This window comes from Anabaena azotica SJ-1, assembly GCF_047275885.1.
Lineage (GTDB): Bacteria > Cyanobacteriota > Cyanobacteriia > Cyanobacteriales > Nostocaceae > Trichormus_B > Trichormus_B azotica_A.
This window is the reverse complement of record NZ_CP178454.1, coordinates 1,267,605-1,325,275: the sequence shown is the minus strand read 5'-3', so window position 1 is coordinate 1,325,275 and position 57,671 is coordinate 1,267,605. Positions and strand designations below refer to the sequence as shown.

Here is a 57,671-nt window from a genome sequence, read left to right as displayed (position 1 = left end):
ACGTATTGATTTCCCTGGCTACCTACGTGCCTACGTCGAAGGTTCTGATGATCCTGAAGCCGCATTAGAAGACCAAGAAGTAATTTTACCACCCCTCAAAGTCGGAGATCATCCCACCTGTACAGAACTAGAAGCTGTGGGTCATGAAACTCAACCTCCAGCCAGGTACACCGAAGCTAGTCTAGTTAAAACCTTAGAAAGTGAAGGTATTGGTCGTCCTAGTACCTACGCCAGTATTATTGGCACTATCATCGACAAAGGTTATGCTCAGTTGGTTAGTAATGCCTTGATTCCCACTTTCACAGCCTTCGCTGTCACCGATTTATTAGAGAAACATTTCCCTGATATTGTTGATCCCAGTTTTACCTCCAAAATGGAGCAAACCCTAGATGACATTGCTACAGGTGAAGCTAAATGGCTACCTTACCTGAAGAAATTTTATCTGGGAGAACAAGGTTTAGAAACCCTAGTCAGAGAACGGGAAAGTCAAATTGATGCGACTACAGCCAGAACCGTAGAACTAGAAAATTTAGATGCTAAAGTCCGCATTGGTAAATACGGCCCTTACATTGAAGTAGAAAATGGTGAAGGTGTTGTTACAGCTTCCATTCCCAAAGACCTGACACCCGCAGACCTCAACCCCAAACAGGTAGAAGTTTTACTCAGACAAAAAACCACCGGACCAGACCAGGTGGGAAGGCATCCAGAAACTGGTGAACCAATTTATGTGAAGATTGGCACCTATGGACCTTATGTGCAGTTGGGTGACAAAACTGATGAAAACCCTAAGCCTAAACAAGCATCTCTTCCCAAAGGTGTCACAGCGGAAAATCTCACTTTAGACATGGCTGTAGGGCTTTTGGCACTACCCCGGACATTGGGAGTTCATCCGGCTACAAATGGTAGAATTCAAGCTAGTTTAGGTCGTTTTGGTCCCTATGTTGTCCATGATCAGGGCAAGGAAGGAAAAGATTACCGTTCTCTCAAAGCAGTTGATAATGTATTGACAATTTCCTTAGAACGTGCGTTGGAATTGTTGGCAGAACCGAAAAAGGGACGTGCTTCTAGCACCAGCAAATCTAAAGCAGCTTTACGGGAATTGGGGACACATCCAGAGGACGATTCACCAATTAATATCTATGATGGACCCTATGGCCCTTACATTAAGCACGGCAAAACTAATGTCAGTCTTCCAGAAGGTCAGACAGTAGAAACAGTAACGCTTGCTGCTGCACTAGAATTACTGCAAGCTAAAGCATCTACCAAATCGACAACACGCAAAACTACTAAATCAACGACTTCTAAAACTAAGTCAACGACCAAATCATCAACGAGTAGAGCAAAAAAGAAAGAACCATCAAGTTAGGAACAAGGCTAACGGGAATTATGAAATCTTAAGAATTCATGACTATGGCTTACGCCACGCTGCGCTATCAGAAGCCAGGAGGATAAGAAAGTAATTCCCTATGCCCTGTATCCTCTTATATCAACATTCAACCGAAACAGCATTACTTTTCCTTTTAGCTTGTGATAATCTAATAAGTAAGGAAGAACACAAAACTAAATTTTGTTATTGGTTTATTTCCTCCTCAATACAGAAATGTATCAGCCCTGTTAGAAACCAGAAGTGCGATAATACGCCAGTTTCTGCAACGAAAGTTAAATTAAAATTGAGGTAGTATCTCAGGAGCGTTCAGTTCAATGGACTATATAGAAAAGGTACTGGAAAAGCTGAAAGAGTTAGCACGGAAGCTAGTTGAAGCATTGCTGGGGCCAGAATCTGAACCGGAGCCGGAACTGATTCCGATTCCTGTGAACGAACGTTATCGTCGTCGATAAATACTTAAAGTAATTGGAGTTAACATTGCCATCTTTCAGTATTTTGGTACTGCACGGGCCAAACCTCAATTTACTAGGACAGCGAGAGCCGGGAATTTACGGTTCTCTAACCCTAGCAGATATTAACAGACTGTTGGAAGCAGAAGGACGGAAGTTAGAGACGAAAGTTACTGTTTTACAGTCAAATCATGAAGGAGTCTTGCTGGATGCCATTCATGGTTCATTAGGACAACATCAAGGAATTGTAATTAATGCCGGGGCATATACCCATACTAGTGTAGCTCTTAGAGATGCGATCGCAGCGGTGAATTTACCAACGGTGGAGGTGCATCTGAGTAATATTTATCGGCGAGAAGATTTTCGTCATCATTCTTACATAGCTCCAGTGGTAATTGGTCAAATTAGTGGCTTTGGTGTCCAAAGTTATTTGTTAGGCTTACAAGCATTGATACATCATCTGAGAAAGGACGAAGTTTAACAGTTTGTTGTGGATTTTGGTTTTTGGAGCAAATACACAAAATATTCCAAAATCTAAAATCTAAAATCTAAAGTTTTATGCGTTATTCTCTCGTCAGCCGAGTTAGAGGTATTTTCCTGGGAGCATTTCTAGGGGAGAGTTTGGCTACTCACAATCGTTGTGATTTAGGTGCAATGGCGATTTTGGGTAGCCAGAGTTTAATTGAGTACGGTAGATTAGATGTAGATGATTGGTTAAAGCGTTACCAACAAACTACTGTTGATTTAAATATTACTGATATTGCTTGGGGAAAAATAATTTTAGCCACTTTACCAGTGGTAATTTTTTTTCACGAAGATACTATTAAACTTAAAAAAAATTTGCTGCAAGTATTACAAATTTGGGATACTAACCCAGTAATGACAGATGCAGCTTTAGTAATAGGATATGCGATCGCTCAGTCTTTGACAGAAAAACTTGACCCCATTACCCTCATTCCCCAAACAATTTCTTTTCTAGGAAAAACCACAACTTCCATACCACAAAATTTATTAAAAGTCAATAACTTACTAGCCCAAAATGCCGGATTAGAACAGGTACGGGGTGAATTAACTAAACAAGAGGAACTAAGTAGTAATATTGCTTTAGCCGTTTATTGTTTTTTGAGTACATTGGAAGACTTCCGGCTGACAGTTCTGCGAATTAATAATCATACAAAGAAGCAAGAATACTGGTGTTTAGGCTCACAATCTAGAAGCGCAATCACTGGTGCCTTATCAGGGGCATATAATACTACAGTCGGCATACCTATTAATTGGCAGGCTTTATTCCCAGCTACTAACTCACCAGCATGGGGACTGAAAAATTTTTCTCAGATGTTAGAATTAGCCGATACACTGGTAGAAGTTTGGTCAGGTGTGTATACTGTTACTCCTAACACCCAGGAGTTAACAACAGCAGGAAGTGGCATGAATAGGAATCCACTTTCAATCTATGCTGCACCAAGTGTTATTCGCCCACGCTAAAAAATCAATAATATCCAAAGCAAAAGGCAGAAAATAAGAGGTTTTTGGGCAACTTTACCTTTAATTACATACTTTGGTTTTTTGCACCTTTCTGTTTACACTTTCAAACAAACTATTTGAATATTGTCTAGGAAAACATTACTGTTGTGTGTATGCCTTGACTAAAAACTCTTTGATCTACTGAATTTAGCATTTTGTATCGGAACTACAGCCAGAAGTAATGAAAACGCAGCAATTTTGGCAGTCCTTGACCCAGCAATTGAGGCAATGGCGGCGACAGTACAAAGTGTTATGTCGTCAAGGAAAGAGGCTTGGTTCGGTGAATAATTACCAGAGAGAAACTGGCAACAAAAAAGTTTTCAAGAATATTTTCAAAACTATCATCAAGAATCTACTTTTGTATTTATTACCGAATGCTGATGAAGGTGGACACCGACAAGTAAGAAAAGCGCCTCAATCAACTGCAAAATCTTTTAAAACTCATCATGGCTTTCATACAGTAGTTTTCAGTTGGGTACATGAAAAGCGTTCTGCTGTAATTTTGTTCATGGCTGTGGTATCCATCACTGGTGTAATGGGGCATGAATTATACAATCAACCCCAGATGAAAATTGGCACTATTGCACCACAAACATTTATTGCTCCATATACTGCAAGTATCGAAGATAGGCAACAAACCGAAGCTGATCGCAAAGTAGCAGAAGCAAATACACACGCTATCTTGATGATTAATGCCCAGAAAAATGAGCAGATTAACGAACATTTACGACAAATTCTCGAAGATGGGAATGAACTGCGTGGTGTTGCTGGGTCTTTTCCTTTTTTCGATGTTTCAATTTTGTCTGTTCCTAGTCAGCGATACCTCCGTTCTTGCTTGGAATCGGAATGGCAACGACTAAAAGTAGCTTTAGCAGATTATCAGAAACAAAATAATAAATTGTTGATGCCTAAGTCAAGGACAGCAGATAGACCGCTGTTTTCCAGACCTATACCTAGTCCGTTGTTGCCTTTATCTACACCTGCAATTAAAGAGGAAAGTAATATTAGTAAACCTGCTTTTGATCAAGCCTTAGCAGAATTAGGTGCTTATAGTATCACTGCCCCAAACAAAAATTTTTCTTTACTGATTACCCAAATATCCCAAATCAGACAAGGATATATCCAAGCAACTGCCAAACTTGTACAGATAGAGACTCAAAGAAAACAAGCAGTATATACGGAAACTCTGCTTTTGGATTTGTCAGATGAAGATTGGATCAAAACACAAATGGGAATCCATGAAAGTGCAGAAAGGATTCTTACTCAAGGCATAGCACCAGGACTACCATTTAGTATTTTGCAGGATGCAGTGAGTTTGCAAGTGCAGAAGTCTGTACCCGATGAAGCTGAATCTTTAGCAACTAAAGTTTTATTGGCTGTGCTGCGGCCAAATCTCCAGCCAGATGAAGAAAAAACCAAACAACAGGCAGAAATAGCCGCAGATCAAGTTCCAATTGTGATGCAAAAAGTGCGTCAAGGACAAGTGATTGTTAATAAAGGAGAACGGATTACAGAATGGAAATTTGATGTATTAGAGTATTATCATTTGATTCGTCGAGAACTAAATTGGCTGGCGTTGATAGGGTTAACAGGCTTGGTTAGCGCCGCCCTTGGGGTTTTTGCTTGGGTAGAACGGGGGCTTGGTAATCATTTGCGAGAACGCGATCGCTTGTTGATATTACTGCTAACTCTCAGTATTCCTAGTGTTCTGGCAATGGGTGTACCCTATACTACATGGAGCGCCATCGGGTTATTGTTGGGTAGTTTCTACGGCTCAACTTTGGGTGTAACAGTTGTAGGACTGTTATCATTAATACTACCAGCCAGTATAGACATTAGTAAGATTGTGCTGATAGCTGGTGCTGCGGGCGGAATTTTGAGCAGTTATTTAGCACAGAGGTTCAAATCCCGCGAAGAACTGGCGTTATTAGGTATTGTGATTGCCTTAACTCAAGGGAGTATTTATTTAGTATTAAATATACTTGTTGGTGCAGCATTTGGTTCAGGATGGTATATTGTCCTCCAAGAATCTCTATTGTTTGCTTTATCTGGTTTGGCTTGGAGTATTATTGCTTTGGGCTTAAGTCCTTATTTAGAAAAACTATTTGATCTTGTTACGCCGATCCGCTTGGCAGAATTGGCTAATCCTAACCGCCCTTTGTTAAAACGACTCGCTACTGAAACTCCAGGTACTTTTCAACATACTTTGTTGGTAGCGACTCTAGCGGAAGCAGCGGCGAAAAAACTGCGATGCAATGTTGAATTAGTCAGGGCTGGGACGCTTTACCATGATATTGGTAAAATGCATGACCCGCTGGGATTTATTGAAAATCAAATGGGGGGTCCAAATAAGCACGAGACGGAAATTAAAGACCCTTGGCAGAGTGCGGCAATTATTAAAAAGCACGTGACTGAAGGTTTGGTGATGGCTAAGAAACACAGTTTACCCACAGCGATTAAAGCTTTTATTCCTGAACATCAGGGAACAATGGCGATCGCATATTTTTATCACCAAGCCCAACAAATGGCTAAGGATGATCCTAGTATAATAGTCAACAAAGGCGATTTTTGTTATGATGGACCAATTCCTCAATCTAGGGAAACAGGAATTGTCATGTTAGCTGATTCCTGTGAAGCTGCATTACGAAGTCTCAAAGATGCGACTCCAGAACAAGCATTAAATATGTTGAATAATATTATCCGTGCCAAATGGCAAGATGAGCAATTAATAGATTCAGGATTGACAAAGGAAGAAATGTCAAAAATTGCTCAAATATTTGTAGACGTTTGGCAGCAATTTCATCATAAACGTATTGCCTATCCAAAATTAAAAGCTAGTGGTGAGAAATCAGGTAGTTCATAGGTGACATTGTAGGCAATGTTTTTACATCACTACATCCCTGCCTTTTCATACCACCAATCACGATATAATTATTTCTCTAAATGTCTCCCTGGCCTCCTTACCACAGAGACTAATGATAATGGATTCAATATAATAAATATGGCGCTTATAGTTCAGAAATACGGTGGTTCATCTGTTGGTTCAGTCGAACGCATTCAAGCTGTTGCACAGCGAGTTTACCAAACTGTAAAAGCAGGAAACTCTGTGGTGGTAGTGGTTTCAGCGATGGGAAAAACCACTGACGGACTCGTGAAACTAGCTAATGGAATCTCTAAAAATCCTAACCGTCGAGAAATGGATATGCTGCTTTCCACTGGGGAGCAAGTGACGATCGCTTTATTGAGTATGGCTTTGCAGGAAATTGGACAAGCGGCAATTTCTATGACTGGCGCTCAGGTAGGAATTGTTACCGAAGCTGAACACACCCGCGCTCGGATTTTGCATATTGAAACAGAGCGTTTGATGGGGCAGATTAATTTAGGTAAAGTGGTTGTTGTGGCTGGGTTTCAAGGTATTTCTAGTATCAGAGAGATGGAAATTACTACCTTGGGACGTGGCGGTTCTGACACTTCCGCAGTGGCTTTGGCAGCGGCATTAGGAGCAAATTTCTGTGAAATTTATACAGATGTACCAGGGATTTTGACTACAGATCCACGTCTTGTCCCCGAAGCCCAGTTAATGACAGAAATCACCTGTGATGAAATGCTGGAATTAGCCAGTTTGGGTGCGAAAGTATTACATCCTCGTGCGGTGGAAATTGCGAGAAATTATGGTGTTCCTTTGGTGGTGCGCTCAAGTTGGACGGATCAGCCTGGTACTTGGGTGACAACTTCCAGAACTCAAGAGCGATCGCTCGTCAATTTAGAATTAGCTCGTCCTGTGGATGCGGTAGAATTTGACTCTGACCAAGCTAAGATATCTTTACTCCGTGTACCAGATAAACCAGGTGTTGCAGCGCGGTTATTTGGGGAAATTTCTCGGCAAAATGTTGATGTGGATTTGATTATTCAGTCAATTCATGAAGGTAATACTAATGATATTGCATTTACAGTAAATACACCCATATTAAAACGAGCCGAAGCTGTAGCAGCCGCTATTGCCCCCGCTTTGAGAAATCAACCTAATTCAGATGAAGCCGAAGTGTTAGTAGAAACTAATACAGCCAAGGTTAGTATTTCTGGAGCAGGAATGATTGGCCGACCTGGTGTAGCAGCGAAAATGTTTGCTACCTTAGCGGAGGCTAAAGTCAATATTCAAATGATTTCTACCAGTGAAGTCAAGGTGAGTTGCTTGGTAGATGCGACAGATTGCGATCGCGCTATTTTTGCCCTCTGTAACGCTTTTGAAATTACTGCTTCCCCCAATGTTCCTGCTTCTCCAACTCCCGAATCTCCTGCTGTGCGTGGTGTCGCTTTAGATATGAATCAAGCGCGGTTAGCAATTCGTCAAGTTCCAGATAAACCAGGGATGGCAGCAAAATTGTTTGGATTATTGGCAGAATATAACATCAGCGTGGATATGATTATTCAATCCCAACGCTGTCGGGTGGTTGATGGTGTAGCACGTCGGGATATTGCTTTTACCGTGGCTAGAATGGATGCAGAAAACGCCCAACAAAAATTAACCGAAGTCGCGGATCAGTTAGGATGGGGTGAGGTAGTTTTGGATCAGGCGATCGCTAAAGTCAGTATCGTTGGTTCTGGGATGGTAGGACAACCAGGTATTGCAGCCAAAATGTTTACAGCTTTAGCAGAAAATCAAATTAACATCCAAATGATCGCTACTTCAGAAATTAAAATTAGTTGCGTTGTGGGACAAGATGAAGGTGTCAAAGCTTTACAAGTAATTCATGCAGCTTTTGATTTAGCCGGTAGTGAAAAATTTGTAGTACCAGTGTAAGAATTCAGGAGGCAGGAGTCAGGAGTCAGGAGGCAGGAGGCAGGAGGCAGGAGGCAGGAGTTCAGGAGTATGGCTTACGCCACGCTTCGCTATCAGGAGTTCAGGAGGATAAGAAGAAAATATTTCCCCATCCTCCCCATCACCCTCATCCTCCCCATCACCCTCATCCTCCCCATCACCCTCATCCTCCCCCTCTCCCCATCTACACAGATAACTTTAATGTAAAAGCAGTCTCACCACTAGACGTATCATCTAACTGCAAATCACCATTATGAGCGCGGGCTATTTCCCGTGATAAACTCAATCCTAAGCCAATACCTTCTATTTGACGATTGCGGGACAAATCACCACGATAAAAACGCTCAAATAATTTTTCTTTATCCTGGGGAGAAATGTCTTGAGAACTATTGGTAACAGTTAAATAAACTAAATTATTTTTACGTTGGCAATCAATTTTTAACCATCCAGAAGGAATATTATATTTAATAGCATTGCTAATCAAATTTTGGATAATTTGAATTAGTAAATCTTGATCTGCTTTCACCCATATATCAGCAGCAATATTTGTTTTTACCTGCAAATCAGGCGCAAGAATATCTATATCTTCAACCATATCTGCTAAAATTTGTGATAAATTCACATCAATTTGATATAATCGCATTTGTCCAGCATCAGCTAAAGATAATAACAGCAGTTTTCTGACAATCGAGCTTAAACGTCTGACTTCATCAATTAGGTTACTTAAACTTTGCTGAAGTTGGGAAGCGGGTTCAGCTTTTTGTAAAGCTAATTCTAATTCTCCTTGTAAAATTGCTAATGGTGTTTTTAGTTCATGTGCTGCATCTCCACTAAACCGTGATGCTTGTTGAAAACTACGTTCTAAACGTTCCATCATTTGATTGAAAACAGCAATTAGTTCGACAAACTCAACATCAGTTGTACCCATAGGAATGCGTTGATTTAGTCCTTTGACTGTTACACCGCGAATCGTTGTAGTTACCTTGCGGATGGGTTGTAAAGCTGTTCCTGACAACCACCAAGCGGCGATCGCTACTAAAATCAGTACAACTGGGACTGCAATCAAAAAAACGTTGCGAATAACATTCATTTCCCGGTCAATTTCACTGAAACTAATAGCAATAATCAAACGATGATGAGGGGATGTAATCACACCAATTCGCCAAACTTCCTGATATGTTTGCTTTGTAGCCACTTGAGAAAGTTTCATTGGTGGTGGTAAGGGTGGTAACTGATTTGGAATCAGAAATGGTCGTTGCTGTCTCGGTGGTAATGATGGTGGAAACGGCTGACAATTTAATTCAGAATGTGGTGAACATAGTGTTGTTGAATTTAAATCAGATGGCCAATTATTTGATTGATATAATGTCTCTCCATCTCTATTTATTACTAATAAAGCCGTCGATTTTTGTAACCTATTATCAAGCCTGGGTGGACGAGTGATATTTGCTAACAACTGGCTTTTAATTTCTGCATCAAGCGCGTCAATTTTTGTTTTATAAATCAGCAACCAAGAAGCAAAACCAAATCCTATCAATGCACTACCAGCGAGTGAAGCTGATAGCAAAGCAATGCGAAGACGAAATGAACGAATTTTCAAATTAAAATCCATATATTTTTTGTTCAAAGAAGCATAAGCATCTCTTGCTTTTCTCAAAGATCACCTATTTTTTAGGATTTACGAAATGAATAACCAACACCACGCACGCTATCAATCCAACTATCACCTGCGATTTTTTCAATTTTCTTTCGTAATCTTTGTACGCAAACATCAACTAAATTCGTATTAGGATTAAAATCATAACCCCAAACGTGTTCAAGAATTTGTGTCCGGGTAAATACTCTACCAGGAGAACGCATTAAATATTCTAATAAATTAAATTCACGAGTAGTTAATTCTACTAATTGATGATTACAAGTAACTTCGCGGGTAATCCGATCTAACGTGAGAGAACCAACCCGGAGGATGTTTTGACGTTCTCCAGATATGCGACGAATAACTGCATGAATTCTAGCTATTAATTCTTCAACAAAAAAAGGTTTGGATAAATAATCATCTGCACCTAAATTTAATCCTTCTAGCCGATCATCTAGTTCATTACGAGCAGTTAATAATATTACTGGAAAATTACGTCCAGCGCGACGCAAGCTTTTCAAAATTGCCAGTCCGTCTTTGCCTGGTAACATGATATCTAGTACAATCACATCATATTCGTTTTCCATGGCTCGGTAATAACCTTCATCGCCATTATCAATATAATCGACGACAAAACCTTGTTCTTTTAATCCAGCACAGACGAAGTTGGCAATTCTCGCTTCGTCTTCGATGTACAAAATGTGCATAGAGGAATATTCTCTGTGATCATTTAATCTTCTATTTTAATTGTTTGTTGTTTATACCATAATTACAAATTTGTAATTTAACTGCATATTTATCTGTAATTTTTGGCTGCTGAAATAAGAACATCAAGCAATCGAGGAAAAAGATTATGAATCCACGTCATTTATTGTTGATAGGTGCAGCATCGCTTTTAATCCCTGTTACTAGTGCGATCGCTGTCACTACAACCAAATCAGCACCTATAATTGCTCAAGCACCACAGAATCAACGACCAAATGCTGAAGGAGAACTAGGTGATGGTTTTCCTCCTCCTCCTGCTGGTGGTAGAGGTGAACAAAGAGGTAATGGAGAACCACCTTGGGCTAAAGAAATTAATCTTTCTAGTGAACAAAAAGCAAAAATTAAGCAACTTTATGAACAAGCTAAAAAAGATACTGAGTCCCTACGGTCACAACTGATGGAGGCTGATCAACAAATGCGATCGCTCTTTGCTAGTAACGCTTCCCCAGAAAATTTACGCCAACAACACCAAAAAATCCAAGGGTTGCGTCAAAAACTTGATAATAAGCGTTTTGAAATGATGTTAGCTGAACGACAAGTTTTAACAGCACAACAGCGTACCCAGTTAGGAAAAATAATGCAGCAACGTCAGGGGAAAAAACCGCAATCACAGCCCAGGTAATCATCATGTAAGTATACTGCCTTGGTTTAAGGTGCTACTCACTACCAGTTTTTCGTGGTGTGCGATCGCAATTGCGTTGGTTATAGGTAATCCTAAACCACAACTGCCAGTATTGCCAGAGCGATCGCAATTCACCCACCGAAATCCAGCAAAAACTTGTTGGGCTGTCGCTTAACCCAACCTATATTTTTGCAAAATATTTTCTATTCTACGTTCACCCAAAAATCTGCGGTTTTTATGTTTCCATTGCGGTTAAATTGCATCCACATTTTATATGTTCCTGATTTGGGAAATTTAGTATGAAATTCTATGTTTTCATCACTCTTACTTTTGATAGCGTGAGCGTGGATATAATCTTCTCTTGTCAAAGGAGATGAGCTTTTGATAATTACTAAATGTCCTTTTTCTCCTAAATATGGTTGTATATCTTTGATAACTTGGTTTTTATTATCTTTTAAATCAAAAATTAAGCTGACTTCTTCACCAGCTTTTATTTTGTCTTTAGAAGGTTTCAGACTTACTTTTGTATCTGATAAAGTTTTTGTTTTTTCATATTTAGATAAATCTTTGGGAAGGGGAACTGAACCAGGAATAGAGATATTTGTTAATGATAAAGCTTCTTTTTGTCCGGCTGGTTGATAGTCACTGAAAAGTGTATATTCCCCTGGTGTGGGAAAGTTGGCACTAACTTCAAAGCGACCGTTTTCTTTATAATCTGGGTGAAGATGAGCGAAATGTTCCAAGTCATTGCTCACCACTATTAAATGCATTATTTTCTCTTGGAAAATATCAAATTTATTGACTGGTTTCCCAGCAGAGTCCTGAATATCAATAACTAAATTAATCTGTTGATTAGCAGCTAAGTTTTTAGGTGCTGTTAATTTTGCTTTGGTACTGATTTTTGATTGATCTTCATGATTCATATTTTCCATTGAATGGTTATCATGATTCATTCCTTCCATTGAGTGTCCATCGTGACTGTCACTCATAGATTTTGTTTTCTGTTTTTCCAATTGAGAACTTTTTTCACTATTAGAAACATTTGTTTCACCTGATTTAGTTGATGAACAACCAGGAGAAATTAATAATGTTGTAGCCACAAAAATTCCTACCAAAATACGTTTCATACTTGTTTTATCCTTGGATTAGACTCTAGCGTTTAAATAAAAATCTACCGTTTACTTTTTCACCTTGAATATCAGAAAGTACAACTACCTGATATTCACCTACATCTGCTTCTGGTAAAAGTGCCACATAGTGTTTACCTTCTTTATCATAGATAAAGTTGAGGTTTTTTGCTGTAGGTTTATTTTCAGTTTTTTTACTGCTTCTGGGTTGTTAGTAGATCCTAGTTCGCTGTTATTGCAAGTACCTAAAAATAGAAGTCCATACCGCTAAAAAAAATAAAACTCAACTTGACTAACTTGTAAGCATTCAGCTATTAATCATCACCTGACTATGTTTGCATACAAAAATTAAATCAGAATGAAATTAGCGTGAGTGATGACTTCCAAATTAGAATCAGTGCTGATATATATCACTGCCGTGTAAAATAGTGTAAGTAAGTGAACAAAAAAACCGTAGACGCGGAGTGGCTTCTCGGAAAGTAATAGGTAACGAAAACTAAAATATTCCAAAACCTCTTTTCTGTTAAGAGTTCCCTTGTCATAACGACAATTTTTAACACCCACTTACTTATCACCAAGACTTCATATACTGTACAAGTAATAATAACCACTAAAAAGAGTATAGCATAAATACTCACCCAAGAATGTTAGTTATAGGACTTACGTACAATGTGAGCAAAAACCTGATTATTGCGTAAATCCTAAGTTATATATTAATCTTTTATGTAAAAATATTTCTCTCTTTTATTTACATAGAACTTACGCAAAATTTGACTAAAAACCTTATTCTTGTGTAGAGATAATTCATATAGCTTGATTCCCATCAGGGTATTACCTATACTTTCGTTCTGTTTGGTTAAGTCCTGTTCCAGTATCTTCAACACTCTATACAATCAATATTTTCACTAGTTTAAATTGGAGAAAATGAAAACCAAATTATACTCCTCTTGTATTTATAACATATTTAAAATCATGTAACCAATTAGTCTATTTTTTAACCTAGTTATAATATTGCTTTAGAAACTAATATATTAGATTTTTAATCTATCTTTTGATAGTAGATTTATGCCAACAATCCATTGTTTAAATAACTATCATATTACGGAGATTTTGGATAGATATCTATAGGAAGATGACTATACAAAAGAAGAGAATTAAATTAATTCTGGTGTGTCGAATAACTGCTTTCTATGGAGGTTTAGCGGAGTGCTAAACCTTTTTTATTATCTATAAAATCACCTAGATATATGAAGTTTAAAATTTTGTATTCTTCCTAAAAGCTGATTAATTTTAAAAAAAAATTAGCTAACCTATGCTGCTATATTCTACTTCTATTTAAGACTTGGTGTAACACCAAGTCTTTATTTTTAGGTAAGCATTCAGCCCCTAGCCATCAGCAGTTACCTTTTTCAGGCTAAGGCCAACAATACCTATTTGATTGCTGATCATTAACCAACTTCTTAAACATTCTGACTCCTAACTCCTGAATTATTACGAATACAGCATAAGCTTTTTAGCGATTTAAATATTAGTTAGGCTAATCAATAACAGATGAACTCATATTTGTATACATCCTACAGGTAGATGAATTGAAAGCTAAGTAAGTCTAAATTATTTAGATATGGTAAACACTTGGTATATATCTGGGCTTGGTTATTAGCCAAGCCTTTTTTGTTACTAACAGGACTTAAGCAACTGGCATATTGGTAAGGTGCATCATACTGCCTAAATCTAATCAATAAACAGATTCTTGATATCTGATTCACCCTAAAATAGATTTTTAGTGTGACACGCAGCTTTAGTCCTAACAAATATTCAAACTTACTGGAAAAATAAATTAATCACCTCAAATATTTACCACTCTTATCAAATTAATCTCAACTTATTATGTAAATATTCCTTAGAAACATAAATCGCATCAAATTATTATTCTTTAGATAGTAGAAATATCTCCTGAATGAGAGTAAGATCCCCTGTATTAATACCTGAAAATATTTCTTACCCTGGACTTATTTCAGGGTATTTTTTTATTTTTAATTCAGTAATAAAAATGCTTTTTAAAAGTTTATTGAGTATATTGATAATCAATTTTTTGAACTATGCGTTCATAAAATGTGCATCATTAGCAGCTTTTAAAAAATTTGTACACACCTTATAGGAAGATGAACATCAATTAAATAGGGTTTAAATTAACTATATATGGTAAACACCTGGTATATACCAAGGCTTGGATCTAGTCCAAGCCTTTTTTATGCTTAAGATATTTACTTAATTAAATTTATACAAAAAATCCCAACTTGATTGACGTGATTGGAAGTTTTAACCAAGTAACGCTGTATCAGTTTTTAGAATATTTGGATACATCCTTTAGGAAGATGATCTGTAAGCAGACTAGAACTAAATTAATTTAGTACGTTGTTAAGCACAGCAATTATAGAGGTTTGGTTTACTGCCAAACCTTTTTTTAAAATGTATTTTAATGGTCTATAATGCTACAATTATAAAGATAGAAACCAAGCAGATTTTGTCTGCTGATATAGACCCAAAACCTCAGCAATGAATAATCATAAACAAGACTACAACCCCAGTGGTATAGCTGAAATCAATGGTAATATCCTGGGTTTACCTGATGATTATAACTCAGCAAACTTGATTATTTTTGCCGTACCCTGGGAAGTTACCGTTTCCTACGGTGCAGGAACAGCAAATGGACCACAACGAATTTTAGATGCTTCTTATCAAATAGATTTATTTGATTTAGATCATCCTGACGGTTGGAAGCAGGGAATTTTTCTCGAGGAAATTCCCAAAGATATTTTAGAAAAAAATAATTACTATCGTCAAGAAGCAGCCAAAATTATCCAACGACAAGCGGAAGGTAAAGCACTAATAGAAACACCAGATTTAACTCCTGTACTCACAGCAATTAATCAAGCTGGTGAACAGATAAATCAATGGCTGTTTACCCAGTGTCAAGCCGCGATGAATCAGGGTAAAAAAGTGGCTGTAATTGGAGGTGATCACAGTTCACCTTTGGGTTACTATCAAGCATTAGCTACCAAATACGAAAACTATGGCATTCTGCACATAGACGCACACGCTGATTTACGTGATGCTTATGAGGGATTTGAATTTTCTCATGCTTCTATCATGTTTAACGCCATAAAAATTCCACAAATTTCTAAATTAGTATCGGTAGCTATTAGAGATATCTGTCAAGAAGAAATAGATATAGTTAACGAATCGAATGGTCGTATTACGGCTTATCATGACCAAGCTATTAAACAAAAATTATATTCAGGAATGAGTTGGATTGATATATGTCGAGAAATTATCCATCATTTACCTGAAAATGTTTATATCAGCGTTGATGTGGATGGATTAGATCCTAAACTCTGCCCAAATACTGGTACTCCAGTTCCTGGTGGATTAGAATTAGAGCAAACTTATTGTTTGTTTCGAGAATTAGTTAATAGTGGTAGAAAAATAATTGGCTTTGATGTTTGTGAAGTTGGAGATGCAGAATGGGATGGTAATGTAGGAGCAAGAATAGTTTATAAGTTGGCAAATTTATTAAATTTATCCCATCAAAAATAATTAATCTAAAATAATATTTTAGAACTTACGCAAAACATAACGAAAGTAGGGGTAATTAATTAGGGTTCGCTGATAGCGTAGCGTGCCGTAAGCCATAAAAGTCTTTCCGTTAGGGCTAGGAGTCAGGAGGAAGAATTAGAAGAAGAGAAGAATAGTCTTGAATCAGATCCAGTGATAGATTTTTGGTAGTTTCAAGGCTTATTCCTTGCACCTGATTCACCTTTTTAACCTTCCAACTCTTGATATATCTAAGTTTTAGCTTTATTAACCAAGCCCTAATTAATAAATTGCCCCTACGAAATAATCAGTTTTTTGGTCACATTTTGCGTAAGTCATATATTCGATCAATGGCAATTGAATTGGTGTCACTTATGCAGTTTGTTCTGGTTCATTGCCTACTTTTTGCCCAATTTTGGGTTCAGTACCAGCCAAAATACGCTCAATATTACTATGATGGCGAATAATAACATATAAACCACCAGCAATACTCAACAGAATATATGCTAAAGGTTGGTGGAAAACTACCATGAATATAGAAACAGCAACAGCACCAGAAATAGAACTTAAAGAGACAATTCTGGATATGGTAAATACAACAGCAAATATTCCCAATGTTGCTAACCCAACTTGCAAATTTATTGCTAACAAAATACCCAAACTAGTAGCCACAGATTTACCACCAGTAAAGCCTAAAAAAATAGATTTGCTGTGTCCTAAAATGGCAGCTAATCCAACTAAAGTGACTAACCATGGTTGCCAGAATTGCACATCTACTGTTGTGGGAATAAGATTTTGAATGGGGGCAGAATTGAATATAAAATAAGTGAAAATTATTGCTAAAACTCCCTTTAAGCAATCAATCAATAATACAAAAGCCCCAGGAACTTTCCCCAAAGTTCTGAGTACATTTGTTGCACCAGTAGAACCAGAACCAATTTCCCGAATATCAATACCTTTTAACAGCTTTCCAGCAATATAGCCAGTGGGAAAAGATCCCAAGAGGTAAGCTAATAAAACAACAGCCCCACACAAGGTTAACCAAATAGCCATAATTTAGAAGTTAAGAAGTTCAGGTGTAAAGAAGAAGGAGTCAGGGGTCAGGAGTATGGCTACGCCACGCTATCAGGATTTTGTTAATTTTGAATTGTTACCTATTCCCTGTTCCCTATTGCCTATATTTAATTAAAATTCATCATCAAAATCTCTATCTCGCATCATTTTTGGATCTGGGGCAAAGGCTAACCACAGGGGAAATTGTAGTAATCCTAAACTAATTTGCTCTTCCGAATCATCAATAATAATTAAAGGCATTTGATTGGCTTTAACTGATCTGTCTGCTTTTTGTCCTAAAGCTGTTGCTGATTCAAATAAAACTACCCCTCTGTCTGGTCCAAAGTCTGGGCGGCCAATTCCCAGACAATCTTGTAAACCGCGTCGCCACTCACCCAAGCGTTCTGGGCTATTGGCTAAAATCAGGGTTCGCACGCGATCGCCATACAATTTATTTAAGATCGAAATCGCCGCCGAAGCAATCAAAATATTCTGTAACCTGCTACCCATTGTCCGTAAAGCACCCCGTCCCCCCAAGGTGAAAAACCAATTAGAGACTCTTTCAGCATGAACAGGTTCAAAGGTGCGGCGTAATTGCCATGCAGGACCATAATAATCAGGCTGGTTGCGATATTGGTCAATTAAACGGCGAATTTGTTTTGTCGTATCTTGAAACTGTTGTTGGGCTAATTGCAGGGTCGCTGGCTGTTGTTCAACAGGTTTAGCGTCTTTGACTGCTGGTTTTTCTTTTTCCTTGACAGTTGTTGGTACAAGTTGCAATTGCTCTGCTGCTGCTGCCAAATCCTGTAAGCTACCTGTCAGATAGTCTTTAAAACCCTGTACTCGAATTGCCAAATCTTGAGATGTTCCCGCAAAAGTAGTTCGCATTTCATTCCGAATGCGTTCTTGTCTTCGTTCTAGTTGTTCTACAGAAATTTGCAGGGTTTGCTTCCGTTGTTCTAAAAGTGCTAGGGACTCTTGCACCATTTTCGAGAGTGTAGTTTGCGTTTCACTCACTTGTCCCTGAAGGGTTTTGTAGGTAATTTGCAGCTGGGCTATTTCTGTTTTCAAAGCTGCTTCAGTTTCTTGTAACTCAGTCACTCGTTGGGCTGCTTGTGCATATAGTGAATTAAGTTCTGATTCTGACTCCAACACCCCAGTTTTGACTTCACTGGACTCCTGCGTTGATACTATTTCCTGTTCTTGCGGTTTTTTAACGGTGATAGCTGACTCAACAAGAGTATCTTCTAGTAGTTCATCTAATGGCGTTGGTGCTTCTGTTTTTAGTTCTAAATCAGTAGATAGACCTGTAGAAGGTTGTTCTGGTGTTTCTTCCCACCATTCATCAATTGGTTTTGGAGTTTGAGATTCCTCTGGGTTCATAAAAAATACTGTAATTCCTAATAATGCTAATAGATCAAAGGTAGGGATAGAAGAGTAGGCTGTAGGGGGAGAATAAATATTTACAGCAGATTGCAGATAAATGAGGTACAGAATCTAAATTAAAATCTAGACAGCAAGAAAGTTTTACTCTTGACTCCTGACTTCTAGTGTATCTTTCTTTCGTTTTTTCCCACTGACTACTGACTAAATACGTGGACAACGCTCTTCCAAGCAAGATTTTAAGGTGTTAGGGTCAAATAAAATTGGTAAAAAGTGAATGCTGTTGATTTCTTTGAAATAAAACAGGATGGGAACTCTATTCCAGAAAATTCGCCAGTTTTGCCATTCTTGGTAAGGAAAACGCCGAATTAGTTTTTCGCCCCGATAAAGTTCAAAGTCAGTAGCTGTAAATTGGAATCGCAGTGTTACAGCTTGCAACATCAAAAATAATCCCAGCAGTGCGAAAATTCCTCCTACCCAGGGTTGTACCAATAGCAGTGGAATTGAACCAAGCACCAAGACGACAGGGATATTGTAACTCGGCTTGAGTTCCACTGTTGAAGTGGTGTTAGAGGTAAATGAACTGTTCATATCGTGATTTAGTAAAAAAAGTATTGGGCATGGGGCATTAGGCATGGGGTAGAGTATTTGAATTTTTAATTTTTTCTCCCCTACACCCTTTTTCCTTCACAGCCCTGGAGTTAATCCACCACCGGTTCCCTGAAACATTAACCAAGAAAGAAAAAAGTTGCTGATAAAGATGATTAGCAAGGCTGTAACAACAGCCGTTGTGGTTGATTGTCCCACACCTTTTGCTCCTCCTGTGGTTGTTAAACCCCAACTACAGCCAATGATGGCGATTAAAACGCCAAAGCACCCTGCTTTAATCATGGCGCTGCAAATATCCCAGATGTCGAGAAAGTTACGGGCTGAGTCTAAAAATACTGTGTCTGATAGGTTGTAAATGTGGGTAGCAATTATCAATCCCCCAAACATCCCAGTTAGTAAAGACAGAAGGGTTAATATAGGCAGCATCAATAAACAAGCGATGATGCGGGGAATAACAAGGTAATCAATTGGATCAGTTTTTAACATTAATAGAGCATCAATTTGCTCTGTGACTCGCATTGTGCCAATTTCTGCGGCAAAGGCAGATCCGACCCGTCCTGCTAAAATTACTGCTGTCAACACAGGTGTGAGTTCTCTTGTCAATGCTACTGCCAGTACACCCCCCACCAGGTTTCCTGCACCAAAGTTGATAAACTCCCGCGCTACCTGGATGGTAAATACTGCTCCGACAAAAACGGCCGTCAATAAGGCTATAAACAAGGAGTCTGGCCCTACTGAGGCTAATTGTTCTAAGGTGTTACGTCGATGGATTTTACCTTTCATTAGATGAACTATTACTTGTCCACCTAAAAAAATCGCTGCCAGCAATCGCTGACTCCACGCACCTAAACTGGATTTAGATATAGTCTGGCTCAATGTTCTCTAGTGAACTCGGTAACTGCTTTAAGAATAGCGAAAGTCATTGGTCATTTGTCATATATCATCAGCTTTCTTCATTTTCTGATTACTATGGCGTTTTGAGCAAACGTTAACTTAACTTAAAGAATCTCTCAGAAAATTAAGCTCGCTTTTAAACTCAATATATCGCATTTAAATCCATATTTTTAAAATATAATCCTAATTTATCAAGGGTTTTGGGGTTTAAAAGTGGTTGAAATTGACCCAGCATTTATGGGATCTATTAACCGTTGCTTTTAATGAAAACTTAAGATTTTTGACATATTCACCGTTCAAGAGCGATCGCCAGTATTGTAGAGATGGACGTGCAAATGTTCTGTCATTGTCTACATTACTTCCGGAGCTTGCCCGCTAATGAGCATATTTACTAATTTTCTCCGCTCCCTCCTACTTACTGCTATTTTCAGTTTTATCGCCCCTATCTTCTTCGTAGGCGGTACGCTTATATTTTTGTGCCTTTCCGTTTATGTTCCAGTCTTACAAGGTTTAACTGAGAATATTCCTACTCAGATTTTGCATTTTCTGGCCACCTTTGGTACTGGCAGTCCCATGAATGGGCTATTTGTGATTAGTTTGACTTGTGGTTTTGTGGGCGCTTTATTTGATATTTATGCTTACTACCGATATCAAATTCTCCGCATTGATTCCTAATTACGCATTTACCTTAGCTATTCTTAGGTGACGGATTAATCTACGTCAAAACAAACCGTGTTACCGTGTTGCTGTTTCTAACTCAGATTCCGAGTTGCTATGGCTAATATCTTATGCGCTAAAGAAAAAATTGAGTCATTAGTCACTAGCGACTAAAGACAACGCTCTATACTAAAATTTATGATCTACTAATGCCACAGTCCCAGATTGTGGTGTTTAAATTTTGCTTGCCTGCAATTAGTTTAATCCTGCTCTGGGGGAATATGAGAATTTACAATTCATACTCCTTCATGAAGAAATATAGCAAATAAAACTATATACAAAATCTAAAATTTTCCTTAAGATTATAAAGAATCCATGGTTAAGCACTTTTATTAACAGATTTAACGAGGTCATCTGACCGTTAGGCATTTTATATTAAATTTATTAATAGGTGATTAGATTACTCATGGTTTGGCCATTTAAACCCAAGTTTCGTAAACAAATTGCGCGGATTGAAATTACTGGTGCGATCGCAGGCGCTACCCGCACGCGAGTCTTAGAAGCCCTAAAAACAGTAGAAGAAAAGAAATTTCCCGCTTTGCTGCTACGCATTGATAGTCCTGGCGGTACAGTGGGAGACTCTCAAGAAATCTACAGCGCCCTGAAGCGATTAGGTAAAAAAACTAAAATCGTTGCTAGTTTTGGCAATATATCGGCTTCTGGCGGTGTTTACATCGGTATGGGAGCAGAACACATTATGGCCAACCCAGGTACAATCACAGGCAGCATAGGCGTGATTCTGCGTGGGAATAACTTGGAACGTCTCCTGGAAAAAGTCGGTGTTTCCTTTAAAGTAATTAAGTCTGGCCCTTACAAAGATATTTTGTCTTTTGATAGAGAACTAACAGAAGCAGAAGAGAACATCCTGCAACAATTAATTGATGTCAGTTATCAGCAGTTTGTACAAACTATCGCTGAAGCACGTTCTTTAGCTGTAGAAACTGTGAAAAGCTTCGCTGACGGACGGATTTTCACCGGAGAACAAGCCGTAGAATTGGGAGTTGTAGACCGTCTAGGAACAGAAGAAGATGCACGTCGCTGGACAGCGGAATTAGTCGGACTTGATCCAGAAAAAACTCCTTGTTATACCCTAGAAGAACGTAAACCATTGTTGAGTCGAGTTCTACCTGGTAGTCGTCAGACAAAATCAGGAATCAGGGCTGGAATTGATTGGCTTGAATTTGAAGTTTCTACAAGTGGTTTACCCTTGTGGTTATATAGACCATAGAAAGTCAGTAGTCAGTGGTCAATGGTCAGTGATAAAAATCAAAAATTGACAACTGACTAATGACTAATGACCAATGACCATAACCAATGACTAATTAAGGAGGATTTTGCGAGTGGAATGGCAAATGCGGGCGATTCGTGGTGCAACAACTGTTGCAGAAAATAGTGTAGAAGCAGTTCGAGATGCAGTAACAGAATTACTGGATGAACTGGAAAAGAGAAATAACATTCAACCCGAAGACATGATTAGCGTGACTTTTTCCGTCACACGGGACATAGACGCTATTTTTCCCGCCGCGATCGCTCGCAGTCGTCCTTTATGGGACAGTGTAGCTATGTTGGATGTCCAGCAAATGCACGTCGAAGGCAGTCTCCAGCGTTGCATCCGCTTTTTAATTCACGCCAATTTACCAACTTCAGCACCCATTCACCACATTTATTTGCGTCAAGCAGCTAAACTGCGTCCAGATTGGAGTTTACCCCAAACGTTACAAACTTCACAGCCAGTAATTAAAACTAAAGTTTAAAATCAGCAGGTCAATTACATAAGTAAAACTTAGCGCCAAATGACTTATTACAGTGGTGACGCGGTTACTCAACCTGCTGGTATTGGTGGAAGTATTTTCACTCATCGAGGTACTGGTGTCTGTGTAAAATTAGAGAATTTTTTAAATATTCTCTCCAAGAGCGAAGAGCCACTTGTTATTGTCACCAGTGAAGGTTATTTTACGAAAATATATAAGTACGTGACGGCATATAAGGGTTTTGTATTTTTTACAGAATCCTTAGATAAATTGGACTTTGGTAGCAATATTGAGGTGATTTACGCGCAGAGTTTAGGCACAGATATTTGATAAAATATATAAAATGACGGATAAGTAAGCTACTAAACATTTAAGTGGCACATTGAGACAAGCAAAGGCGTAGGGAAAAAACTGTGAATGTTTTTCCCGAAAATTAAAAATATGCAAATAAATTAAGTGTCCAGCAGTACGCCACAAGATACCATTGTTAGTTTTCAGGAATTTTGCCAACGCAACGATGCTTTAACACTTTAAATAACTTTGATTCGCATAGATTCAGGCGATCGCCTCCTCAATTATTTTCAACCCGAAATTGTATAAGTCTAAAATAGGGCATTTAAAATTAAAAGTTTGGTGCGATCGCTAATTCATAAAATTTCTTAACTTTACAGCCTTAACATGACTTGTTAATAAGATAACTATTCCTAAAGGAATAAGTTTAAACATATTTTAAAGTATTCTTTAACTATTGTTAACTTCTAGTTAATCACTAAGTATGAACTTTATTTAAGGCTGTAATTGTCTCAGGAAAATATTCCTTAAATCCGAGGTAGTATGAGTTTTTTGACCACCATTCTGAACCGTGTAGTTACTACTTCAGTGGTAACAGGGGCTGTTGTGTTTAGTCCAATTTTGACAGTAATTGCTCAAGCAGAAACTCTCAACGGTGCAGGAGCAACTTTTCCTGCTCCACTTTACGAACGTTATGCACGTGAAGTTAAGAAAAAATATCCTGACTTAAAAGTTAATTACCAAGCAATTGGTAGTGGTGGTGGTATTCGTCAAACTATTGCGGGAACAGTGGATTTTGGTGCTAGTGATGCAGCCATGAAAGATGATGAAATGGCTAAAGTTAAAAATGGTGTGATTTTAGTACCCACAGCTGGTGGTGCTGTATCTGTAGTTTACAACTTACCAGGAGTTAATAAACTCAGATTGTCTCGCAAAACCCTACCAGCAATTTTTTCTGGACAAATCACCAAATGGGATGATGCACAAATTAAAGCTGATAATCCAGGTGTAAGCCTACCAAATCAACCAATTAAATTTGTAGTTCGTGCTGATGGTAGCGGTACAACCTTCATTTTTACCAATCATTTGAGTGCTATTAGTGGTTATTTCAAAGGCAGAATTGGCGCTAATACTGCACCCAATTGGAGTTTAAAAAATGTTCTCAAAGGAAAGGGAAATCCCGGTGTAGCTGCTTTAGTAGCGCGTACCTCCGGTTCTATTGGTTATGTTGAATATGACTATGCTACTAAAAACAAACTAAAATCAGCAGAAATACAAAATAAAAAAGGAGAGTTTGTTGCTCCTTCTTTAGCAACTGCAAATGCGGCTTTATCCACTGTAACTTTTCCGGCTAACTATCGTGTATTTGTAGGAGATCCCGGACAAGGTTATCCTATTGTTGGTCTAACTTGGATGATGGTTTACAAACAGTATTCTAATCCATCTAAAGCTAATGCTATCAAACAATGGATTAACTGGGTACTCAAAGATGGCCAACAATTCAATGATGACCTTAATTACACCAAAATTCCTAGTGATGTTGTCAATCGTGTTTTAGAAACAGTGAATAGCACTGTCAAGTAGTTCCTATTCAATCAGGAGAAATTTTGAATTTCCCCTTGACTTATTAACTTGGTTACAAAAGATAGTAGGGATTGAGTAATATCTTTTATCCCTACTAATCGAAAAAGTTGATAGTGGAAATTAAGAACACTAATTTTATAAAAATAACTTCATTGTTTTGATTGACTATGACCAACTCATTTCAACCCAACGAAAATAATTCATCACATCAAATAAATTTAAGTGATGAAAATATAAATTTGACTGCTATTGGTGGACTAAATTCAAGATTAGATCAAGGATTTACCTTTATAGTTTATCTATTTGCTGCCATCACTGTAGCAATATTATTTGTGATGAGTTGGGTAATTTTTAGAGAGGCTCAACCAGCAGTTGAAAAATTTGGATTTGGGTTTTTGTGGAGTCAAGATTGGGATACAGGTAATCAATTGTTTGGGGCATTACCTTATATTTATGGAACTTTAATCAGCAGTGCGATCGCTATTTTATTAACTGTGCCTATAGGTATATCAGTAGCATTAGTAACAAGTGAAGATTTTTTACCAGAAGTAGTTAGAAATTGTATTGCTTTTGTAGTTGAATTAATCGCTGCTATCCCAAGTGTAATTATTGGTTTATGGGGAATCTTTGTGTTTATTCCTATTCTAGAACCTATAGAAAAATGGTTGGGAAGCACTTTTAAATTTATACCATTTTTTAATACCCAAGATCCCGCAGGAAATAATATGTTAACGGCGGGAATTATTCTGTCAATCATGATTTTACCAACCATGGCTGCTATCTCTCGTGATGTATTAATGGTTGTTCCTAAAGAATTGCGTAGTGCATCTATGGCTTTAGGTGGAACTCGTTGGGAAACAATTTTTCGTGTTTTATTACCAGCAGGATTTTCAGGAATGGTGAGTGCAGCCATGTTGGCTTTAGGACGCGCACTCGGTGAAACAATGGCAGTCACAATGGTAATTGGTAACTCTAATCAAATTAGTCTATCTTTACTTGATCCAGCTTATACAATCCCCGCTGTTTTAGCCAATGAATTTGCTGAAGCTGAACCGGGATTACATATTGGAGCATTAAGCTATTTAGGTTTAATTCTGTTTGCTTTAACTCTAGTTGTTAATATTGGTGCTGTATTGTTAGTGCAATGGGTAGGCAAAAAGAATAGATAATAGCAAGCCATTTTTTGTTGACAATACACAGTTCAAAACTCTTAATTTGAAATTAACATGAGTGGATATATAAATTCAGAAATAGATGAAGCTCTCTCTAAGAGATTACTCAGTCCTCTACCAACTCAAAGGCGTTTATTCACTTATGCAATGAATGGGTTATCATTCATGCTGAGTTTGTTGGCATTGTTTCCATTGGCATCAATTTTGTGGGAAATTCTCACACGGGGATTGTCTGGTTTTAAATTAGAAATGTTATATCGTCCGTTGATTGAAAATGGCTTTGCTAATGCCATTCTTGGTACTATTATTATGGTAGGTATAGGGGCATTTTTGAGTATTCCTATAGGTATAATGACAGGAATATTTTTAGCAGAATTTGGTAGCACTAACAAAATTACTAATTTCGTGCGTTTCCTCAACTCTATACTCACAGGTGTACCTTCAATTGTTGTTGGTATGTTTGCTTATGGAGTAATTGTTTTAGTCACTAAAGAATTTAGCGCCTTCGCTGGTGGCTTTGCTTTATCTGTAATTATGTTGCCAGTAATTGTACTAACAACGGAGGAAGCATTAAAACTGATACCAATTCAACAACGCTTGGCTTCAGCCGCTTTGGGTGGAACTCGATTCCAAACCACATTTCGGATTGTGGTTACAGCAGCAATACCAGGTATTACTACAGGTATTTGTCTGGCGATCGCACGAGCAGCAGGTGAAACAGCACCACTACTATTTACGGCTTTATTTAGTCAAAACTGGTCAGATGGTTTAGCGAGTCCCACCGCATCTTTACCTGTATTAATTTTTAATTTGTACAACAGTCCAGATCCAGAAATTAATAAATTAGTGTGGACTACCTCTATAATTTTGCTGAGTTTAGTTTTGTTTTTTAGCCTTATCTCTCGTTTATTAAGTCGCAAAAGCAGGTAAAATTCAAGATTTTTTGATTTTTGTACCACATCAATATATTCGCACACCAATTATGATTAACCTAGTTCCAGCTATCAAAGTTAAAAACCTCAGTTTTTACTACGGAAATTATAAAGCTATTGAAGGCATATCATTAGATATTTATAAGAACCAAGTCACAGCCCTAATTGGTCCTAGTGGTTGTGGTAAATCTACCTTCATTAAAACCCTTAATCGCATTAGTGAGTTAGAAGGAAAAGTCAAAGTTGATGGGAGCATAGAATTTTATGGTCAAAATATTTATGATCCGCGTATCAATATCAATCGTTTACGTCGGGAAATTGGCATGGTCTTTCAAAAGCCCAATCCTTTCCCCATGAGTATTTATGAAAATGTGGCGTATGGTGTCAGAATTTCTGGTAGATGTCCCAAATTTAAATTAGATGAAATTGTTGAATCTGCTCTTAAAGGTGCAGCACTTTGGAATGAAGTTAAAGATAAGCTAAATACATCGGCTTTAGGTCTTTCCGGTGGACAACAACAACGTTTGTGTATAGCCCGTGCTTTAGCTGTAAAACCGAAAGTTATACTTATGGATGAACCTTGTTCAGCCTTAGACCCTATCGCTACTTTGAAAGTGGAAGAACTCATTCACGGTTTAAAGTCTGAGTTAACAATTGTGATTGTGACTCATAATATGCAACAAGCAACTCGTGTTTCTGATTTTACAGCTTTCTTTAGCACTGATGAAAGTCGCATTGGTCAAATGGTAGAATTTGGCGCTACAGGTCAAATTTTTCGTAATCCTCTGGATAACCGGACTCGTGATTATGTTGCTGGACGTTTTGGTTAATAAGATTTTGGATTTGAGATTTGGGAATGTGAAGTATTAATTACCAAGGTTTGGTGCTTTTTGTATTGGTTTTGGTTTATGTTCTGTAGAAAAGTAGTGACACACCAAGGTTTAAAATTAGCCAATGAGTTTCAGGCGTTTTTAGCCTGTGTCCCACATCAAAAATCCAAAATCCAAAATTGCTATGACTCATTCTACAGATATTGCCACCTTAGCCCGTTGGATGGCGGCTGATTTTAGCAATCAAGCCCAAGTTTTTGAGAATCCGGCTTTTTTTGCCCATATTCGTGTATGTATGCGTCCCCTACCTTACTCACTGCTATCAGGGGTGAGTTTGTTTGTAGAACAAGCTTATGACTATATGCTCAATGACCCCTATCGGTTACGGGTGTTAAAGTTAATGACAGCAGGAGATAAAATCCATATTGAAAACTATACTGTCAAAGACGAAAAAGACTTTTATGGTGCATCCCGTGATTTAGAACGTCTGCATAAGTTAACGAGCGATCGCTTGGAAAAACTCTCAGGCTGTAACATGATTGTAGAATGGGCTGGTAATCACTTCAAAGGCACAGTCGAACCAGGTAAAGGTTGTATAGTTGTCCGCAACGGACAGACCACCTATTTGGATAGCGATTTTGAAATCGACGGTGAAAAATTCATCAGCCGTGACAGAGGACGTAATCCCGAAACCGATGATCATGTTTGGGGTTCTGTCGCTGGGCCATTTTACTTTGTCCGTTGGGGTAATTTTGCTGACGAAGTGAAATTAAGTCCCTAATCCCAAATCACCACAGGACAGGCTTCTCGTCTGTCCCATTATTCAAAAAAATCTATCCTTGAAAAAATTTTCTTCCGAACTATGCAATCTGGGCTAAATTCTGCTATTATTAGTAATTGTGAGTCCGGCGACATAGCCAAGTGGTAAGGCAGAGGTCTGCAAAACCTCCATCCGGCGGTTCAAATCCGCCTGTCGCCTTTAAGAAAAAACAGCTAAAACTAAGCAATTCAAGGCTTCTAGCAATAATTACAGGGACGAGTTTAATACTCGTCCTTAATTTTTTGGGGTAAGTTTGGGGTAAATTCGGCTAGTTTGGCATAGTTATTGGGGTAAAATTGGGGTAAAAGTAAAGTAAAGGTGTCTACCCCAATGAACAACTATGTATCCTCAGAACTCTCAAGGTAAAGCTTCCAAAGGGGCTATCCAACTCAAAAAATCTAATGGCAGGCTTCAGTTGGTTTTCTCTCATCCTATAATTACAGAAACAGGAGAAATCAGAACCAAGCGTTTTTATGTTTCTACGGGTTATGATGATACGCCACTAGGCAGACAACGAGCATCCGTTTTAGCAGATACTATCCAACGTGACATTGATTATGGTGAGTTTGATGCTAGTTTAGCTAAATACAAGCCAGCAGCATCTTTAACAACTGTTACCTCAATTACCCCATCTGCTAGTCCAAAACATGACTTGGGTGAACTCTGGGAAAAGTATACAGAATTCAAAAAACCTCAAGTGAGTCAATCTACTTATGCTGTGGACTACCGAAAGTATCGTAACCACATCGCTAACTTACCAACAAGAAACCTAGAAGATGCGATCGCAATTCGTGATTATCTCGTTGCGAATCTAACCCCTAATGCGGCTAAACGTACATTAACTAATATTCATGCTTGCTGCGATTGGGCATTGAAAAGCAAGCTGATTGAATCTAATCCCTTTCAAGGAATGGCGCAGGAAATACAGATTCCTAAATCAGAATCTGAAGAAAATGATATTAATCCATTTACAAAAGAAGAAAGGGATGTAATTATTGCTGCTTTTGAAGAAAGCAAGCTATACAGCTATTATGCTCCTTTGGTGAAAATTCTATTTTTCACAGGTTGTAGGCCATCTGAAGCAATTGCATTGCAATGGAAACACATTGGTGAAAAATTCATTACTTTTGAGCAAGCAATTACTATTAGCAGCAAAGGTTTAGCTCTCAAGAATGGCTTAAAAACACAAAGTCAAAGACGATTTCCTATTAATAATCAAGTCAAGGAAATTTTAAACTCTATTAAGCCTGAAAATTTTGCTCCAGAAGATTTAATTTTCAAAAGCAAAAAAGGTGGATTTATTGACTTTGGTGATTTTCTATATCATGCCTGGAAGGGTTATAAAAACCGTCACAGCAGACAAATTGATGGCATAGTCACACAATTAGTTAAGCAAGGTTTGATTAGTGAGTATCGTAAGCCTTACCAATGCAGGCACACTTTTATTACCCTCTGCCTTGAAGCTGATATTGATGCTAAAGATGTTGGCAAGTGGGTTGGTAATTCTCCAGAAATAATTTACAAGCATTATGCTGGTAACAAGCGTGATTTACAAGTACCTGACTTGTAGCTAAGTAAGCAATCAAATTTGGTTCTATCGCTCTTTTAGCTTATGGTATAAAGAAAACGGTAGAACCTAAAAACTACATCAAAATTATTCACTCCTGTTGATAATGTGAATTTTCAACAGTATCACTACCTTCATTATCAGGAATCACTACTTCAGATTTTATCTTTTTTAATTCTAGTATATCTAAAGGTAGTAATTTGTTTACCTTCTGTTTGACTATCTCTAAAAATTCCTTAAATTGAGGGCATTCCTGACATTTTAATTTTTTACCTGGAATTGAACAATCACATACAAGGTTTGGTTTTTCTAGAAACACTTGTTGACAATTTTTGCATAAATATCGTTGTACGCCTTTAATGACTCCATTTTTACAAATTAAATTAGAATTGCATTCTGGACATTCTATTCCAATACGTGGTGTTGGATGCCATGACTGTAAGACTTGTTGCATTGCTACTTCACATCTAAATTTATTTAAAAAGAAGTTTTCTTTAATGCTCATAATTACCTCTGTCATTGCTATATTTTCAAAATAACTGCTACAATTTCTTTGTTGTAAATAAGTATGCGCTGGACAATCTGATGGTAAACTTTGACTTTTTCATCAGGCGTTAGTGTATGCCATATTGCTAAGTTATTACCAGCACAAATAATTTCCTCCGTAGTTTTTTGTGCAATCGCATCGGATATAAATGGATTAATTTCTTCAGCAATTTGTTGACGAACTTTATCCTTTACTTTTTCGATATCCGGGTCAAAACCAGGAATTTTATCCAAGGCTTCTAAGCGAGATTCCAAAGTTTGTAAATTTTCTGATTTCTCCTGGTTTAAAGCAGGTATTTTGTCAGACTTACTAGCTAGAATATGAGAACGTTCTACTAAGGTATTAATAAGAGCATCCTCAATATTTTGTTTCCGTGTAGATTTTTTATTTGAGCAACCCATACCTGCATATCTACAGGCAAAATAGTAGTATTTTCCCCCTTCTTTACATTTACCACTTTTAGTAATACACTTTGATCCACATTCAGCACAAAAAACTAATCCTGTTTGATAAGCATAAGGCCGATAACAAATAGGATTATCTAAGTCTTGATTAAAGTTAAAATGTCCAGTTTTAGAGTTAAATTTGAGAATTTGTTGAATTTCTGCTAATTCTTCATCAGTAATGAGTCTATGTTCTGGATGCGTATCACGAATTATCATCCAATCTTCTGGCTTATTTAGTTTCCTTTTACCTTTACTAATAGTAATTCGCTGAAGATAGGCAGTATGTCCGCATAGAACATGATTGGTTAGCCAGCGATTAAAACCAGTAGGTGTCCAATGTAATAAACTGTCTCTGCTGTTTCTATTAGAGCTTCTTTTGCTAATTCCATATTTGTTGAATATAGCCTTTAAAGCACGAGAAGATCCTTTTTTTTCTAAAAAGATATCAATACAATCTCTAGCGATTTGTTTGAAAGTTAATCCTGGAAGTTTTGTCAAATCATCTTCGTGATATAGTTCCAGACAATTAGCAGGTCTGTCTGACAGAAGACACAGACACAAGCGATGATCTAATTCATATTTATCGTTAACTACTTGATATCCCCAAGGATAAGATTCATTAGCAGCTTTTTTATTGCGACGGTGCGCTTTTCCGTGTTGGATACGTTCTGATAATAGGTCTGTTTCCCATTCAGCAAGAGAGCCTAAGATATTGACCATTAACTTCCCTTGAGAAGTGTTTAAATCTATTTGCTGATCTAAAATTTTTAGATTTACCTTAGCTTGTTGATAATCATATATACACTCACGGAGTTTAGGCAATGACCTTGCTAATCTATCTATGCGAGTGATAATTACTTCATCAACTGCTTGCTTATGGACTAAATCTAGCAGTTGTTTGAGAGCAGGTCTATCATCTCTACTACCTGACTGAATATCTTGAAATATTTCCGTAGCTCCTGCGGCTTTTAGCCTTGCTATTTGCTGTTCCAAAGCATGAGAGTCTTCAGCTTGTTCACGGGATGAGACTCTCGCATATCCTACAACTGTTTTTATTTTCATTAGTTCAACCTCAGTATGAATGATAATTTTTGTGCATACCCACTACCAGCCGGATATGCACAAAAATAGGTTATTTCTGCCTAAGAAATCTCATGATTAAGGGGTGAATATCTAAAAAAAATCCTATTGACAATCTTGTGTATCTATTTGTCTTCATGGATAAAAAAATAACTCTGATATTTAAATATCAGAGTTCTAGTGGAAGTGGATTTTTTGTCTAATTTAGTTAAAAAATGTTAAGCACATAAGTCATAAAATTATCTTTTCTGCTGCCTATGGCCAATTCCATTCAAAAGAACCTTGTTTACTCACAGTTGCTTTAATTGGAAGTCTTTTATTTGTATTTTTATTTTTATGAGGTATGCCATTATTCCAGTATATTTTGGTGTCAATTATTTCAATTAATGCTCTGTGCGTTTTTAAGTATGATTGCCATAGTTTTTTCAATTTTTTATCTGTCTTTTTAGATTTAAGTGCGAGCAATGGGTAGCCTTCCCACTCCATATCCATAAGTATTTCTCTATATCTTTTCTCAGATTTTTCATCTAAATCATGGTCATTCAGGTATTTTAGCCATCCACGGTAGTGTTGTTTTTCTTCTCTTTGATTTGTCCACGATGGCTTTAATCCGAATGATTCTTCTTGTATTTCTATTTGAAATTTGGCTTTAAGAATATGAATAAATAATTCTTCAAAGTTACTGAAGGGATAATTAATACCTTCACTATTTGCCCAAGCAATAATTTCAGATTCTCCTGCTTTCAATAAATCATACAAAGCTTTTTCAGCATTAGTCTCTAAGTCCAAATTTTTCAGTCCCTGGCGTGGTAACATCTTTTGAACTGAACCACCTGGTTGAGTTGGATCTGGTATTAGTTTAAATATCTTATTTGGTAGCAAGATAGCTTTAGCTTGATAATACAATTGAACGCATCTCATCCAAATGGCTTGATTTTGATTATCTGGAGACAGATTAAAGACTGGAATATTGTTGATAGCTGCTGAAAGACTCATAAAATCAGGAGTTTCAGGTTTATCAGGAAAGGACATGAATGTAAAAGGAATACGGCTGCGTGTAATCCCAAGTTCCTTATCTTTTGACAATTCTTGTTTACGGAACATTTCTAGGCTTTGTCTCAAAGAAATTTCTTTCGATAAACCATTTTGATCAATTATTCCCATAATAGTTTCGTCTAGTATGAAATCTTCTAAATTAGTCATGACTTTTCTTGTTTTTTAATAAAAAAATAGGCGATTATAGTTTTAAAATATCCTCATTGTATCACTTTGAAAAACAATTTACAGATATTTTTGTAATTAAAATCTTTAACAGCAAGTTATTCTGATAACATCAAAGCAAAGAAATTCTTGCCCATTTCAGTACAAAGCAACATGATCCAGGGAACGCTGTTTGAAACTTCCATCACTCTATCTGAGTTGTCATCCCATTTATGGGAAGCGGCGAATATTTTACGTGGGAGTCCCGTGGATAGGACGGATTGGAAAAGTTATATTTTACCATTGTTGTTCTTCAAACGCATTTGTGATGTTTGGGATGAAGAACGTCAAAAAATGATTGCAGAATATGGTGAAGATTTCCCTGACGAACACCGCTTTCAAATACCCCAAGATAGCCACTGGCAGAATGTACGTGAAGCATCTAGCAATGTAGGAACTGTTTTACAAGATGCGCTGCGGAATATTGAAGTTGCCAACCAAAAACATTTGTATGGTGTATTTGGAGATGCTCAGTGGAAAAACAAAGAAAAGCTGTCTGATGAACTGCTAAAAGACCTGATCGAACATTTTTCAGCACTTAATCTTAGTAATAAGCGTGTTCACAGTGATGTGATGGGTGATGCTTATGAGTACCTGATTAAAAAATTTGCTGATACTACCAAGAATAAAGCTGGAGAATTTTACACTCCCAGGAGTGTAGTACAGCTAATGGTAGATATGCTAGATCCCCAAGAAGGGGAAACAGTTTATGATCCAGCTTGTGGTACAGGAGGAATGTTACTTGCTGCTGTTGCTCATGTACGCAATAAAGGTGGAGATGCAAGGACATTCTTTGGCAAGTTACACGGGCAAGAAAAGAATTTAACCACTGCTTCCACTGCGCGGATGAATTTATTTCTGCACGAAGTAGAAGATTTTGTGATTGAACGTGGTGATACTCTGCGTACCCCTTTTTTTACTAATCCAAATACCCATAGTTTAGCTGAATTTGATGTGGTAATTGCTAATCCTCCCTTCTCATTAGAAAAATGGGGAAGGGAAGTTTGGGAAGCAGATCCTTGGGGTAGGGCTTTTGCGGGTTTACCTACGGATAGTAGCGGTGATTTTGCTTGGGTGCAACACATGGTTAAGTCTATGGCTAAACCACATGGACGGATGGCTGTTGTGTTACCTCAAGGTGCATTATTTCGGGGTGGGGTGGAAGGAAAAATTAGACAAACCCTGCTAGAAATGGACATGATTGAGGCGGTAATTGGACTAGCACCAAACTTGTTTTATGGTACTGGTTTGGCTGCTTGTATACTGATACTGCGTCAACGTAAAGCTCAAGAAAAAGCAGGTAAATTGTTAATTGTTGATGCTTCAGGAGTATTTCGGAAAGGACGCGCTCAAAACTTTTTAGAACCAGAACACGCTGCGGAAATTCTGCGCTGGTATCAAGAATTTACAGATGTGGAAGATCGAGCGCGGGTGGTTTCTTTGGAGGAAATTGAAAAGGAAGGATGGACGCTGAATATATCACGTTATGTTTTACCACCTATCGGGGCAGATATTCCTCCTCTGGAAGATGCGATCGCATCCTTTAAAGATGCTTTGGTAAAATGCCGGGAAGCTGAGGAAAATTTGCATCAGGTAATGTTAGAAGGGGGATGGCTGGAGTGAGTACACAAATTACACAACAAGCTGTAGAGAGTTATCTGTGGGGTGCAGCTACCATTCTCCGGGGGTTAGTTGATGCAGGTGACTATAAACAATACATCTTTCCTTTGCTGTTTTATAAGCGATTATCCGATGTTTGGGATGAGGATTTTGCCCAAGCTTTAGCAGATACAGGTGATATTAATTATGCCCGTGACACTGCAAACGATCGCTTTATAATTCCTGATGGCGCTCACTGGAAAGATGTCCGCACTATTGCCAAGGATGTTGGGAAGGCTTTACAAACGGCTATGCGGGCTATTGAAACCGCTAATCCTGGAAAGTTAGATGGGATTTTCGGTGATGCACCCTGGACAAATAAAGAACGTTTACCTGATTCTGTAATTAAAAATCTGCTGGAACATTTTTCTACAGTGGTACTTTCCCTAGCTAATGTTCCTGAAGATGAATTAGGGAATGCTTATGAATATCTGATTAAACAATTTGCTGATGACAGTGGACATACAGCCCAGGAATTTTATACCAATCGTACCGTTGTTTATTTAATGGTACAGATGCTTGCCCCCAAATCAGGCGATCGCATTTATGATCCTACCTGCGGCACTGGAGGAATGTTAATTTCTGCATTAACTGAAGTCAAGCGTACTGGTGGAGAACATCGCACTCTCAAGCTTTACGGACAGGAACGCAACCACATGACTGCTTCCATTGCTCGGATGAATTTGGTTTTACATGGAGTAGATGATTACCAAATCATGCGCGGTGATACTTTAGAAAATCCTGGTTTCATTGAAGATGATCAACTACAAACTTTTGATGTAGTTTTGGCTAATCCCCCCTACTCTATTAAACAGTGGAAGCGGGAAGCCTTTCAAAGTGATCCTTGGCAGCGTAATTTTTTAGGGACACCACCTCAAGGAAGGGCTGACTATACCTTTTTTCAGCACATTCTCAAAAGTCTAGATCCAAAAACGGGACGCTGTGCAATTCTCTTTCCGCATGGGGTATTGTTCCGCAAGGAAGAAGCCGAAATGCGCGAAAATTTAGTTAAGTCTGATTTAGTGGAATGTGTTTTAGGTTTGGGTCCAAATCTGTTTTATAACTCTCCAATGGAAGCTTGTATTATTGTTTGCCGTAGCAGTAAGCCTCCAGAACGACAAGGACGGATTTTATTTATTGATGCAGTCCATGAAGTAGCACGTGTTCAGGCACAAAGTATCCTCAAACCGGAGCATCAGTTACGTATTCTCAGCACTTATCAAAGTTACATTGATGATCCTGGTTTTGCTAAAATTGCGACATTAGAGGAAATCGCTACCCAAGATTACAGTTTATCTATTCCGTTGTATGTGCGGCGAAAAACGGCTAATAGCCAAACAGAGGAAGTAAAAACACTAGCTGAAGTTTGGGATAATTGGGAACAAGGCAGTAGAGCTTTTTGGCTAGAAATGGATGCTTTAGTTGATATGCTGGATTCGTTAGAGACATAAAAAAATATTTACCAATATGGTAAAGTATGCTTTGATATAAGCTTTTTTGAGGATATAACAAATTTCTTTACCAAAACGGTAAAGGATTACATTAATTGATATGATATCTCCTCTGGAATATAACAAATTTCTTTACCAAAATGGTAAACTTGTATTAGACCACTAGCAAATGGAAATCACCTTCGCTGACAGCAAACTGCAAAAACTATGCGAGCAGGAAAAACTAGCGCAAAGAACATTGGGTGCAAACTGTGCCAAGAAATTGAGAACCCAGTTGATGATTATTGGTGTTGCTAGTTGTGTCACAGAATTAGTTATAGGTCATCCCCATCCCTTAAAAGGAGATCGGGCAGGTGAATTTGCAGTCAATCTAGAAGGTGGTAAACGACTTGTATTTAAGCCTGATAACGACCCCATCCCGTTGACTGAGGATGGAAGCATTGATTGGTCAAAAGTTACTGCTGTTTGTATTGTTTTCATTGGAGATTACCATGACTAAGACCACCCGACCTTTTACTCCCGATTGGGTATCTTCCCCTGGTGATGCGATCGCTGAATTCTTAGAAGAGCGTGATTGGACACAAGCACAGTTAGCGGAGCGTTTAGGCTACACTACCAAACATATCAGTTTACTAATTAACGGCAAAGCATCTCTCAATGAAGAAACAGCCCTGAAGCTAGAACGAGTTTTAGGAAGTACAGCCGCATTTTGGCTCAGATATGAAGCCCAATATCGCGCTGCTTTAGCTAAAAAAGAAGAAGAAAGCCGCTTACAGGGGTGGACATCTTGGTTAGATCAGTTACCAGTCAGAGAATTGATGAACCAAGGTGTAATTCCCAAGTGCGTTTTAATTGCTAAGAATAAACCAGGAGTGGTAAAAAATTTATTGCAGTTTTTTGGTGTTGCTTCACCGGAAGATTGGCAGAAATGCTACGGAAGTTTAGAAGTTTCTTTTCGTCGCACCCGCGAAGAACAAAGTGATGTTGGTGCTATTTCCGCTTGGTTGCGGTTGGGGGAAATAGAAGCAGAAAAATTAGATTGTCCTAAATACAGTAAATCAAAGTTTGAAAAAGCCGTGCAGGAAATTCGCACTTTGACGGTGTTACCACCAGCAGAATTTGAACCACGGATGCAACAATTATGCCGAGAATCTGGGGTTGTGTTGGTTTTAGTACCATCAATTAAAGGAGCGCACGTTAGTGGTGTAGCGCGATGGTTAAATCCCCATAAGGCACTGATTCAACTTTCACTTTACGGTAAAACCAATGATCGCTTCTGGTTCAATTTCTTCCATGAAGCTGCACATATCCTATTACATAATAAGGAAAATATTTTTCTTGATGAATGGGATAACGGGGAAAATTTGGAATCTGAACAAGAACGGGAAGCTGATCAATGGTCGCGGGAATTTTTGATACCTTCTGAATATGAAGGAGAGTTAGCGCAACTTAAATCTAAAGCTGATGTTGTTGATTTTGCAGCGCGTATTGGTATTCATTCTGGAATTGTGGTCGGTCGCTTGCAACATGATCATCTAATAGATCGCTCTTGGATGAATGGTTTGAAGGAGAGTTTTTGTTTTCAAGGGGTAGAATAAGTTCAAGATGATACAAGCCGATACATTAAAACCAGGGTGGAAGTTAGTAAAGTTTGGGGATGTGGTGCGTCTCAGTAAAGAACGTGCTGCTAAATCAGAAATAGAAAGTATTGAGCGATATGTGGGACTTGAGCATATTGATCCTGAAGATTTACGGATTCGGCGCTGGGGACTTGTGGCTGAGGGAATAACTTTTACTAGCAAATTTAAGCCTGGACAGGTTTTATTTGGGAAGCGTCGAGCTTATCAGCGTAAAGTTGCTGTAGCTGATTTTGAGGGTGTTTGTTCAGGTGATATTTATGTGTTTGAAAGTGCTAATCAAAAAGTTTTACTTCCTGAACTTTTACCGTTTATTTGTCAAACAGATCGGTTTTTTGAATATGCTGTAGGGACTTCAGCAGGGTCACTTTCACCGAGAACAAATTGGACGAGTTTGGCTAAATTTGAGTTTGTCTTACCACCTCCAGAAAAACAGGAAAAGTTAGTAACTGTATTAATCAGTGCATCAAAAAGTTTGGAAACTTTATATCAATTACATCATTCTAGCAAGATTCTTTTACAATCATACATTGATTTTCAAATTAATGAGCAGTTAGTAAATATTGTAAAAATTCAACAATTAATTGACCAAAATATTATTGCTCCTCCACAAGATGGTAATCATGGTGAAAAGCATCCTAAAGGTAAAGACTTTGTGGAAATTGGCATTCCTTTTTTGATGGCTTCTGATGTTGTGGATGGAAAGATTAATTTTAATGAATGTAAATATATATCGGAAGAGCTTGCTTTATCATTAAGAATTGGTTTTGCGAAAGCGGGAGATGTTTTACTTACGCATAAAGGAACGGTAGGAGAAACTGCAATCTTAAATGGAATAAAAACTGAGTTTGTAATGCTAACACCGCAAGTTACCTACTATCGTATTCAAAAAGAAGAACGACTTTTACCAAAGTACCTATATCTTGTTTTTCGGTCTTCTTTTTTCCAAAGGCAGCTTGCATCATATAGCCGACAGTCCACAAGAGCATATATTGGAATCCAACGACAGCGAGAGCTTCAAATACCACTACCTCCACTTTCTATACAAGAAGTAGCTGTTGAAAAGTTAGAGCAATTAGAACATATTTTATCTTCTGTGTCGAAGAGAATAGATAAAACACAAGCTATTTTCAGCTATTTGCGAGAATTAATAACAAAAAACAAGAGGTAGTAATTGAATGTTCAACGAATCCAACACCGTCGAAGCCTTTATCCGTGATATTCTCTGCGGTAAAATTACCCAAACCGCAGCACCTCAACCTGGCTTATCACGCACAAACAGAAAAATTAACGGTGTTGGTTGGAACTACCTCCCCTCACAAAATATCCCCCGTCAACCTCAAGAAGTCTTCGTTGAAACCTTTGTCCGTGATGCCTTAATTCGCCTCAACCCAGAAATCACCGCCAACCCTAACCTAGCAGAAGAAGTCCTCTATCGCTTACGGGCAATAGTGCTATCAGTCCGCAGTGATGGACTCATCCGGGCTAACGAAGAGTTTACCATCTGGTTACGGGGCGATCGCACTATGCCCTTTGGTATCAACCACGAACACACAACAGTCCGCCTCATAGACTTTGACAACATAGAAAATAATCAATACATCCTCACCACCCAATACACCTACCTCGCTGGTACAGAAGAACGTCGAGCCGATATAGTGCTGTTAGTTAATGGTTTTCCCCTCGTTGTTATTGAAGCTAAAACCCCCGTCAGACAAGCAGTAACTTGGGTAGATGGGGCATTACAAGTACATGACGACTATGAAAAAAACGTCCCAGAATTGTTTGCTTGTAACGTCTTCAGTGTAGCTACAGAAGGCAAAGAATTACGCTATGGTTCTATCCGTATGCCCGTAGACCTGTGGGGACCTTGGCGAACAGATGACAATACACCTCTTGCTAGTTTAGCAGCCCTCAAAGATGCGATCGCTTCCCTACATAGTCCCGCAGTTATTTTAGATATCCTCAATTACTTCACCTTATTTGCCACCGATAAGAAAAAACGCCGCATCAAAATCATTTGTCGCTATCAACAATACGAAGCTGTAAACAAGATAGTTGAGCGTGTAGTGGCAGGTAGACCCAAAAAAGGCTTAATTTGGCATTTCCAAGGCTCAGGTAAATCGCTGTTAATGGTATTCGCTGCTCAAAAAATGCGGATGCGATCGCAACTACGAAACCCTACCATCATCATCGTAGTAGATCGCCTTGATTTAGATGCTCAAATTAGCTCTACCTTTCACGCTTCCGATATTCCCAACTTAGTCAAAGCGGAAACCTGTGCAGAATTAGAAAAGCTACTCAAACAGGACACACGCAAAATTATTATTACTACTATTTTTAGATTTGGGGAAGCAGAAGGAGTTCTCAATTCCCGTGAAAATATTATTGTCCTAGTAGATGAAGCCCATCGCACCCAAGAAGGTGATTTAGGGATGAAAATGCGAGCAGCATTACCACACGCTTTCCTATTTGGTTTTACAGGTACACCCATCAACCAAAGAGATAGAAACACCTTCTATGCCTTTGGTGCAGAAGAAGACGAACGTGGCTATATGAGTCGCTATGGGTTTGAAGAATCTATCCGTGATGGGGCTACGCTGCCTCTGCATTTTGAACCCCGTTTAGTAGAACTGCATATAGATAAAGATGCCATAGATCAAGCATATTCAGAATTAACAGGTGAATTATCAGATTTAGATCGAGAAACTCTCACCAAAGCAGTTTCTAAAATGGCTGTCCTGGTGAAAGTCCCAGACAGGATTACTAATATCTGTGCAGACATAGCCCAACATTACCAACAAAAAGTTGCTCCCAATGGCTTTAAAGGTATGGTTGTTACCTACGATCAAGAATGCTGTTTATTGTATAAAGCAGAATTAGATAAACACTTACCCCCAGAAGCCAGTGAAATAGTTATTTCTGCCACAGGGAAAGATGAGAGATTGAAACCCTATTACCGCACTCGTGATCAAGAAGAAAAATTATTAGATAGATATCGTGATGCCAAAGATCCTCTAAAAATTATCATCGTCACTGCCAAATTACTTACAGGATTTGACGCGCCTATTCTCCAAGCGATGTATTTGGATAAACCTTTAAAAACTCATACCTTACTCCAAGCTATCTGTCGTACTAATCGCACCTATGGTAATACAAAAACACATGGTTTAGTAGTAGATTATCTGGGTGTATTTGATGATGTAGCCCAAGCATTAGACTTTGATGAACAAGGTTTTCAGCAAGTTGTTTCTGGAATTAATAATTTAAAAAATGAACTTCCCGGAGCAGTACAAAAATGTCTAGCATATTTCCCAGGAGTAGATAGAAACCTGAGTGGATATGAAGGATTAATTGCTGCTCAGGATTGTTTACCTAATAATAATGTCCGTGATAACTTTGCTGCTGATTACAACAACCTAACTAAATTATGGGAAGCAATATCACCAGATCCCATCCTCATTAACTACCAAACAGATTACAAATGGCTATCTCAAATTTATATTTCTGTTCAACCAACAACAGGCATGGGTAAACTGTTATGGCACGCCCTTGGAGCAAAAACCATAGAATTAATCCATCAAAATGTGCGAGTAGAAGCAGTCCGTGATGATTTAGAACAAATTATTTTAGATGCGGAATTATTAGAAGTAGTTTTAAATTCTTCAGATCCGAGAAAGAAAGCCAAAGAAATAGAAATAAAAGTTGCTACAAGACTACGCCAACATATTAATAATCCCCAATTTCGAGCTTTATCAGAACGTCTAGAAGCCCTAAAAGAACGCCATGAACAAGGACAAATTCACAGCGTAGCTTTCCTCAAAGATTTACTTGATTTAGCTCGTGATTTGCTACAAACAGAAAAAGACACTCCAGCAGAGGTAGAAGACGATAGAGGTAAAGCAGCTTTAACAGAGTTATTTTTAGAAGTTCGCAATGAGCAAACACCAAAAATGGTGGAACGAATTGTTAATGATATTGATGAAATAGTCAGGTTAGTACGCTTCCCTGGATGGCAGAAAACCAGTGCAGGTGAGAGGGAAGTAAAACAGGCTTTACGAAAGACTTTGTTTAAATATAAGTTGCACCAAGATAAGGAGATTTTTGAGAAGGCTTATGGTTATATCAGGCAGTATTATTGATGGGAAATAGTTCCTTTCCGTAAAACTAAAACTTTTTCATTTTCACCCTGCACACCCTGCATAGCAGTAATCAATTATAGCTGAAAGCATTGCTCTAACTATTTTCTGGGATAATGCAGTATGGGTTTTTCTTCCCTGCATTCACCCTGCATACCCCACAAAATACTCTGCATCCTTCAATCCCTTACGTAATCAGATTCTTGGACACTAAAATGCAGAGAGTGAAGGGTGTGCAGGGTGAGAAGGAAAAGTTTATTTGCAATGAGATTGATAGATGATGGATTCGATGAATCCCCCGGAATTATCCTGTTTGAGTCCCCGAATTACAAAACCACTGCTAGTTTTAACCTTTTCCAGTTTCCCCCGTCCTAGACGGATAATTTCTGGGCTGAAATCCTTGTGACTATAGCATTTAGATGATGTCATCTGGCAATACCGCCAATAATCACCATAGAGTTGTTCAGGTTTGTTTTTGTCTGCACCAATAGAAATTTGATTATTTGGATCATAGACATAATTACTATTCAACCAATCAGCAACAGAATTTATTTGTAGTAAAAATTCCATTTCATTTTGCTCTCTGACTCCACTTTCATCAACCTTGTTAATTAGGGTATGAGTAATTTCTTCTTCAGGAATACTCAGTAGATAATTAGTGAAGCCAGATATCTGTGTACAAAGTTTTGCTAAAAAATCAGTATCGGTTTTTGGTACTAGCCGATTGAATTTAAAAAGAATCATCCGTCTGTCTAATCCTGAATCATCCGCAGTAAAAACAAGATGATTGGCAGTTATCATTACCATTCCTTTGTATATCGCTGTGAAAGAAGTTTTATATTTTTCCTCAATACTAAGGTTATCTCCTCCAGTGATATTTTTGAATATTTCTATGTTTCCTCGATAGTAATCAGCATCATTGATACAAACTAATCGTTTATCATAAATCTTTCCTGTTTGAAATTGATTATTGTTCAAAGAAGAGAGAGTTAAACTATGACAAAACCTTTTACCGACTAATTCTGTAGCTAATTTCATCGCTGTAGATTTACCAGTTCCTCCTAAACCAATAATTAAGGCAAACCTGTGAAGTTGCCACATACCCCTTAATACTGCTGCATACCAGCACAAAAGTAAGTGTTTTTGGTGATCATTATCTTCAAATACAAAATTCATCCATTCCTGAATAACACTCCAATCTTTAGCATTGATATCATGTTCTCTATCAATAATGTTCAAGAAGCAATAATCTGGTGAATGAGGAATAATTTGGTGATTTTTTACATCTAATACACCATTTTTGAAGGGAAGTAAATGTTTAGGTGGTTCATTCCATTTATGACACAATAACTCAATTTTTAACAAATTTATTACTCCTTCTGGATAGCTTGAATTAAATCCTGAATCGGGATACAGTGCTTTTATTTCCTTGATAATCACTTGGAGTATTTTTTCCTTACTGGCTATAGTCCAATAGCCATCTTCATATTTCATCCATTGGCTAATTTGTGAATCAAATTTTAACGTCGTGCATTTAGGAGCAATAATTTCTGCTATTGATGATTGTTCTAGCAATTTATTTTTACTTTTCTGAATTTTATTAGTTTGATCATCTAGAGCTTGGTTTTCAAATTCATGAATGTCTTGTGCTGCTGCAATTGCCACTTCAAATTCTGCCTTACCATTACCAACTAAAAAATCATCCATTCCCTTACCTTTAGATTCATCCCAAATAACTACATAAACTCTACATCCTTTCTCACATAGGACTTTAGCCAAGCGAATTAGGGCTTTTTTAACAGAAATTTTACGAACAATATCTGCATCAAAACAGAGGTATATAACTCTTCCTACTTGAGCGAATATTTCTAAATGGCTGACTAACTTTCCATCATCCAAACCCATTTCTACCCCTAATAATGCCAATGTCGGGTATTTATATGTTAGTCCTGCACCTGCTTTTTTACATCCTTCAGTTATGAAAATTGGTATAGAAATATTTTGAATAATTTCTAACCAATAGCGTGGATTTCCGGTATTCAAACAGATAGCATCATATTGAGCTTTAGAGGAAAGATATTTAGCTGGTTTATCTGAGTTTGGAAATTTAAAAGGCTTATTTGGCTTAAATTGTCCGTGCATCTTTCCCATTGGTAATCCATTTCTGGGATTGATTCCACTACACCACCAACCAGGTAAATGAGTGTATTTTTTCCAATCTAAATACTTTGCTATTTCTTCCCTACTTTCCAAGGTTTTAACATTGAGACGAGTGATTTCTTCAGAAACTCCACTTTCCTTCACCCACTCTTCTAAATGTTGTAATGATAAGGTATTACGCTCTTCATTGGATAATGAGAAAGGTGAATTAGAGACAACGTTATTGCTATAATCGTCGTTATTTGATATAATCATGGTGAATTTTTATGATAATCAGAGCTATAAGTTGTGCAACAATAGTTGCTAACTAATGGCTTTTTTTTGCAATGAACATAGGTAATAAAACATTACTTAACTAATAAGTATTGTTTTACTTCCTATTTGATAGGATGTGGTGAACAATTTGCTTTTGACTTATCCGAATTTATCATCTGTATTATTCGGATAAACAAAATTGCGTCTAGTCTAAATTACTTCTTCTAAGCACGATTTCGCTTTCTTTTTGGCTGACTAGAAGGTAAACTAGCTAAATAATTATCAATTGCTCTCAAGTGGGCTTTCGGATCACTAATGTGGTTTTGTACCCAATCTAAAACAAGAGTAATATTATATCTGACAACTCTTGAATTAAGGGTGATCCAATGGATATCTTTCTGCAATTTTTTCTGAAGTCTATATCTCTTCAATGTGTCACCCGACAAACCAGTTAATTGAGACGCTACCTGCTTAGTAACAAACTGATAATGTTGGGAATTTGAATTGGATGTATCGAATGTAGAATTGCCCATATAAGAGTAATTATTTTTCTCCTAAATGAATGAAAAAACATACTCAAAATTGCAATTAATGTTGCAGTTTGGGTCTGTTTGTACTTTCAATCAGCTTATCTACAGAAAGTGGTGAATGGATTTTTTTGCTAATTTTGTAAAGAAATGTAAACATGAAGAGCAATCTAGCAAGCAGAAAAAATCACCCTTGGTTGGGTTAGTACGTGAGTATGAGACTCCAGTAAGCAAAGTGTAATTATCCTGGAGCTATGCCTAAAAAATTGGTATGTAATTTATAATACACTAATTTATAAATTATTGCTAGTGCAGTTTTTTACTTTTCAAATATAGAGATAATGTTGTATATTTGACGTTGCATAGCCTATTTAACACTAATTTCAATAATATGGCAGAAAAAGTATTAGTTCCCTTCACCCTAGATGGTGGCACTATTTTAGTGGAAGTTGAAGCTCCAGAAAAGCCAAAAGAAGGAAAACAGAGGTATGCAGATTCTCCTTCTAAAAACGTTGCTAACAAAATTACAGAAGCAAAACAAACTTTTGCAGAAGCTATCCAACAAATTAAACCAGTAGTTACTACTATTGCCGATCAATTCAAAGATTTGAATACTAAAGAAATGGAAGTAAAATTTGGTGTGAAACTTTCTACTGAAGCAGGAGTAATTTTAACTTCTGTAGGCGGAGAAGTTAACTTTGAAATTACTGTGAAGTGGAGCAAGGAAGAAGGTTTAAAGGAACAGAGTTCATAGGTTCTATGTCACAGGAAAGTCAAAATAAGAAGTTTGAAAGTGCGATCGCTCGCATTTACAATCAAGATGGTACAAATGTTGTTGGTGCTGGTTTTTTGGTCACTCAGCAGCATATTCTGACTTGCGCTCATGTAGTTCTAGCTGCTTTAGATATAGAAGAAAACCGAGGATCAATAACTATTCAAGAATTACCAAATAATGTTATCGAACTTGACTTTCCTTTTATTACTCCTCTAACAAGAATAAAAGCTAAGGTTGTATTTTGGCGAGGGTTAACAAATGAAAAAGGAGAGGATATTGCTGGACTTGAATTACAAGATACTCCACTAAATTCTACCAATTCCATTCAACTAATTTCTACATCTGATTTGCAAAACAATAATGTTAAAATTTGTGGCTTTCCTCATGATTATAAAAAAGATGCTCGTTGGTCATTTGGTAAAATATATATAGAAAATGAAAATGCTTTTGGTTTAGTACAAATATACACAGACCAAAGAAGTTCTAAAATTGAAGGAGGATATAGTGGTTCTGCGGTGTGGTGTTCATCAAAAGCAGTAGTAGGAATGTTATCAGGAGGACATCCTGAAGAAAATGATGCAATAGTATATATGATTTCTGCAACTGTGCTGCTTGAATCTTGGAGTTTTTTAAGCCTCATTCAAGTCTTAACTCCTAATCTTGATAAAGACATAAATTCAGCTATTCAAACAGCTTATAAATCTTGTTGTTCACAAGGAAATTTAACAACCACAGTAGAAATTGTTAAATATTTGTATAATCTAGATCAACGTAATTTAGATAGTAATATAAAATTTAATCATAACGATAATACAGCAAAATTTATAAAATATTTAATTACTAATTCTCAGATTCCTCAAACAACGTTAGCAAAATTAAAAAAATGGGGAATTAATAATATAGAAGATTTTGATAACCTGATTAGAAATGTTAACCAACAATATCAAAATAATTATACTAACCTAGAATCATACATATTAATTAAAATAGAACCATTGACAACAAAATCAAGATCAAAAATCCCAAAATTTAAAATTAGTGGTGGTGTTATTCCTAATATTCAAAATTATATAAAATACCAAACAGGGTTTGATGCAATTAATTTTTCTGATTCTCCCGATGATAGCTTTACACTCGATAACATCGAAAAAGTTTTTCGTTCATTATTCCAAAAAATTCCTTGTAAGTTAGAAAGTCAAATAAAATTTGTATTTTTTCTACCTCCACAATACCTGAATTATCCTGTGGAAACATGGGAAATTGATGATGTTGGAGAAATAATACCTGTGGGTGATAAATATCCGGTGATGGTTCGTGATGTTACACGATTAGATACTAATTATCTCAATGTTAAACAAAGCAATTGGATTGATAAATGGCAGAAATTAGAAAAGATTACCTGCAATAATTTTCAAAAGCTACATGAATATGATGAAAAAAGATTTTCTCTATTAATGAATCAAGCAATTGGTGTTATACTAAATATCTTTGATGAGAATAACAAAAATGATAATAAAATTACTAATATTTTTATTTCATTAAAGAGTAATGCTGTTCCTGTCGCTATTTGTCACAGAGATAAAATTACTTTAGAGCAACAAGAATATGAACGCAGAGCAAATAATGAATTAAATTGCTGTGTTCATACATTACCTAATCACGTTATGCAACAATATATAGATTTTTTGCTTAATAACAACCAATATCTATTTGTAAATAATGTTTTTCTTATTTACGAAAACCCTCACATTTTACCCTTTAAACCTGAACCAATCATTATTAAGTAGGTATTATTATGACAGACTGGAAAATATTTAAAGGAAACAATCAAGTAAATCAAAAATGGACACTTCCAGAACCACCAAGTTGGCGAGATTTTAATAACACTAATAGCGATCCCAAAAAAAGACGCGCTGAGACATTTCAAGCACGTCCAGAAGAAGTAGAATTAGTCAATGCTGCTTTATATTTACGACGACCTTTATTAGTAACTGGTAAACCAGGAACAGGTAAAACCTCTTTAGCCTATGCTGTGGCTTATGAATTAGGATTAGGAGAAGTATTACATTGGCCAATTACCACCCGCACTACACTAAAAGATGGACTTTATAGTTATGATGCCATAGGACGGTTACAAGATGCAAAAGAAAATGATAATGCAGATAAACTTAGTAAATATTTGCATCTAGGATTATTAGATGAAGCAATAAAACATTTACAAGATGTCAAGGATAAGAAATATCAATATAACTTAGCAGAAATTGGTAAATATATTAATTTAGGTGCATTGGGAACAGCTTTACTACCATCTGATAAACCCAGAGTTTTATTAATTGATGAAATTGATAAAAGTGACATTGATTTACCTAATGATTTACTACATATTTTTGAAGAGGCAGAGTTTGAAATACCGGAATTAAGGCGTATAGCTGATAAAATAAATCAGGTAGAAGTACAAACAGCATATAAAGATGGAAAAGCGACTATTGAAAAAGGTAGAGTTCGCTGTACATCCTTTCCTTTTGTGATTTTAACCAGTAATGGTGAACGAGATTTTCCCCCTCCTTTTTTAAGACGTTGTATCAGATTAAATATTCAAGAACCGGATAAAACAGAATTAGAACGGATAGTTAAAGCACATCTACAGTTAGATGATGAATTATCTCAAACAGCAGATAATTTAATTGAGCAATTTTTAAACAAGCGTAAAAATGGGGAATTAGCAACAGACCAACTTCTTAACGCTGTTTACTTAGTTACTAGAAAAAATTCACCAACAGGTACAACTAAAGATGAATTAATTGAGAAAATATTAAAGTATTTAGATAGTTCCGAGGACTCATGATGAACAGGTTGATTAAACTTCTAGAATACCTAGAACTAGACATGAGTGCAGAAGAAATTGCTGATACTCTTTGGTTAGCAAACCAGATAAAATTACCATCAGCAATTACATCTGTTGATGAAGTTACTCAACCAAATCAAAGTTCTCAAACTGAGATTTCTCAATTACCTCAACAAGAAAGTTCTCAAAATTTAGATACTTCCGATAATTCCACAATAGAAAAAACTCAAGAAACCACAGCTAAAGCCTATACAAAAGATGATATAGATTCTAATTTATCATCTAACTCTACTGCAAAATCAACCTCTGAAAAATCAAAACCTGCATCACCGGGAGTACCTTTTAAATCTCCTGCTGTTGCTGCTTTACCTAATGCTTTAGAAATTGGTAGGTCACTCCGTCCATTGATGCGAAAAGTTCCATCTCGGATAAAATTTGTTTTAGATGAAGAAAATACAGCCCAACAAATAGCAGAAAATGATGTTTGGATACCAGTTTTAAAACCTGCGCGAGAACGTTGGTTAGATTTAGTGATAGTTGTTGAAGAAAACCGTGCGACTGTGGTTTGGGAAGAAACTATTAATGAGTTTCGCAAATTAATGGAAAGACATGGAGCTTTTAAAAATGTTTACACTTGGAGTTTACGCACAAATGATGGTAAACCGCAATTTTTTCACCAGCAGAGAAAAGCTACAAAAAAACAACGTTCCCGCAGTCCCAAAGAATTATTAGAACCTAATGGTAGACGGTTAATATTATTAATTAGTGATTGTATTTCCTCTTTATGGTGGCAAGGAGAAATACACAAACTATTAGAGTTATGGTCTAAACAAGTTCCGGTAACAATTCTTCAATTATTACCGGAACAACTATGGGAACGTACTGTTTTAGATTTGGGTATTTCCGTTTCTTTAAGTGCTATTGAAGCTGGTTTACTTAATTCTAAATTGACTGTTCATGGTTTCCCTATGTGGTTAGAAGAGAAACCTACAAAAGCATTAAAATTGCCTGTTGTGATTTTAGAACCTGAATCTTTAAAATATTGGGCAAAGGTGATTGCAGGTACAGGTAATATTGACACAGTGGGTATTTTATTTATGCCTAACTGGAAAGAATTAATTCCCACACATAAATTATTCAGTTCACAAACAACAAAAGATCCAGAATTATTAGTTAATAAATTTTATAATAGTGCTTCACCTTTAGCGAGAAGATTAGCAATTTTGATGGCTTCTGCACCTGTAAGTATACCTGTAATTCATTTGATTCAGGAACAAATGTTGCCACCACCAAGAAAGCCAATTATTCTAGCTGAAATCTTTATGAGTGGGTTGTTAGAATTGAAGTTAATAAGTGAAGAAAATCAGCCAGAAAAGTGGCAATATGAATTTGCTGAGGGAATGCGAGAAGTTTTATGGCGTTCTGTAAGATTAACAGAAATTGAAGCTGTGTTAAAAGCAGTTTCTGAATATGTATGTAAGAAAGCTGGTATATCAATTAGAAGTTTTCCTGCATTGTTATTTCCTAATTCTGGTTTGGATGAAAAAACAAAAGCAGAAATTTTCCCCTTTGCTGAGATTAATAAAGACGTATTGCGTCAGTTAGGGGGAGATTATGCTAGGTTAGCAGAACAGTTATCACAAGAATCTAAAAAAGATTTAGTTCAGGTTAATCAATCTCCTGCACCTATTAAAATTACAGGTTTACCAGAAATAAAAACCTTTGAATTTGCTATTATCACAATTGAAGATGAAAATGAGACATCTATCAATTTAGAAACTTTTGATTTTGAAGTTGCACTTATAGAAATTAATCAATCTAATAAATTAAATAGTAATAATCTGATTGAAATTGTTGATGAAGCAGTATTTAATAAAACTGGAAATCATTTGGATGAAATTCAAAAATCAATATTAGATGGGACATTAGATCAACTAACTTATCAACAAATGTCAGTTTTCGGTACTTATGGTGAGCAAACTTTAAAGTTGGCTGGTTTTCAACTCTGGGAACTATTAACAGAAGTAGTTGGTGAAAAAATCACAAAAACAAATTTTGAAACCGTAATTAATCAATGGGTTGCTCGTTCTCCGCTAATTATTAACCGTCATTCTCGGCAAGCACAGCATTTTATTGAAGACTTAGGAAATGGTGTTCAACTAGAAATGGTAGCAATTCCTGGTGGCAGTTTTATCATGGGTTCACCAGAAAATGAGCCAGAACGCAGGAAAAATGAGAGTCCCCAGCATGAAGTCACAGTGCAACCGTTTTTATTGGGTAAATATCCAGTAACCCAAGCACAATGGCAAGCGGTAGCACAGTTACCCCAAGTTAACCAAGAATTAAAACCAGACCCATCTAGGTTTAAAGGAGCAAATCGCCCTGTAGAAAAGGTTTCTTGGCATGATGCAGTGGAGTTTTGTGCCAGACTATCAAATCATACTCAAAGACCCTACAGACTGCCCAGTGAAGCGGAATGGGAATATGCTTGTCGAGCCGGAACTACTACACCATTTCATTTTGGTGAGACAATTACAACAGATTTAGCTAATTATGACGGTGACTATACTTATGGAGATGGAGTTAAAGGAATTAACAGAGGAGAAACAACAGAGGTAGGTAGTTTTAAAATAGCCAATGAATTTGGATTATATGATATGCACGGTAATGTCTGGGAATGGTGTCAAGACGATAGGTATAATAGTTATGAAGATGCGCCTACAGATGGTAGCGCATGGATAAGCGACAAGTCGAATAGTGACAAAAAGTTGCTGCGCGGCGGTTCTTGGGACTACTCTCCTGACTGTTGCCGTTCGGCTTCTCGTGGCTATGGTGATGCGGGCTTCGGCAGCGGCAGCAGCGGTTTTCGTGTTGTGTGTGGTGTTGCGTGGACTCTGTAGCCCTTTATACTGTTACTCTTTTGCCCTCTATCCTTCTTTCCTTTACCCTTGCAAGCGTAGTGAAACGGAGCGATCTTTAAATTTTTTAAATTGACCCTTTTAAATTTAATAAAAAATGAACGAATTACCAATAATTCAAAAAACCTATGATTTAATTAAGTGGTATGTACCAATTCTTAATCGTTTGCCACAAAATCATAAGTTTATGCTAGGTAACAGGATAATTACTGGACTTTACGATTTATTAGACGCTTTAATTGTGGCTAAATATGCTGCTGATAAATTAGAGCAATTACAATTTTTAAATAGTAAAATTGATATTTTACGCCATCAAACCCGCTTGTTATTAGATTTTGAACTAATCAAAGTACAACGCTACGAATATGTGACACAATTAATCAATGATATTGGTACAGATTTAGGAGCATGGATTAAACAACAACGTAAACGGCAAACATCATCATGAAACGATATGGTAATCTTTGGTTACAAATCACAGATTTTGAAAATCTATTAACAGCAGCTAGACAAGCGCAAAAGGGCAAGCGATTTCGAGAGAATATTTTAGAATTTAATTATCACTTAGAATCAGAATTAGCACAAATTAAAATTGAATTAGAAACTAAAAATTATCAACCAGGAGAATATCACACTTTTCAAATAGTAGAACCTAAACGACGGATGATTTCTGCTGCACCTTATCGAGATAGAGTAGTTCATCATGCTTTATGTAATATTATAACTCCAATTTTTGAAAAAACATTTATTTATGATTCCTATGCTAATCGGGTAGGTTTTGGTACTCATCGCGCTTTACGTAGATTTACAAAATTTGCTCGTTCAAGTCGTTATGTTTTACAATGTGATATTTGTAAATATTTTCCCAGCATTGATCACGAAATTCTTAAATCTCTGTTGCGTCGAAAATTAAAATGTCAAGAAACATTATGGTTAGCCGATATTATTATTGATAATAGTAACGAACAAGAAACTATTTTAAATCATTTTCCTGGGGATGATTTATTTACACCATTACAAAGAAGACGAGGTTTACCAATTGGCAATCTTACCAGCCAATTCTTTGCTAATATTTATTTGAATGGTTTTGATCATTTTGTTAAAGAAGATTTACGCGCTAAAAAATATGTTCGCTATGTAGATGATTTTGCTTTATTTGCAGATGATAAAGAATTTTTAGCTGATGCAAGAAAAGCAATAGAAAATTATTTAGCTAGATTAAGATTGAAAATTCATCCTGTTAAAAGTCAATTATTTGCAACTTTTAAAGGAGCGAATTTTTTAGGGTTTCGGGTTTTACCTGACAGGATTCGTGTCCGCACAGAAAATTTAAGACGTGCTAAAAGACGACTTAGACAAATCCAGCAAGATTATACTCAAGGTAAAATAGGAGACAAGGAAATAACACAATCAATTCAAAGTTGGTTTGCTCATTTAGAACATGGTGATACTTGGCAGTTACGACAACAGATATTAGCTAGTTTGGTTTTACCAGAGAGTGTTGATCATCAATTCTGTTAGCATTGTAGATGGGACAGGCAACCCCGGATGCTGCGCGGCGGTTCTTGGAACAACAATCCTGAAAATTGCCGTTCGGCTTATCGTAACTATAATGATGCGGGCTTCGACAACAACAACAACGGTTTTCGTGTTGTGTGTGGTGTTGCGTGCGCTCTTTTGTTCCAGAACTGGCGGATGGGAATTCGTCGGGCGCGTATAAAAAGAGTCCAGACTTGTTCCAGTGATGTCGGTAACGCCATCCGAAAATCAAACTGGGTGGGGTAGCTTAGTAAGCTTGCTGAAAGGTTGCTTCACCCTCTAATAATTAAACTAAATTATCCTGTTAATCCTTAAATCCTGGACATCCTGATTCTGACAAAAAATCATGCCCAAAACTATTATTAAACATTATAAAAAAACAGTCCAATACTTTACCGAAGACTTAGGAAATGGCATTGAATTAGAAATGGTGTTAATTCCTGGAGGAACTTTCATCATGGGTTCACCAGCAGAGGAACTAGAAAGTAGAAGTAATGAAAGACCTCAACATGAAGTTACCATTAAACCCTTTTGTTTTGGTAAATATCCTGTAACCCAAGCACAATGGCAAGCAGTAGCCGCTTTACCTCAAGTCAACAAAGAACTAAAACCAGACCCATCGAGATTTAAAGAAGCAAATCGCCCTGTAGAATGGGTTTCTTGGCATGATGCAGTGGAATTTTGTAACCGACTATCAAATCATACTCAAAGACCCTATAGACTGCCCAGTGAAGCAGAATGGGAATATGCTTGTCGTGCCGGAACTACCACACCATTTCATTTTGGGGAGACGATTACAACAGAATTAGCTAATTATGATGGTAACTATACTTATGGAGATGGAGTTAAAGGAATTGATCGAAAAGAAACAACAGAAGTAGGAAGTTTTAAAATAGCCAATGAATTTGGATTATATGATATGCACGGAAATATCTGGGAGTGGTGTCAAGATGATTGGCATGATAATTATGAAGCTGCGCCTACAGATGGTAGTGCATGGATAAGTAATAAAGAGAGTAGTGACAAAATGCTGCGCGGCGGTTCTTGGGGCGTCAATCCTGGAAATTGCCGTTCGGCTTATCGTATCTATGTTGATGCGGGCTTCGACTACTACGACCTCGGTTTTCGTGTTGTGTGTGGTGTTGCGTGGACTTAGTAGCCCTTTATACTCTTGCTCTTTTGCCCTTTTTCCTTCTTTCCTTTACCCTTGCAAGCGTAGTGAAACGGAGCGATCTTTAAATTTTTTTAGCTTATTAGATTAAAGTGGGAATGAGATTAATAGATTGGGGTAAAATTGGGGTAATTTTTCATAAAAAATCTTCAAATACTTATAAAATAATGGTTTCTAGAGGTCTGCAAAACCTCCATCCCCCGGTTCAAATCCGGGTGTCGCCTTTGAAAAAACAGCTAAAAACAAGCAATTCAAGGCTTTTAGCAATAAGTACAGGGACGGGTGTAATACTCGTCCCTTATTGTATTGTTTGGGGTAATAGTGCGATTTTGGATTTAGAATGAAATAGCCCTGCAATCTCAGCTTTAGCTAACAACTTCAAAGAAGACCCGCAAACCTTCAGCTTCCTCAAAGACCGTTCTCTCAATGATGATTCCGGGGTTGTGCGACAAGCGGCAATCTCAGCTTTAGGTAAATATTTTCGGTATCAACCTGATTTATTTGATACTTACTATCAAGTTGCTGTTAATGACCAATTTAAACGTTTAGAAGATTTAATTGACAAGGCGAAAAATAATGAAATCACTAAATAAGAAAAACGGGAGTTAGATATTTTTTTGAATTTAGAACATATCATTACTTTAGCTAAGGCTAAAGCTTATAAATATATCAATACTGAGGGTAAATAAAGTGTCTCGTACTTACATTAATTATTCGCCAACAATGTTTTTATCGCGTTTAACTAAACTAGCGACTACTGTAGCTAATTCCGCTGGTTCAACAGGTTTAGGTAAATGTAGCTGAAAACCTGCCTGTATGGATCGTATTCTTTCTTCTACTCCAGCATAAGCTGTTAATGCGACTGCGGGAATATTTCCGCCTTGGTTTGGAGGTAGGGATGGGAAAGGGCTACTGCTTTCAGCAGATCGCACTTTGCGAATTAGGGAATAACCATCTTCTTCTGGCATTCCAATATCACTAATTAAAATATCAGGTTTCCACTGAGTAAGCATCTGTAATGCCTCTGAAGCTGATGCTGCTAGTATAACTTCTGCTTGGCATTCTTCCAGTACCGTCTTAATAAATTCACGGCTATCAGCTTCGTCATCTACAACTAACACGCTTATACCTGCGAGTTGAGGCAGAGAGGTGGAAGAATCTAGAGAAACAGAGGGACATTGTGCTGCTGCTTCCTGATACTTTTGATCCTCTAGATTTCTGCTTTCTTCTAGAAGTGGCAGTCTGACTGTAAATGTTGCTCCTTGGTTCTCACCGGAACTTTCTGCATCGACAGTACCACCATGTAATTCTACTAAATGACGCACGAGTGCTAATCCTAGTCCTAGTCCACCATGAGACCTGGTGCTGGAACTATCAGCTTGACGAAAGCGATCAAAGACGTAAGGAAGAAAATCAGGACTAATACCTATTCCATTATCAATTACTTGAATTTGAGCATATTTCCTGAATGGTGGTTGTTGATGCTCACGGCAAGTGCAGCTACAATCATTTTTTAGTTCTGGGTTGCTGATTGTAATCTTGTCTAGCCTGATTTCTACATTACCGCCTTGGGGTGTGAACTTGATGGCATTGGTTAACAAATTCCAAATGACTTGTTGCAAGCGATCGCCATCACCGGAAACAATTACAGAAGAGGTAAAGGGCAAAACAGCCTTTGTCCCCTCTATTTGCGCCAACGTAGCCGGAGAATATGGGTAAAAGTGCAAATTGATTTCCTTGGCTTGGGCGGCTAGGGAGACGGTTTCAATGGCTGAATTAATAATGAAAACCAAATCGCAAGCATGAGGGTTAAACTTTAACTTGCCTCTAATGATGCGCGAGATATCCAACAAATCATCAATTAGCTGGTTTTGCATCTTTGCGTTGCGTTCAATAGTTTCTAGCCCTTGTGCTACCTGATCTTCTCTGAACTTGCGGGTACGTAACAGATGAGACCAGCCGACAATGGCATTGAGAGGCGATCGCAATTCATGGGATAAAACCCCCAGAAACTCATCCTTCATTCGGTTAGCTTCACGTAACTGCTCAGTTTGTGTCTGTAAGGAAGCGATCAAATTAGCTCGATCCTTGGCGATCGCTATTTGGTCACACGCTGCCTGCATGATCGCTTTTTGATTTTCATTGAAGTCAGAAACCCTACGGCTGGCAAAAGAAAGAGTACCAATCAACCGCCCCTGAGCTATCAATGGATAACTATAATAAGCCTTAATCCCAAAAGAGCGAATTAATTCTGTTTTTGGGTCTATTGATTCCTGTACGTTATTGATAGCAATTGCCCGTTGCTCCTGAGCTACAGTACCGCACACCGCTTGGCCAAACGCCAGCATTTCAATTTCTTGGGCCAGTTCCTCAGAAATACCTCTGTAAGAAGCTAATCGCATGACTGGAGAGTTTCCTTCAACCACATAGTTAAAATAAGCATCCAAATCAATCTGTTCTGTCAGTTGGTTAAAAACAGTATCAATAAATGCCACTGGCTGCTGGTTGGATAGGAGACTGTTAGCTGTATTAAATAGTAGCTGGAGATTTTTGTATCCTGATGACAGGTCTTTTTCTATTTGTTTGAGTTTACTAATATCTTGAAAAGATGAGACACAGGTTGGTGGATAACCATGCATGGCTGGCAGAGTATCAGCAAAAATGAGGAGAGAGCGAATACCTCCAGAAGTATGCCAGTCTATCTCAACTCCTGCCAAACGTTCCCCACGAGCCACCCGCACCCCAGGCATTTGTTCATCAGGGATGCGATTACCTGCTTTATCCGTACAATAATAAACAGTATGATATTCTGCCGCTGGTTTGTTTTTGGGAAATTCACCCCCAGCTAATTGATCAGCAGCTTGATTAGCAAATATAACTCGTGCCGTTCCTGGTTCGATAAATGCTACTGGAATCGGCATCAAGTTAAGTATATCTTCTAACCATTTTTGGTGATTGCGTAGCAACTTTTCTGCCTGCTTACGCTCTGTAATATCCAAAAATGCACCGATACATCCTCTAGTTTTACCATCTTCGTCAAATAGCGGGGCGACATACTCCAGCATATTAACGACTGTGCCATCCTTATGGACAATATCAACTTCATAACCCAAAATTTCTACACCATGAGCCGCAGCATACTGCATGGGTAGTTCTTTTTCGGTCAGTTCCTTACCCTCCCGGAAAACTTTAAATGTTGTTGGTCTTTCTTCCAAGGGAGCGGTAAAGGAGACATTTTGATCAGGCTGCATCCTCAGTAATTTGGCAAAAGCCGGATTCATGCTAATAGTTTGACATTCTGGATCTTTGGCTATGCCAATACCAATAGGAATCATGTCAAACAAAGTTTGTAACTCGGTTACTCGTCGCTGTAATTTTTGGTTGAGTTTGAGGATTTTTTTCTTGGTTTTCTTGAGTTCACCCAGTGCGGCTTCTCGTTGGCTCACATCTAGGATAAAGGCTATTGACTTTTCCCGTTCTTCTCCCAGCAGGACAAAACCAACTAACACGGGAATGCGAGTCCCATCTTTGCGAATATATTCTTTTTGATATGGTACACAAGCGCCATCTACACTAAACTGGGCTTGAGCGATCGCTTGTTCATCTAAATATAAATATTCTGGTGGTGTCAGATTCCGCCAATCTATCCTACCAGCTAGTAAATCTTCCTGTGTATAACCAATTATTCTCAGAAATTCGTCGTTTTTTTCATGGATACCACCATAGATATCCCCAA

45 protein-coding genes and 1 tRNA gene (2 of these 46 cut by a window edge) are annotated in these 57,671 nt (G+C 37.5%); 33 read left to right on the top strand and 13 right to left on the bottom strand.

Annotation, left to right across the window (positions count from 1 at the left end):
• The 5 genes from topA to ACLLO5_RS05725 all read left to right on the top strand — a co-directional run.
• Window positions 1-1,366: the 3' portion of a type I DNA topoisomerase gene (gene topA / locus ACLLO5_RS05745; RefSeq protein WP_413174528.1), read on the top strand. The gene continues 1,286 nt to the left of window position 1, outside the view; 1,366 of the gene's 2,652 nt are visible here — the last part of the coding sequence; the start codon falls outside the window, past its left edge; it ends in the stop codon at window positions 1,364-1,366.
• 498 nt (window positions 1,367-1,864) lie between these two features.
• Entirely contained in the window at window positions 1,865-2,317 is a 453-nt protein-coding gene (gene aroQ / locus ACLLO5_RS05740) for a type II 3-dehydroquinate dehydratase (protein ID WP_413174527.1), read from the top strand.
• Window positions 2,318-2,394: 77 nt separating this feature from the next.
• Entirely contained in the window at window positions 2,395-3,321 is a 927-nt protein-coding gene (locus ACLLO5_RS05735) for an ADP-ribosylglycohydrolase family protein (RefSeq protein ID WP_413174526.1), read from the top strand.
• Between the two features lie 220 nt (window positions 3,322-3,541).
• A complete protein-coding gene (locus tag ACLLO5_RS05730; RefSeq protein WP_413174524.1) occupies window positions 3,542-6,223 on the top strand; it encodes an HD family phosphohydrolase in 2,682 nt (893 codons plus the stop codon).
• Between the two features lie 138 nt (window positions 6,224-6,361).
• Complete coding sequence (locus ACLLO5_RS05725) at window positions 6,362-8,161, top strand: aspartate kinase (protein ID WP_413174522.1); 1,800 nt, start codon at window positions 6,362-6,364, stop codon at window positions 8,159-8,161.
• 202 nt (window positions 8,162-8,363) lie between these two features.
• Here ACLLO5_RS05725 and ACLLO5_RS05720 read toward each other — a convergent pair whose 3' ends face one another.
• Window positions 8,364-9,791, bottom strand: a complete 1,428-nt coding sequence (locus ACLLO5_RS05720; RefSeq protein ID WP_413174521.1) for a sensor histidine kinase — start codon at window positions 9,789-9,791, stop codon at window positions 8,364-8,366.
• A gap of 59 nt (window positions 9,792-9,850) precedes the next feature.
• Window positions 9,851-10,522, bottom strand: coding sequence for a response regulator transcription factor (locus tag ACLLO5_RS05715; RefSeq protein WP_413174520.1), 672 nt, complete (start codon window positions 10,520-10,522; stop codon window positions 9,851-9,853).
• A gap of 146 nt (window positions 10,523-10,668) precedes the next feature.
• Between ACLLO5_RS05715 and ACLLO5_RS05710 the strand changes: the two genes are divergently transcribed.
• Together ACLLO5_RS05710 and ACLLO5_RS05705 are read left to right on the top strand one after the other, a co-directional pair.
• The gene (locus tag ACLLO5_RS05710) at window positions 10,669-11,202 is read left to right on the top strand and encodes a Spy/CpxP family protein refolding chaperone (RefSeq protein WP_413174519.1); all 534 of its coding nucleotides are present in this window, start codon (window positions 10,669-10,671) and stop codon (window positions 11,200-11,202) included.
• Between the two features lie 31 nt (window positions 11,203-11,233).
• On the top strand, window positions 11,234-11,377 hold the full coding sequence (locus ACLLO5_RS05705) for a hypothetical protein (RefSeq protein WP_413174518.1): 144 nt from the start codon (window positions 11,234-11,236) through the stop codon (window positions 11,375-11,377).
• A 28-nt stretch (window positions 11,378-11,405) separates the two neighbouring features.
• On the opposite strand, the gene ACLLO5_RS05700 is transcribed toward ACLLO5_RS05705, so the two are convergent.
• Window positions 11,406-12,329, bottom strand: a complete 924-nt coding sequence (locus tag ACLLO5_RS05700) for a hypothetical protein (RefSeq protein WP_413174517.1) — start codon at window positions 12,327-12,329, stop codon at window positions 11,406-11,408.
• A gap of 2,556 nt (window positions 12,330-14,885) precedes the next feature.
• Here ACLLO5_RS05700 and ACLLO5_RS05695 point away from each other — a divergent pair.
• Entirely contained in the window at window positions 14,886-15,926 is a 1,041-nt protein-coding gene (locus ACLLO5_RS05695) for an agmatinase family protein (protein ID WP_413174516.1), read from the top strand.
• A 369-nt stretch (window positions 15,927-16,295) separates the two neighbouring features.
• On the opposite strand, the gene plsY is transcribed toward ACLLO5_RS05695, so the two are convergent.
• The 4 genes from plsY to ACLLO5_RS05675 all read right to left on the bottom strand — a co-directional run bounded on the left by plsY (window position 16,296) and on the right by ACLLO5_RS05675 (window position 19,844).
• Window positions 16,296-16,976 (bottom strand): glycerol-3-phosphate 1-O-acyltransferase PlsY, encoded by a 681-nt coding sequence (gene plsY, locus ACLLO5_RS05690; RefSeq protein ID WP_413174515.1) that lies wholly within the window; start codon window positions 16,974-16,976, stop codon window positions 16,296-16,298.
• A 132-nt stretch (window positions 16,977-17,108) separates the two neighbouring features.
• The gene (locus ACLLO5_RS05685) at window positions 17,109-18,359 is read right to left on the bottom strand and encodes a DUF3086 domain-containing protein (RefSeq protein WP_413174514.1); all 1,251 of its coding nucleotides are present in this window, start codon (window positions 18,357-18,359) and stop codon (window positions 17,109-17,111) included.
• A 204-nt stretch (window positions 18,360-18,563) separates the two neighbouring features.
• Window positions 18,564-18,950 (bottom strand): DUF3119 family protein, encoded by a 387-nt coding sequence (locus ACLLO5_RS05680; RefSeq protein ID WP_413174513.1) that lies wholly within the window; start codon window positions 18,948-18,950, stop codon window positions 18,564-18,566.
• Between the two features lie 96 nt (window positions 18,951-19,046).
• Window positions 19,047-19,844 carry an MlaE family lipid ABC transporter permease subunit gene (locus ACLLO5_RS05675; RefSeq protein ID WP_413174512.1) on the bottom strand — a complete coding sequence of 266 codons (798 nt, stop codon included), beginning with the start codon at window positions 19,842-19,844 and terminating at the stop codon, window positions 19,047-19,049.
• A 396-nt stretch (window positions 19,845-20,240) separates the two neighbouring features.
• On the opposite strand from ACLLO5_RS05675, the gene ACLLO5_RS05670 reads away from it, so the two are divergent.
• The 11 genes from ACLLO5_RS05670 (at window position 20,241) to ACLLO5_RS05620 (ending at window position 29,529) form a co-directional block, all read left to right on the top strand.
• On the top strand, window positions 20,241-20,537 hold the full coding sequence (locus tag ACLLO5_RS05670) for a hypothetical protein (protein ID WP_413174511.1): 297 nt from the start codon (window positions 20,241-20,243) through the stop codon (window positions 20,535-20,537).
• Window positions 20,538-20,985: 448 nt separating this feature from the next.
• Window positions 20,986-21,807, top strand: a complete 822-nt coding sequence (sppA, locus tag ACLLO5_RS05665; RefSeq protein ID WP_413174510.1) for a signal peptide peptidase SppA — start codon at window positions 20,986-20,988, stop codon at window positions 21,805-21,807.
• Window positions 21,808-21,919: 112 nt separating this feature from the next.
• Window positions 21,920-22,333 carry a chorismate mutase gene (gene aroH, locus ACLLO5_RS05660; protein ID WP_413174509.1) on the top strand — a complete coding sequence of 138 codons (414 nt, stop codon included), beginning with the start codon at window positions 21,920-21,922 and terminating at the stop codon, window positions 22,331-22,333.
• A 39-nt stretch (window positions 22,334-22,372) separates the two neighbouring features.
• Window positions 22,373-22,660, top strand: a complete 288-nt coding sequence (locus tag ACLLO5_RS05655) for a hypothetical protein (protein ID WP_413174508.1) — start codon at window positions 22,373-22,375, stop codon at window positions 22,658-22,660.
• Window positions 22,661-23,164: 504 nt separating this feature from the next.
• Window positions 23,165-24,205 carry a phosphate ABC transporter substrate-binding protein PstS gene (pstS, locus tag ACLLO5_RS05650; RefSeq protein ID WP_413174507.1) on the top strand — a complete coding sequence of 347 codons (1,041 nt, stop codon included), beginning with the start codon at window positions 23,165-23,167 and terminating at the stop codon, window positions 24,203-24,205.
• Between the two features lie 167 nt (window positions 24,206-24,372).
• A complete protein-coding gene (gene pstC / locus ACLLO5_RS05645) occupies window positions 24,373-25,374 on the top strand; it encodes a phosphate ABC transporter permease subunit PstC (protein WP_413174506.1) in 1,002 nt (333 codons plus the stop codon).
• 57 nt (window positions 25,375-25,431) lie between these two features.
• A complete protein-coding gene (gene pstA / locus ACLLO5_RS05640) occupies window positions 25,432-26,307 on the top strand; it encodes a phosphate ABC transporter permease PstA (RefSeq protein ID WP_413174505.1) in 876 nt (291 codons plus the stop codon).
• A gap of 52 nt (window positions 26,308-26,359) precedes the next feature.
• Window positions 26,360-27,139: a phosphate ABC transporter ATP-binding protein PstB gene (pstB, locus tag ACLLO5_RS05635; protein WP_413174504.1), complete on the top strand. Its 780-nt coding sequence runs from the start codon at window positions 26,360-26,362 to the stop codon at window positions 27,137-27,139.
• Between the two features lie 184 nt (window positions 27,140-27,323).
• Window positions 27,324-27,920, top strand: coding sequence for a chromophore lyase CpcT/CpeT (locus ACLLO5_RS05630; protein WP_413174503.1), 597 nt, complete (start codon window positions 27,324-27,326; stop codon window positions 27,918-27,920).
• 126 nt (window positions 27,921-28,046) lie between these two features.
• A tRNA-Cys gene (locus ACLLO5_RS05625) sits at window positions 28,047-28,118 on the top strand.
• 181 nt (window positions 28,119-28,299) lie between these two features.
• Window positions 28,300-29,529, top strand: a complete 1,230-nt coding sequence (locus ACLLO5_RS05620; protein ID WP_413174502.1) for a tyrosine-type recombinase/integrase — start codon at window positions 28,300-28,302, stop codon at window positions 29,527-29,529.
• 88 nt (window positions 29,530-29,617) lie between these two features.
• Here the strand turns inward: ACLLO5_RS05620 and ACLLO5_RS05615 are convergent, their stop codons facing one another.
• From ACLLO5_RS05615 to ACLLO5_RS05605, 3 genes are all read right to left on the bottom strand, one after another.
• A complete protein-coding gene (locus ACLLO5_RS05615) occupies window positions 29,618-30,031 on the bottom strand; it encodes a hypothetical protein (protein WP_413174501.1) in 414 nt (137 codons plus the stop codon).
• Between the two features lie 17 nt (window positions 30,032-30,048).
• Window positions 30,049-31,581 carry a fdxN element excision recombinase XisF gene (xisF, locus tag ACLLO5_RS05610; RefSeq protein WP_413174500.1) on the bottom strand — a complete coding sequence of 511 codons (1,533 nt, stop codon included), beginning with the start codon at window positions 31,579-31,581 and terminating at the stop codon, window positions 30,049-30,051.
• A 273-nt stretch (window positions 31,582-31,854) separates the two neighbouring features.
• Entirely contained in the window at window positions 31,855-32,802 is a 948-nt protein-coding gene (locus tag ACLLO5_RS05605; protein ID WP_413174499.1) for a hypothetical protein, read from the bottom strand.
• 171 nt (window positions 32,803-32,973) lie between these two features.
• Here ACLLO5_RS05605 and ACLLO5_RS05600 point away from each other — a divergent pair, with 171 nt between their 5' ends.
• The 6 genes from ACLLO5_RS05600 to ACLLO5_RS05575 all read left to right on the top strand — a co-directional run bounded on the left by ACLLO5_RS05600 (window position 32,974) and on the right by ACLLO5_RS05575 (window position 41,748).
• Entirely contained in the window at window positions 32,974-34,482 is a 1,509-nt protein-coding gene (locus tag ACLLO5_RS05600) for a type I restriction-modification system subunit M (protein ID WP_413174498.1), read from the top strand.
• A complete protein-coding gene (locus ACLLO5_RS05595; protein WP_413174497.1) occupies window positions 34,470-35,969 on the top strand; it encodes a type I restriction-modification system subunit M in 1,500 nt (499 codons plus the stop codon). The genes ACLLO5_RS05600 and ACLLO5_RS05595 overlap by 13 nt, the downstream gene beginning before the upstream one ends.
• A gap of 169 nt (window positions 35,970-36,138) precedes the next feature.
• Window positions 36,139-36,468: a type II toxin-antitoxin system RelE/ParE family toxin gene (locus tag ACLLO5_RS05590; protein ID WP_413174496.1), complete on the top strand. Its 330-nt coding sequence runs from the start codon at window positions 36,139-36,141 to the stop codon at window positions 36,466-36,468.
• On the top strand, window positions 36,461-37,567 hold the full coding sequence (locus ACLLO5_RS05585; RefSeq protein WP_413174495.1) for a HigA family addiction module antitoxin: 1,107 nt from the start codon (window positions 36,461-36,463) through the stop codon (window positions 37,565-37,567). Before ACLLO5_RS05590 ends, ACLLO5_RS05585 begins: the two co-directional genes overlap by 8 nt.
• Before the next feature lie 7 nt (window positions 37,568-37,574).
• Window positions 37,575-38,777 (top strand): restriction endonuclease subunit S, encoded by a 1,203-nt coding sequence (locus ACLLO5_RS05580; RefSeq protein ID WP_413174494.1) that lies wholly within the window; start codon window positions 37,575-37,577, stop codon window positions 38,775-38,777.
• A 7-nt stretch (window positions 38,778-38,784) separates the two neighbouring features.
• On the top strand, window positions 38,785-41,748 hold the full coding sequence (locus ACLLO5_RS05575; protein ID WP_413174493.1) for a type I restriction endonuclease subunit R: 2,964 nt from the start codon (window positions 38,785-38,787) through the stop codon (window positions 41,746-41,748).
• A 252-nt stretch (window positions 41,749-42,000) separates the two neighbouring features.
• On the opposite strand, the gene ACLLO5_RS05570 is transcribed toward ACLLO5_RS05575, so the two are convergent.
• Together ACLLO5_RS05570 and ACLLO5_RS05565 are read right to left on the bottom strand one after the other, a co-directional pair.
• Window positions 42,001-44,160 carry a phage/plasmid primase, P4 family gene (locus tag ACLLO5_RS05570; RefSeq protein WP_413174492.1) on the bottom strand — a complete coding sequence of 720 codons (2,160 nt, stop codon included), beginning with the start codon at window positions 44,158-44,160 and terminating at the stop codon, window positions 42,001-42,003.
• Between the two features lie 224 nt (window positions 44,161-44,384).
• The gene (locus tag ACLLO5_RS05565) at window positions 44,385-44,693 is read right to left on the bottom strand and encodes a hypothetical protein (protein ID WP_413174491.1); all 309 of its coding nucleotides are present in this window, start codon (window positions 44,691-44,693) and stop codon (window positions 44,385-44,387) included.
• Window positions 44,694-45,078: 385 nt separating this feature from the next.
• On the opposite strand from ACLLO5_RS05565, the gene ACLLO5_RS05560 reads away from it, so the two are divergent.
• The 8 genes from ACLLO5_RS05560 to ACLLO5_RS05525 all read left to right on the top strand — a co-directional run bounded on the left by ACLLO5_RS05560 (window position 45,079) and on the right by ACLLO5_RS05525 (window position 54,528).
• A complete protein-coding gene (locus ACLLO5_RS05560) occupies window positions 45,079-45,441 on the top strand; it encodes a CU044_2847 family protein (RefSeq protein WP_413174490.1) in 363 nt (120 codons plus the stop codon).
• Window positions 45,402-47,249 (top strand): trypsin-like peptidase domain-containing protein, encoded by a 1,848-nt coding sequence (locus ACLLO5_RS05555; RefSeq protein ID WP_413174489.1) that lies wholly within the window; start codon window positions 45,402-45,404, stop codon window positions 47,247-47,249. Before ACLLO5_RS05560 ends, ACLLO5_RS05555 begins: the two co-directional genes overlap by 40 nt.
• Before the next feature lie 8 nt (window positions 47,250-47,257).
• Window positions 47,258-48,307 carry an AAA family ATPase gene (locus tag ACLLO5_RS05550; protein ID WP_413174488.1) on the top strand — a complete coding sequence of 350 codons (1,050 nt, stop codon included), beginning with the start codon at window positions 47,258-47,260 and terminating at the stop codon, window positions 48,305-48,307.
• Window positions 48,304-51,207, top strand: coding sequence for an SAV_2336 N-terminal domain-related protein (locus ACLLO5_RS05545; RefSeq protein ID WP_413174487.1), 2,904 nt, complete (start codon window positions 48,304-48,306; stop codon window positions 51,205-51,207). The genes ACLLO5_RS05550 and ACLLO5_RS05545 overlap by 4 nt, the downstream gene beginning before the upstream one ends.
• Before the next feature lie 115 nt (window positions 51,208-51,322).
• Window positions 51,323-51,673: a diversity-generating retroelement protein Avd gene (avd, locus tag ACLLO5_RS05540; protein ID WP_413174486.1), complete on the top strand. Its 351-nt coding sequence runs from the start codon at window positions 51,323-51,325 to the stop codon at window positions 51,671-51,673.
• Window positions 51,670-52,746: a reverse transcriptase domain-containing protein gene (locus ACLLO5_RS05535; RefSeq protein ID WP_413174485.1), complete on the top strand. Its 1,077-nt coding sequence runs from the start codon at window positions 51,670-51,672 to the stop codon at window positions 52,744-52,746. Before avd ends, ACLLO5_RS05535 begins: the two co-directional genes overlap by 4 nt.
• Window positions 52,747-53,110: 364 nt before the next feature.
• Window positions 53,111-53,920, top strand: a complete 810-nt coding sequence (locus ACLLO5_RS05530; protein ID WP_413174484.1) for a formylglycine-generating enzyme family protein — start codon at window positions 53,111-53,113, stop codon at window positions 53,918-53,920.
• Between the two features lie 458 nt (window positions 53,921-54,378).
• Window positions 54,379-54,528: a hypothetical protein gene (locus ACLLO5_RS05525; RefSeq protein WP_413174483.1), complete on the top strand. Its 150-nt coding sequence runs from the start codon at window positions 54,379-54,381 to the stop codon at window positions 54,526-54,528.
• A gap of 117 nt (window positions 54,529-54,645) precedes the next feature.
• Here ACLLO5_RS05525 and ACLLO5_RS05520 read toward each other — a convergent pair whose 3' ends face one another.
• Window positions 54,646-57,671, bottom strand: the 3' portion of a protein-coding gene (locus ACLLO5_RS05520) for an ATP-binding protein (protein WP_413174482.1). 1,051 nt of this gene lie beyond the right edge of the window; only the last 3,026 of its 4,077 coding nucleotides appear in the window; its start codon lies off the right edge, out of view; it ends in the stop codon at window positions 54,646-54,648.

Coding starts and splice junctions, on each gene's coding strand:
- ACLLO5_RS05570 (WP_413174492.1), bottom strand. CDS start 44,160: ATGATTATATCAAATAACGACGATTATAGCAATAACGTTGTCTCTAAT.
- ACLLO5_RS05715 (WP_413174520.1), bottom strand. CDS start 10,522: ATGCACATTTTGTACATCGAAGACGAAGCGAGAATTGCCAACTTCGTC.
- ACLLO5_RS05595 (WP_413174497.1), top strand. CDS start 34,470: ATGGCTGGAGTGAGTACACAAATTACACAACAAGCTGTAGAGAGTTAT.
- ACLLO5_RS05680 (WP_413174513.1), bottom strand. CDS start 18,950: ATGAACAGTTCATTTACCTCTAACACCACTTCAACAGTGGAACTCAAG.
- ACLLO5_RS05535 (WP_413174485.1), top strand. CDS start 51,670: ATGAAACGATATGGTAATCTTTGGTTACAAATCACAGATTTTGAAAAT.
- ACLLO5_RS05710 (WP_413174519.1), top strand. CDS start 10,669: ATGAATCCACGTCATTTATTGTTGATAGGTGCAGCATCGCTTTTAATC.
- ACLLO5_RS05730 (WP_413174524.1), top strand. CDS start 3,542: ATGAAAACGCAGCAATTTTGGCAGTCCTTGACCCAGCAATTGAGGCAA.
- pstA (WP_413174505.1), top strand. CDS start 25,432: ATGAGTGGATATATAAATTCAGAAATAGATGAAGCTCTCTCTAAGAGA.
- ACLLO5_RS05530 (WP_413174484.1), top strand. CDS start 53,111: ATGCCCAAAACTATTATTAAACATTATAAAAAAACAGTCCAATACTTT.
- ACLLO5_RS05600 (WP_413174498.1), top strand. CDS start 32,974: ATGATCCAGGGAACGCTGTTTGAAACTTCCATCACTCTATCTGAGTTG.
- plsY (WP_413174515.1), bottom strand. CDS start 16,976: ATGGCTATTTGGTTAACCTTGTGTGGGGCTGTTGTTTTATTAGCTTAC.
- xisF (WP_413174500.1), bottom strand. CDS start 31,581: ATGAAAATAAAAACAGTTGTAGGATATGCGAGAGTCTCATCCCGTGAA.
- ACLLO5_RS05585 (WP_413174495.1), top strand. CDS start 36,461: ATGACTAAGACCACCCGACCTTTTACTCCCGATTGGGTATCTTCCCCT.
- ACLLO5_RS05545 (WP_413174487.1), top strand. CDS start 48,304: ATGATGAACAGGTTGATTAAACTTCTAGAATACCTAGAACTAGACATG.
- ACLLO5_RS05620 (WP_413174502.1), top strand. CDS start 28,300: ATGTATCCTCAGAACTCTCAAGGTAAAGCTTCCAAAGGGGCTATCCAA.
- ACLLO5_RS05605 (WP_413174499.1), bottom strand. CDS start 32,802: ATGACTAATTTAGAAGATTTCATACTAGACGAAACTATTATGGGAATA.
- avd (WP_413174486.1), top strand. CDS start 51,323: ATGAACGAATTACCAATAATTCAAAAAACCTATGATTTAATTAAGTGG.
- pstS (WP_413174507.1), top strand. CDS start 23,165: ATGAGTTTTTTGACCACCATTCTGAACCGTGTAGTTACTACTTCAGTG.
- ACLLO5_RS05670 (WP_413174511.1), top strand. CDS start 20,241: ATGAGCATATTTACTAATTTTCTCCGCTCCCTCCTACTTACTGCTATT.
- ACLLO5_RS05560 (WP_413174490.1), top strand. CDS start 45,079: ATGGCAGAAAAAGTATTAGTTCCCTTCACCCTAGATGGTGGCACTATT.
- ACLLO5_RS05700 (WP_413174517.1), bottom strand. CDS start 12,329: ATGAAACGTATTTTGGTAGGAATTTTTGTGGCTACAACATTATTAATT.
- pstC (WP_413174506.1), top strand. CDS start 24,373: ATGACCAACTCATTTCAACCCAACGAAAATAATTCATCACATCAAATA.
- ACLLO5_RS05695 (WP_413174516.1), top strand. CDS start 14,886: ATGAATAATCATAAACAAGACTACAACCCCAGTGGTATAGCTGAAATC.
- ACLLO5_RS05735 (WP_413174526.1), top strand. CDS start 2,395: ATGCGTTATTCTCTCGTCAGCCGAGTTAGAGGTATTTTCCTGGGAGCA.
- ACLLO5_RS05575 (WP_413174493.1), top strand. CDS start 38,785: ATGTTCAACGAATCCAACACCGTCGAAGCCTTTATCCGTGATATTCTC.
- ACLLO5_RS05655 (WP_413174508.1), top strand. CDS start 22,373: ATGACTTATTACAGTGGTGACGCGGTTACTCAACCTGCTGGTATTGGT.
- ACLLO5_RS05685 (WP_413174514.1), bottom strand. CDS start 18,359: ATGAACCCAGAGGAATCTCAAACTCCAAAACCAATTGATGAATGGTGG.
- ACLLO5_RS05580 (WP_413174494.1), top strand. CDS start 37,575: ATGATACAAGCCGATACATTAAAACCAGGGTGGAAGTTAGTAAAGTTT.
- ACLLO5_RS05550 (WP_413174488.1), top strand. CDS start 47,258: ATGACAGACTGGAAAATATTTAAAGGAAACAATCAAGTAAATCAAAAA.
- ACLLO5_RS05615 (WP_413174501.1), bottom strand. CDS start 30,031: ATGAGCATTAAAGAAAACTTCTTTTTAAATAAATTTAGATGTGAAGTA.
- sppA (WP_413174510.1), top strand. CDS start 20,986: ATGGTTTGGCCATTTAAACCCAAGTTTCGTAAACAAATTGCGCGGATT.
- ACLLO5_RS05590 (WP_413174496.1), top strand. CDS start 36,139: ATGGAAATCACCTTCGCTGACAGCAAACTGCAAAAACTATGCGAGCAG.
- ACLLO5_RS05630 (WP_413174503.1), top strand. CDS start 27,324: ATGACTCATTCTACAGATATTGCCACCTTAGCCCGTTGGATGGCGGCT.
- ACLLO5_RS05565 (WP_413174491.1), bottom strand. CDS start 44,693: ATGGGCAATTCTACATTCGATACATCCAATTCAAATTCCCAACATTAT.
- ACLLO5_RS05725 (WP_413174522.1), top strand. CDS start 6,362: ATGGCGCTTATAGTTCAGAAATACGGTGGTTCATCTGTTGGTTCAGTC.
- pstB (WP_413174504.1), top strand. CDS start 26,360: ATGATTAACCTAGTTCCAGCTATCAAAGTTAAAAACCTCAGTTTTTAC.
- ACLLO5_RS05720 (WP_413174521.1), bottom strand. CDS start 9,791: ATGGATTTTAATTTGAAAATTCGTTCATTTCGTCTTCGCATTGCTTTG.